This is a genomic window from Lentibacillus kapialis (assembly GCF_014646635.1).
Lineage (GTDB): Bacteria > Bacillota > Bacilli > Bacillales > Amphibacillaceae > Lentibacillus > Lentibacillus kapialis.
The window spans coordinates 1-43,412 of the sequence record NZ_BMNQ01000026.1 but is presented as its reverse complement, the minus strand read 5'-3'; the positions used below and the strand labels follow the sequence as shown (position 1 = coordinate 43,412).

Here is a 43,412-nt window from a genome sequence, read left to right as displayed (position 1 = left end):
ACGCATTTGTAAGTTAAAAGTTATCATGCGGATTCGGACTACCTGGACTGCCCAACAGCGGGGTGCGCAAAAACACACAGTATTGGGTATTGTGATATTCTCAAATTTTATACTTTCTTATCTTTTTAGAAAAACGCGGCATTCGCCTCGTCTTATAGCGAATGCCGAAGCTTTTCTTATAAGGTCATCCATCATTTATACTTTCTGACGTTATTAGAAAAACCGGGAAGAGATGCAATCCCTTCTCGGACTAATCATTCGTTTACCATTGTATCAACAATTTGTTTCGTTAATGCCTTCGCGGACGAAACACCGCCAATCACCGGCGTATCCCCGGGCAAGTAATGTGTATTCCCTTCTTTGACAAAGCTTAAATTTTCCCAAACCTTGTTCCCTTTCAACTGATTTTCAAAAATATTATCATCCTCTTGAACAACAGAGAAAAAGTGAATATTTTCTTCCTGGAATTTCTGCAAGGTTTCCAACCCTACTTCAGTGAACCCATATTGCTCCGGTTCATCCGTATGATAGGCGTTTTCAAAGCCCAGGTTTTCCATTACCGCCGCTGGATAAGAGTTATCGGAATAAAGCCTGAGGACGGGTGAATTTTGAGACGAAAAAGCCATCGTTGCTATATAATTTTTACTTTTTACACCAGCATCTTCCAAACGCGCTTTTTGTTCGTCATAAAAATCATTTAAATCGGTAATCGCCTGCTCAGCTTCCTGTTTTTTATCCGTGATTTTGGCAATCGTTTTAAATTCATTCATCAACTCTTTATACAAGTCAGATGATCCCTCTTCACTGTAAGGCGCAAATGTCACAACCGGTGCAATATCTTTCAATCTGTCTAAAATGTCACCGTGTCTGAATTGAGCCGCTATAATCAGGTCGGGATCCATTCGTGAAATGGCTTCAAGATTCGGCTCTTGACGTGTCCCGGCATCTTCAACACTATCAGTCAATTCTTCCTCAATATTCATCCAATTATTGAATCCATCTATATTTGGAACGCCGGCCGGCTGAATCCCAAGGGAAAGTAATTGCTCAGCATTATACCATTCCAGAACAACAATATCCTCAGGGGTTCCCTCAATAGTCTGTTTACCATTAGCATCTTCAATGGTAACACTGCGATCAGAACCGCTTTCACCATCACCGTCATCACTTTCTGTATCCTTTTCATTGCTCTCTGACCCGCATGCCGTAAGCAGCGCAAGGATAATAACACTAAGCAACAATAGCCACTTTCGCATAGCAACCAACTCCTCATGTATTAAATTGTCTTGCACTATGTAAGTTCCATCATTCGGTCACTTATATACTGTTGCACTGTTTTTCAAACCCGTTAATGATAATGATAATCATTTCCAATTAAACAGTATCATGAATTCTATTAAGTGTCAACCTTTTTATTTTTGGCTATATCGTGTATAATCAATTGATAATGATAATCATTTAGTTGCTTAGGAGTGAGCAGACTTGACCAATACGGAATTGTTTGACGTCACAGTTATAGGTGGCGGGCCAGCCGGGCTTTTTTCGGCCTTTTACAGCGGACTCAGGGAAATGAAAACAAAAATTATTGAATATCAACCGGAATTAGGCGGCAAAGTCCATGTCTATCCGGAAAAAGTGATTTGGGACGTTGGCGGACTCCCTCCCCTCACCGGTGCAACGTTCATTGATCAGATAATTGAACAGGGCTTAACATTTCAGCCTGAAATAGCGCTCAATGAAAGAATTAAGTCCATTACCCGTAATAATAAAGGTATATATGAACTGCATGCCGATTCCGGACACGTTCATTATTCCAAAACGGTCATTGTGGCAGTCGGCAGCGGCATCCTAAACCCGAAAAAATTGGATGTTCCGGGCGCAGAACAATTTGAAGGTTCAAATCTGCATTACTCTGTTAGATCGCTGCAGCGTTTCAAAGGTAAGACAGTTATGATTTCGGGCGGAGGCAGCTCAGCCACTGACTGGGCAAATGAACTGGAGAACGTGGCTGACCGCGTTTTTATTACGTGCAGAAAAAACAATTTTGACTGTCATGAATCCCAGGCGACCCAACTAAAAAATGGTTCTGTTGTCTGTTTCTTTCATACATCAATCACCAATCTGACAGCTGATGATGACGGTCTGTCAATTAAGGAAGTCGAGCTTAGCAACCATGAAACCGGAGCCGTTAATTATTTACCTGTTGACGATGTCATTATCAACCATGGTTATGAACGCGATACATCTCTTTTGGAAAACACCAATCTCGGGATAGCTATCGCCGATAATTATTTCATCTCAGGCAATGCCAGAAGCGAATCATCACTGGATGGATTTTATGGCGCCGGTGATATTCTGATGCATGACGGTAAATTAAACTTAATAGCAGGTGCTTATCAGGACGCTGCCAATGCCGTCAATCAGGCAAAACAGTTTATCCAGCCTGATGCGGATAAAGCTGCAATGGTCTCTTCGCATAACGACGTATTTAAACAACGAAACGAAAAGTTGAAAAAGCAAATGATAAAGTGAAACATCATTCGGTGAGGCAATTTTTCTCATTGGAATGTTTACTGAACAGAATCGGACACAGGCAGCTAATAATAACCCGCATCCTCCCTGACAGAATGCGGGTTATGCATGGAATGGACAATCGAAAGCTCATTGATCTTTCCCAATATCTTTTCGATAAAAAAACGCTTCTGAATACAAATTCTCTGCCAGCCATTTATATGCGCAATCTGCAGCTTCTGAGAGGTCCGCACCTTTTGCTCCTGCAAGAAGCACCCGTCCGCCATCAGAAACGACTCCCTCGCTCGTCTTCCGTGTTCCAGCATGAATGACAAACGAGCGTGCATCCACATTCATTTCAGGTAACTTAACGCCTTTCTGATAGTTCCCCGGATATCCTTTTGAAGCTAGTACAACACCGGCACAACTTTGATCTTTCCATTGTAAAGAAGGATTTGTCCCATCGAGAACATCGAGAAAAACCTGAAGCAAATCGTTCTCTAAAAGTGGCAAGACAACTTCAGTTTCCGGATCACCGAAACGCGCGTTGAACTCGATCACTTTCGGGCGCTCGTCCGTCATAATCATGCCCGCATATAGGATTCCGGTAAATGAGCGTCCTGCTGCCACCATTCCATCAGCCGCTTTTTGCAGAACGTTTTCAGATGCATATGCCAGTGTTTCTGAGGAGATATCCTCTGCCGGCGCATATGCTCCCATCCCGCCGGTATTTGGTCCCTGATCTTCATCATAGGCGCGTTTATGATCACGTGCCGGTATCATCGGAAAAACATCCGTTCCATGAACAAATGCCATTAAGGAAAATTCTTTACCGGCCAGGCACTCTTCAACAACGATGGAACTGCCCGCTTCGGAAAAAGCCTTGTCTATCAGAATATCATCTACGGCTGCCGTTGCCTCCTGAACTGTCTGTGCGACAATCACACCCTTACCCGCAGCAAGCCCGTCAGCTTTAACAACGATGGGGGCACCTTGTTCCTCTATATAGGCTTTGGCCTCATTCGCATCCGAAAAACTGGCATATGCAGCTGTCGGGATACCGTTTTCTTCCATGAAAGCTTTCGCATACTGTTTGCTTCCCTCAATTAAAGCTGCATTCTTTTCCGGGGCAAAAATGGAGAGACCAGCTGCCCGGAATTGATCAGCAATTCCGGCCAGGAGGGGATCTTCCGGACCGACAATCGTCAAGTCAATTTCTTTTTTTTCGGCAAAATCCAGCAATCTGTTAATATCCATCTCATCAATGTCCACACACTCTGCAATTTCGCTGATACCGCCATTCCCAGGTGCTGCATAAATTCTATCAGCCTTAGCACTTTCAGCCAGTTTCATGATCATGCTGTGCTCACGCCCTCCGCGGCCAATAACGAGTAGATTCATTGGAAAACCCCTCCAGTTCAGTGTTTAAAATGCCGGATGCCTGTATAAACCATCGCAATGCCATATTCATGGCACATGTCAATCGAGTCCTGATCGCGTTTGGACCCGCCTGGTTGAATAATGGCTGTTACACCTGCCTTCGCTGCTTCGCTGACCGTATCGGGCATCGGGAAAAATGCATCAGATGCAAGAACTGCGCCTTTTGCTTTATCCCCTGCTTGTTCAAGCGCTATTCTCGCTGCGCCGACACGATTCATCTGTCCCGCACCGACACCCACAGTCCGCATATCGCTTGCCAATACAATGGCATTCGATTTAACGTGTTTGACCGCTTTCCAGGCAAATAATAAATCGTCCAGTTCTGTTTCTGTCGGCTTTTTTTCAGTCGCATATGTGAGTTCCTTCCGGTTGATTTTCTTGTGGTCGTTATCTTGAACTAAAAGACCGCCGTTAACACTTGTTAATTTGCGTGAACCCACGTTTGATGCATCCACTTTCAATTCAAGCAGCCGTACATTTTTCTTTTTCGTTAAAATCGTGAAAGCTTCATCGCTAAATCCAGGAGCGATGATGATTTCAAGGAAAATACCGCTCAATTGCTTAGCTGTATCTACATCGATTGTTCGATTACAAGCAACAATTCCGCCAAAAATCGAAACCGGATCAGCATCATAAGCTTTTGAAAATGCTGTATTCAAATCCTCGGCCATCCCGATACCACACGGATTCATATGCTTCACAGCAACAGCTGTCGGCCTGTCATAATCCGCAATGATTCCCAGTGCCGCATTTGCATCTTGGATATTGTTATACGACAGTTCTTTGCCATGAAGCTGTCTGGCAGATGCAAGACTCGTCGGTGATTCAAATGGCGTTTTATAAAATGCCGCTTTCTGATGCGGATTTTCACCATATCTTAATGTCTGGGCCTTTTCATATGTAATGGTATAGTTATCAGGAAATGGTTCATCTGTAAAATAGTCCGCAATGAGCGCATCGTATTGTGCTGTGTGACGGAAAACCTTGGCAGCTAATTTTTTCCGCAATGCTATGTCAAGCTCATCATTTCGGATGGCTTTTATGATTTTGTCATAATCATCCGGGTCAACTACCGGCGTCACATCATGGAAACTTTTAGCGGCCGCCCGCAACAGTGTCGGTCCGCCAATATCAATGTTTTCGATGATATCTGCTTCAGCAGCATTCTGTTGATCAAGCGTTTGTTTAAAGGGATAAAGGTTTACGACAACAATATCGATGGGGTGAATGCCTTTTTCTTCAAGCTGCTGTTTGTGCATACCGTTATCCCGTTTAGCCAGCAGTCCGGCATGTATGACCGGATGAAGCGTTTTGACGCGCCCCTCCAGCATTTCAGGAAAGTGTGTTATGTCTTCCACAGCTGTCGCTGCGATGCCGGCCTCCTGAATTATACGCAATGTGCCACCTGTTGAAATAATGTCATACCCCAATTGTTGCAATCCCTTGGCAAAATCGGCAATACCGGTTTTGTCGGAAACACTTATCAATGCCTGCTTTTTCATGGAAAAACTCCTTATCTTAGTGATGTGTAGTGGTGCTTTCGATAGGTCACGCAAATTTGGGTAGATCCCGCACGCGTTAGTGTGATTCCCGCACAAGTTTGCGCTTTCCCCGCACGAGTTAGAGCGGTTCTCGCACGAGTTGATGACTCCCTCGCACGAGTTAATGACTCTCCCGCTCAAGTTGTCTATACGTTAATGAATGTTGCAGTTTTTCAGCTATTCTCCTCAACAACGCGTCGAATCACTTGCGGATAGAGCGTATGCTCAACTTCCTGAATCCGTTCTGTCAGTTGTTCCTCCGTATCATCCGGGTGAATCGGAACTTCCTGCTGTTCAATAATGGGGCCGGTGTCGACACCGGCATCAATATAATGTACCGTGACACCTGTTGTATCCACACCTGCATCATAAGCCTGTCCAATAGCATTCAGACCGGGGAAATCAGGTAACAAGGACGGGTGAATATTAATAATCCTGGCCGGAAACTCACCTAAAAGCGTTGGACCGACTATCCGCATATATCCGGCCAACAATACCCAAGAAACATCTTTTTCGCGCAGCTTTTCCAGCAGAACACGCTCATAATCAGCCTTTGATTCATATTCTTTCGGATTAAAAATAAACGTTTTGACCCCCAATTCTTCTGCTTTATTTATAACAGGAGCACCGGGTTTATCGCACACAAGCAGTGCGATGTCACAAAACCTGCCATCCTGGTTCATGATAGCTTGAAAATTACTGCCGGTTCCGGACGCAAATACGGCCGCGGCTACGTTTGTCATGACGTTATGTGCACTCCTTCTTTTGGAATAATTTCACCAATAACTGATGCGGTGTCACCCTGCCCCCGGATGATTTTCAGCACATCGGCAGCATCATCCTGTGCGACAACAAGAACCATTCCGATTCCCATATTAAAAATACCGTACATCTCCTCAACAGCAATACCACCGAGCCGCTGTAAAAATGGAAATATTGGCAGATGCTCCCAGCTTGCTGGATCAATCTCCGCACCGAGTCCGACAGGCATCATCCGGGGCAAATTTTCATAGAATCCGCCGCCGGTTATATGCGAGATTCCCTTCACGGAGACACTTTTCATAACCGCATCAACCGATTCAGCATAAATTTTGGTCGGTCTTAGTAATACATCACCCAGTGGCTGCTCTCCCAAACTGTCATAGGTTTTCGTTAAATCCAGATCCTGAACCAGCTTGCGGACAAGCGAATAACCATTCGAATGTATGCCGCTTGATGCCAAGCCGATCACAGCATCTCCGGTTGAAATGGACTCTCCGGTTATTAATCCGGATTTTTCCGCTACTCCGACGGTAAAACCGGCTAGATCATAATCTGTTTCCTCATACATACCAGGCATTTCCGCTGTTTCACCGCCTATTAGGGCTGCCCCGGCATCTTCACATCCGTCCGCAATACCGGCTACAATTTGCTCGATCATGGCCGGATCATTTTTACCACATGCAATATAGTCGAGAAAAAACAGCGGTTGGGCACCTTGTGCGACAATATCATTGACACACATGGCAACAAGGTCAATGCCGACTGTGTTGTGTTTATTAAAATCAATCGCCAGTTTGAGCTTGGTTCCGACGCCATCCGTTCCCGAAACAAGCACAGGTTCCTGATAGTTTAAGGACGTCAATTCAAACAAGCTGCCGAATCCGCCGATGTCACCAATCACTTCGTTGCGCGCAGTCCTTGCGATATGTTTTTTCATGCGTTCAACTGCATCATAGCCTTTTTCCACATCGACTCCGGCTGATTTATACATATTTGTCATCATTCATCCCACCCTTTGTCGCGCATGTAACTAGCCGTAAAACCCATCTCCTTGTGGGCGCAGCAAACCGAATGTTGGTAAATGGCGTTTCACCTGGCAGTAAATGCGCGATTATGTTCTAACGTCAGAAAGTATAAATTATGGATGACCTTATAAGAAAAACTTCGGTATTCGCTATAAAACGAGGCGAATGCCGAGTTTTTCTAAGACTGACAATCAGCGAATAAATCTGTTCCGCTGTTTGACGTGTCACTTTAACAGCCTTTGTAGGCAGCTTCCTGCTCCCCGTTTTCCTTAACTGGATAATGTCCAGTCATGCAGGCCATGCAGATGCCTTGATGGATCGTTTTATCTCTGACAATCGCTTCTTCAAGCCCGGCTTCTGACAAATACGCCACACTATCCGCTCCGATAACTTCTCCAATTTCCTCAATTGAGTTATTAGCTGCAATCAATTCATCCCGGGTTGACATATCAATTCCGTAATAGCATGGATGCTGAATCGAGGGAGACGCGATCCGGACATGCACTTCCACCGCGCCTGCCTGTTTCAGCATTTGGACAATCCGCCTGCTGGTTGTACCACGGACAATAGAGTCATCGATCATGACAATCCGCTTTCCCGCGACAATCCCGCGGACCGGTGCCAATTTCAATTTCACCCCTTGTTCCCGCAGTTCCTGGGAAGGCTGGATAAACGTTCTGCCAACATAACGGTTTTTAATGATGCCCATTTCGTAGGGGAGACCACTCGCTTCTGCGTAGCCGATAGCTGATGAAATGCTGGAGTCCGGTACACCGATTACCATATCGGCGTCTGCCGGTGATTCTTTGGCCAGCTCTTTTCCCATCCGTTTGCGTGATGCATGTACATTCACTTCATTCACATCACTGTCAGGGCGTGACAAATAGACATATTCCATCGCACACATTTTCCGTCGTCCCCGCATGGCAAACCGAGTGGACGATACCCCTTCATCACTGATTGTCACCAATTCGCCGGGCAAAACTTCGCGCTCAAACGTTGCACCAATCTGATCGAAAGCACACGTTTCGGATGCCACCACATAAGCATCACCAAGTCTGCCGATCGACAACGGTCTGATTCCGCTCGGATCAAGTGCTGCATACATTTTATCTTCAGTTAAAATGACAAACGCATATGCGCCGATTATCTTATTGATCGCCTCAGTTATGGACGTTTCACTAATCTCCATACCTCGTCGTTTGATTAAATGAGCCAATACTTCTGTATCGGAGGATGTCTGTAAAATACTCCCCTGCCCTTCAAGCTCGCCGCGCATTTTTTCAGCATTCATGATGTTGCCGTTGTGTGCCAGTGCCATCCCCTCAGTCTGTGATCGGAAAACCAGTGGCTGAACATTTTCAAATGCTCTGTCGCCCTGGGTGGAATAGCGAACATGGCCGACAGCCGTAGCACCTGAAAGCTTACTGAAATCAGCACGTTTAAAAACATCGTTGACTAGCCCGAGTCCTTTGTGTGTCTTTAAGTTATCACCATCACTAACCACCACACCCGCACCTTCCTGTCCGCGGTGCTGCATAGCATGAAGCCCGTAATACGTCAATTCCGCTCCCTTTTCGTGTCCCCAGACCCCGAACACACCGCATTCTTCATTGATGCCTTTCATTTCAGCAAGCATGGAATGGCTCCTTTCCATAAATCATGCAATATTTGGACATTTTCATCAATTAATGTGCCACCGTTTGCTCTTAGAAGGAACTTACCATCACCGGTTACACGGCCAATCTGCCGGATGTCCGTAACTGCCGATTCAAAGTCCTGTTTCTGCTCCGGCTTGACCGAAACAAGAAAACGCGACTGGGATTCGCTGAACATTGCGATTGTCGGATCACCGGAGATAAAAGCTTCCAGACCCAGTCCTTCGTTATTAAAGACACTTTCAGCAAGGGCAACACCGAGACCACCTTCAGCCAAATCATGTGCTGACCTGACGAGACCTTGACGGATTGCTGCCAGCAGCTGTTTTTGACGTTCAGCTTCCACCTGCAAATCAATGAAAGGTGCTTTTCCATAATATGTCCCTTCCACAACTTTTTGCAGTTCACTTCCACCGAATTCAGCCTCCGTTGTGCCTATCACATAGATAAGGTCTCCCGGTTTCTGAAAAAAGCTCGGTGTCAATTGTTGAAGTGATTCAATCAGGCCGACCATCCCAACGACCGGCGTCGGAAAAATCGATTGGCCGTTTGATTGGTTGTAAAGCGATACATTTCCGCTGACGACTGGTGTTTTCAACGTCCGTGCCGCCTCACTCATCCCTTCGACACTTTGTTTCATCTGCCAAAACACTTCCGGATTGGTCGGGTTGCCGAAGTTCAGTCCATCTGTCAGCCCAAGCGGCCGTGCCCCCGAGGCGACAATATTCCGTGCCGCCTCAGCTACAGCAATTTTGCCGCCGGTTTCCGGATCTAGATAAATATAGCGTGAATTACAATCTGTTGTAAGTGCCAGCGCCTTATCCGTTCCTTTAATCCGTATAACTGCTGAATCCGACCCGGGTGTTACGACTGTATTTGTCTGCACCATTGAATCGTACTGATCATATATACTTTGCTTGCTGGCGATGGTCGGCTGCTGCAAAAGCTGCTTCAGCATTGCACTATGGTCAGCTACATACGGCACCGTGTTTTCCATTTTCTGAAACGCCTTAACATATGCCGCTTCTTTTGCTGGCATTTGGTAAACCGGTGCTTCCTCCGCCAGTGCATCAACCGGGATATCGGCAGCGACTTCTCCATGTTGTGTGAGCAAAAATGATTTTTCCTCGGTAACTTCACCCACAGCTACTGCCTGCAGACCATACTTTTCAAAAACATCAATGATTCCCTGTTCATGCCCTTGTTTTACCACCAGCAGCATGCGCTCCTGTGATTCAGACAGCATCAACTCGTAAGCGTTCATATTCTGCTCACGCTGTGGCACCAAATCCAAATTCATGGTGATTCCGGTTCCGGCTTTACTTGCCATTTCGCTCGCCGATGACGTCAGTCCTGCTGCTCCCATATCCTGCATGCCAACAAGTGCATCAGAATTAATGACTTCCAGACAAGCTTCTATCAGCAGTTTTTCCATAAACGGATCTCCCACCTGAACAGATGGGCGGTCTGCATCAGATTCATCACTCAGGTCATCTGATGCAAATGTTGCCCCATGGATACCATCGCGTCCAGTTGGCGCGCCTGCATAAATGACCGTATTACCGACACCGGCAGCGATACCTTTTTGAACATCATCATGGTCAATCAATCCAACACACATGGCATTAACCAGTGGATTTTCCTCATAGCTGTCATCAAACTGCACTTCACCGCCGACCGTCGGAACACCTACACAGTTCCCGTAACCGGCAATCCCGTGAATGACTTCTCGAAATAAATATTTCGTTCTGTTGGCTGTCAAATTACCGAATCTCAGTGAATTCATTAAAGCAACCGGACGGGCCCCCATCGAAAACACATCACGAATAATGCCGCCAACACCCGTAGCAGCGCCTTGATATGGCTCAACCGCTGATGGGTGGTTATGACTTTCCACTTTAAAAACAACTGCCTGATCATCACCAATATCAATGACACCGGCACCTTCACCGGGGCCCTGCAATACGTCCGGTCCATCTGCCGGGAATTTTTTCAGGAGTGGTTTGGACGTTTTGTAACTGCAATGTTCTGACCACATGACTGAAAAAATGCCTGTCTCCGTAAAGTTCGGACGCCGTTTCAGAATGTTTTTGACCTTTTCAAATTCCGCATCACTTAATCCCATCTCCAGATACAGTTTCTCCTGTTCAACGTTTTTTGGACTGATATTATGCGTTAATGGCATAGGTGTTCCTCCAATTTTTGATCAGTGACTGAAAAAGTCTGATGCCATCATCACTGCCGAGCAATGTTTCCACTGCACGCTCCGGGTGCGGCATCATGCCAAGCACATTGCCCCTACGGTTGATGATCCCTGCAATATCTGAAACCGATCCGTTCGGGTTATTTTCATAGGTAAAGACAATCTGATGATTCCTTTTCAGCTCTGACAAAGTGTCGGCATCAGCGAAATAATTCCCCTCTCCATGAGCAATCGGCAAATGAATGATCTCGTCTTTTTTGTAATTTGCAGTGAACTGTGTTTCATGATTGGAAACGGCTAGGGCCTCATGGTGACACATGAATGACAGATTCTTATTAGGCAGCATGGCACCCGGCAGCAAACCGGATTCCAACAAGATTTGAAAGCCATTGCAGACACCCAGCACCGGTTTGCCCGCATCAGCATGTTTTTTCACGTGTTGCATCACGTCCGATGCCGATGCAATGGCTCCCGAACGCAGATAATCACCATATGAAAACCCACCGGGGAGCAGGATTGCATCATAGTTTTCGAGATGACTATTTTCGTACCAAACTAGATCAGCTTTCATTCCGAGAACGTGTTTTACGGCATGGTACATATCACGGTCACAGTTCGATCCGGGGAAAACGATGACTGCAAACTTCATGTGTGTGCAACCTCCTCCACTTCATAGTGATAGTCCTCCATAACCGGATTGGCCAATAGTGTGTCGCACATTTCACCGACACGTTTATCAATATCTTCATGATTTTCCATTAACAGTTCAACCAGCTTCCCAGTTTGCACATCTTTCACTTCCGAAAATCCGAGTGTGTTGAGTGATGTCCGGATGGCTTGACCCTGTGGATCGAGCACACCCTGCTTCGGCATAATACGAATGGTAACTTTTTTCATGTCCTGGCCTCCAGTCGGTCAAAAAGTTTTTGATAGACTTCCAGTAGATCGCCGGTTCCCTGCCGGAATACATCCTTATCCAAATTTTCATTTGTCGTTGTATCCCAGAGTCTGCACGTATCAGGCGAAATCTCATCGGACAATACGATGCAGCCGCTTGCCAGCCGTCCAAATTCCAGTTTGAAATCAACCAGTTTAAGATTGATCGCTTCGAACAGTTTAGTCAGCTGCTGATTGATTTCCAATGCCTTTGCTTTTATCTCTTGAAGTTCGGATTTTGTGACCTTGTTCAGAAACAAGGCATGCGCATCGTTGATCAACGGATCCCCCAGGTCATCATCTTTGTAAAACAGCTCGACAAGTGCCGGACTGAAGGGTGTGTCTGTTTCGATACCGAGCCTTCGAGTTATGCTACCGGCAGCCACGTTTCGGACGACGACTTCCAGCGGGATGATTTCCGTCTGCCGGACAAGCTGCTCTGTTTCCGAAAGTTTTTCAACAAAATGGGTTTGAATGCCCTGTTCGTTTAGAGCATTGAAAATATAGGCGGAAATCGCGTTGTTCAAACGTCCTTTTCCTGTATAAACTTCTTTTTTCTCTCCATTAAATGCCGTTGCATCATTTTTGTATTCAAGCACAAGATGTCCTGGTTTATCAGTGGTTTGATAAACCCATTTCGCTTTTCCCTCGTATAACAGATCAGCCTTCATTATTCCACCCCAAGTCCAATTCGATTAAATATAGCATCCACATTTTTTAGATGGTAAGTATAATTAAAGCACGCATCAATCTCAGCTTGTGTAAGTTTTGCGCTGACCTGCTCATTGCACTCAATCAGCTCTTTAAATGAAGTCCCCGTCTCCCATGCCTGCATCGCTTTCGGCTGCACCAAATCATAAGCTTCTTCACGGCTCATGCCCTTATCAACAAGTGCAAGCAAAACACGCTGGGAAAAAATAACCCCATACGTTTTATCAATGTTGTGTTTCATGTTTTCCGGGAACACGGTCAGTTTGCTGACGATTCCGGAAAAACGGTTCAGCATGTAATCCAGCGCTATCGTTACATCAGGCAAGATAATCCGTTCCGCCGATGAGTGGGAAATATCCCGTTCATGCCAGAGCGAAACGTTTTCGTACGCTGTCACCATATGCCCTCTCAGGACGCGCGCGATACCGGTCATATTTTCTGAACCGATCGGATTACGCTTATGTGGCATTGCGGATGACCCTTTTTGTCCTTTCGCAAAAAACTCTTCCACTTCACGCGTCTCGGTTTTTTGGAGACCGCGGATTTCTGTGGCAAACTTTTCGATTGATGTGGCAATCAATGACAGAGCAGAAACATATTCAGCATGACGATCACGCTGCAAAGTTTGAGTCGATACCGGTGCCGGTGTCAGTCCCAGCTGTTCGCACACATATTGCTCAACAAACGGATCAATGTTCGCATAGGTGCCTACCGCGCCTGACAATTTTCCAAATTCGATATTACGTGCTGCATGTTCAAAACGTTCCAGATGGCGTTTCATTTCTTCATACCAGAGTGCCATTTTCAGCCCGAAAGTTGTCGGCTCGGCATGAACGCCATGCGTGCGCCCCATCATGACAGTGTGTTTATATTCGATTGCTTTATTCTTCAAAACATCGATAAAATGATGCAGATCTGTACGGATAACATCGTTCGCCTGCTTCAGCACATAGGATTGGGCAGTATCAACAACGTCTGTTGACGTAAGCCCGTAATGCACCCACTTGCGCTCGTCTCCCAGCGTTTCGGAAACCGCCCGGGTAAAGGCGACCACATCATGCCGTGTTTCCTGTTCGATTTCCTGGATCCGCTCAACGGCAAAAGAAGCATTCCGGCGGATTTTTTCCACATCTTCAGCCGGAATAATGCCCAATTCGCGCCAAGCTTCACATGCGAGAATTTCCACTTCGAGCCATGCGTTATATTTGTTTATTTCGCTCCAGATCACACCCATTTCTTCCCGGGTATAGCGTTCAATCATTACTCTGCCTCCTCCAATACTGCCAACTGTTTTTTGGCTTCTTCCAGTGTATCCGCTACAAACGTGATATGGCCCATTTTTCGTTTCGGCTTAATCGCTTCTTTACCGTATAAATGCAGGAAGCCATGCTGCATTTCCGGCAGTATAGTTAAGGCCGTTTCCACGTCGTCACCAAGTATGTTGACCATTACAGCCGGCCGCAGCAATTCGATTGGCAAAAGCGGCAGACCGCAAATGGCCCGTATATGCTGCTCAAATTGCGATATGGTGCATGCCTCAATTGTGTAGTGACCCGAGTTATGCGGTCTTGGCGCCATTTCGTTCAGATAGATATCGTCACCTTTAACGAACATTTCGATCGCAAACGTTCCGGTTATGTTCATTTTTTCAGCCAGTATGCCTGCTGCATCAAGCGCTTTTTGCTGTACAGCAGCACTGATGGAAGCCGGGGCTTTCGTCTTGTATAAAATGTGATCTTTATGCTCATTCTCGGAAATCGGGAAAAACGCGATCTCACCGGCTTGCCCGCGCGTGAACACGACAGATATTTCCTTATCAAAAGGTACCCATTGTTCGACAATGCATTCGTCATTTCGATCGGCAAATTCACATGCTGCATCGATGTCATCGTTCGCGTTTATTTTTAGCTGGCCTTTGCCATCATATCCTCCGCTGACTGTTTTAATGACAGCCGGGAGCGGAAAATTTTCAAGAACATGCCTGCACATGTGACCATTTCTGACAATCTTATTGGCTGGTACCGGAAGCTCCGCATCACCCATAATCGATTTTTCCTTTTCGCGGCTTTGGGTGATTTCAAGTGCATAGGCACCCTGTGGAAGTTTGCCTGTACGTTCAATAAAAGCCGCCGCCTCAAGATCAACATTTTCAAATTCATATGTGACCACATCACTGATGTCTGTCAGTTTCCGTATGCCATCCATATCGTCATAAGCTGCTGTGATCTGCTGATCGCTGACTTGTGCGGTCGGGCAATTTGGGGTCGGGTCGAGAACTGCCACCTTATATCCCATATATTTAGCCGCGATGGCCATCATCCGTCCAAGTTGACCGCCACCGATAATGCCGATTGTTTTCATGGGAAGTATTACCTTATTGGTCTGCAAGTTCATCCCTCATTTCATTGACTGAATGCTTTATGTTTGCCTCATACTCTTTTAATATCTCAGAAACATCATGGTCGAATGCGCCAATCATCCGGGCAGCCAATAGTCCCGCATTCTTCGCACCTGATTTCCCGACTGCCACAGTAGCGGTCGGTACACCACCGGGCATTTGCACGATTGAAAGCAAGGAATCGAGGCCGTTCAGTGCTTTTGACTGGACCGGCACCCCGATGACCGGCAATGTCGTCTGCGCTGCTGTCATGCCGGGTAAATGTGCCGCACCACCAGCTCCTGCAATAATCACATTCAACCCCTTATCTCTTGCCTCTTTTGCATATGTAAACATATCGTCAGGTGTCCGGTGTGCAGAAATAATTTCTTTTTCATAGGGAATCTGTAATTCATCCAATACGTCGCATGTGTATTTCATCGTTTCCCAATCCGAAATGCTTCCCATAATGACGCCGACTCGTGTCATCATATCCCTCTTTTCACGTTTATGGTTAACTTTTCCTTTCTAAAAAAATAAAGAACGATTTCTAAAAGTGTGTTGGTTTCGACACGCAATCCATAAACTGCGACGTAAGTGCTGATGGTTGAGTGCTATGATACCGTTCCGGAAATACACTCCGCTTTCCGAGGAGGCTGAGGCCGTGCCCATGGAAAGCGACGTGTATTGCCGGAGTGTCTTGAGGCACTTCTCGTATTCAGAATGGAAGAAACCTTTCACTATGTCGCAGTTCATCTCAATCGTGAGAGGTGTAACAAAATGGCGAAAAGAGCCAAAATAAAATAAGTCTATCCGTCTCCCTCATGTGTATGAGAGCAGATGAATAGACTGGGCACAACTAAACAATCGTATGCCTGCTGAAATCCTGATACTTAGATCGCCGGCGCCGGCTGCATTTTAGCTAAAAACAGCCACATTCCTACAGCAGTTCCATCTCCCCTCATAGTCCGGCATTTACGGTGCCGGGTAGAAACCTTCAGGCCATATCCCCGAATATATATGAGGCAGCGTATGAATTTTTCTAATACCAGCATAGCAAAATAAGTTTAATTGTGTCAATAAAAATCGAACAATTATATAAAAATATTTATTAATGTTCGTGTTTTATAATGTTGAATGTGTTTTATGTTTAAAGATGCCAACTCCGGTCAATTCCAGCTTCGAAATTGACCGCTGCGCTACCGGGAGTTCACATCCCTATTATTTTTTATTTTGATTGAACAGCCGGCCTTTTCGCACCTGTTTCACCCAAAAGCCGCCATGAATTTGTTTTGGCTCATAGGAGATAATAAATGCTTTCGAGTCAATCATTTTGATCGTTTCGTAAAGCTTCAGTTCATATTTTCTCGGTGTCAGAATTTGCATGGCAAGCCGGTCGCCATCCATTCCATAGGCGAACCAGCTTGTTACACCATACCCCTTTTCACGCAGCTGGCGCGTGAATTCAATATAAGGGTCAGATGATATGACATTGACGGTAATATAGCCCAGTGCCAGTTTTTCTTCAATTTTGGTCCCCACAATAACGCCAATGCCAAAGCCGATGGCATAGGCGAGAATATTTTGAATCTCGTTCAGATTTTCCAATACAAGGCCCAGCCCAAGAACATACATAATAACTTCAAACATGCTGACAAACGCAGCCATATAGCGCCGCCCTTTTAGCGTCAAAATCATCCGCATGGTCGAAAGCGACACATAAACAATATTAATGATTAATATAATAGCTACCATAACAAACGCATTACTGAGCAACTTTTTTACCTCCTGTCGGTTACAACCGCGGCTTTAGTTTCCCGAACCATGATAGTCACCAGCCATTCGCCCAGTGCATAATATAAACCATGCGTTTACCCTTAACAGACGGTAAGCCGTTGATAATTATCGGCTGACTATGCATAAATGCGCGATTCTGTTCATCCAACACTTTTTATGAAATGGGGATTATTATGGATTCATTCAAACAAATGTCTGATTGGCGGAAAAACATGGATCATTTTTTTGGCGATCATTTCTGGAACGAATTTGAAAATATTATAAAGCCAGCCATTCCACAAATCAATATTTATCAGCATGAGCATGAACTGATTTGCGTTGCCGGTATTCCGGGCTTAACCGATCTGAATAAAGTTGAGATCTACGTGGACCACGCAACACTTGAACTGAAAGGTGTCATCGATCTTGGTTATGCAGGCGGCACCGTGGCCAAAGAAGAAATTCTTCAAGGTGTTTTCGAGCGGACCGTAACCCTACCTTATCCCGTACGGCGCGATAAGATTAGTGCCACCTATCAGAATGGTCTGGCGGTCATTCATCTGCACCGGCTCATTTCAGATGAAACCGGCCGGCATAAGGTGAACGTCCGACTAACAGACGGAACTTAAGCTTTATTCGGACCATACACGCGTTTAGCATCAGATGACTGTCTACCCTGCAGTCGCTTATTCAACGATTTTTTCCAGTTAGGCGCAAGCAGTGGACATGATGCCAACTGCTCAGCGAGATCAAGATCCCGTTTTTTCACATACATGATCTCGTTGCAAGCAGCAACAGTCCATTCGGGATACCGACGCTCAATAAGCTCCATTTCCATTCCCGCTTTCACATATCCTTCCTGCAGCACTCGGTAATACCAGCCTGTCAGTCCGCTGCTTTGTATCCTCAAGGCAAAATCCATCACCCGGAAGCGTCGGGCAGGCTTCCAGCATGGCCGGCGAGGCTGGGAAACCTGAATGATGCTGTCGCCGAATCGGTACGTATCACCGATGCAGACAGACCCCTCATCAATATTTGCGACCGATAGGTTCTCCCCCATTGCACCGATACCGATGTCATCTATTTTCAAATATTCACGCCAATGGGCATAATGCTTTGATGGATAAGCAAACACGGCTTTTTCCGGACCACCATGAACTTTTTTATCAGCTATTTCGTCACTGGTAAATCCCTCGAGTCCAATCCATTGTTCCCCATCTGCCTTCGCCTTGAAAATCCCGCTCTCCCACGGTCTTTCCATCCGGTCCTTGGCATCCGGATTGCCCATACGTTTAACTTTTCCTGTCAAAATTTTATTTACGACTGGTTTTATCATCCGACCCACCCCCTGCATCATATTATATCTTTAACACCGGGAAAACGAAAACAGCAGATGGCGTTATATCACAAGATTTCATTTTCATATACCACAAGGTTAATTTAAAAAAATATACAAAATTCAAAAGAATGTGTGATAAAATTATGACACAGACAGGAGGCCGAAAATGAGAAAACAGCTTTTTTGGATTTTGCCATCCATTATTATCATAACAGGAATCTTTCTGATGTTTAATCAGAGCATCACCGATGTGACAGAACAGCCTGAAGCGAACTGGAGCAGAGGTTTGGAGATTGGAACAACCACTGTCGATAAGACCTTTCCTGTCCAGGAAACCCCCGGCGGCAATTTCATCATCCAGACATATGAACAAGACAAGCTCCGGGCACAAATATTCAATCACGAATTTAAACAGATTAATGAAAAAACCTATGATATTCCGCTTGATAAATGGACCAGGGTTTTTCTGAACCATGATCAACTGATTTACCACGATTACAACGATATATACGATCAAGATGGCGATGTGATTGTTTCAAATGCCAAACGATTCTATCCATTAGGCAGCACAATTCTCTACATAAAGGAAAATAATTTATATGAACTCAATCCCGATGACCTTTCGTCAACAAAAATAGTGGAACTGAATAAGGGAATGGAAGACATCATTCCTTTTCAAGGTAAAAAACAGCTTTACTTTATGACAGAACAATCCCTTAACAATGATGTGAAACTTAATATTTATGAACTGACTGACAATGGGGCGAAACGTGTGTATTCGACATCTTTTCAAATCGACGCTATGCAGACAGTAGAGGATACCGACTTTGCCGTTCGCGACAGCAATCTTGCCTTCATGCTGGAAACGGTTCAAAAACAAAGTCAAGGATCGCCTGAATCGTATACATATGTGGCCAAGACTTCCATTGGCAGTAACCGGGAGCCGTCACTTAAACCTTTGACTTTTCCGGACCCCGCCGGAGAAGGCAGCTTGAGTGAGCCAAACGATATAACGATTTCATATCAAAATGAAACACTACAGCTCCTCTTTAGCGCGAACGGCTTTACAGAGACAACCTATCAAGAGAACCAGGCCTTCAATGTTTATACTGCGACCATCACAGACAACGGAGAAATCCAGTCTGCAAGAAAAAGCAACACAGCCAAAGGCACTGTTGACCCGAAGCGGCTGAACAATTCGACTGTCATGTGGCTCGAACAAGGATCTGAACGCAACAACATTCTCATTTCCTCTAGCAATCCAGCAGTCATAGACAAGGCATCGACGCTTAGCCAGGATGACTGGCTGCGTGCTTTAGGCAAGACATTCGGAATGCTGGCCAAAGTTCTGATTACAATTCTGGCGACCACCATCTGGTTTATCTGGCCGGTGGTCTTCGTAGTGCTCATGTATGTGGTTAAAGGCCGCAAACTTGATGAGGATATATCATGGTTTTTTTATACTGGCATAGTGATTTACATGCTGGCAACGTTTATTTTCCATGATATCATCTTTATTGATGGGATGTTTGCCAGAGCACCGGATTATTTAACCTTCACCGGTAGCTCCTACATTTATACTCTGTTTTTCGCTTTGATTGCCTTTATCGCCACACAGTCAACTAAAGCGACACACGACTGGCATGCACCGGCGAGGATCATCTATTTTGCCGGAGCACATATCCTGATGCTTGTAGCATATTTCGGGCCGTATTACTTCTAGATTGAAATAGGGTAGATTCCGCAAGTTCATCTATTATCCCGGTCGGAAATATTTATGTTATAGTGAGTAAACAATAAGAGACATTTGGGGGAAACAGATATGTCTAATCAACTTAAAAAGGCAACCTTTGCCGGTGGCTGTTTCTGGTGTATGGTTAAACCATTCGATCAATGGAGTGGAATTCATGGCGTCGTGTCCGGCTATACCGGCGGTCATACGGCAAACCCGGCGTATGAGGATGTGAAAAGCGGAACAACAGGGCATTATGAAGCGGTGCAAATCACGTATGACCCTGCTGTTATATCGTATGAGGAGATTTTGAATATCTATTGGCAGCAGATTGACCCGACCGATGATAATGGCCAGTTCCATGACCGCGGAGAATCCTATCGGACGGCTATTTTTTATCATGATGATAAACAGTGGAAGCTTGCCCAAACATCAAGGCAATCGATTGCTGACAGCGGAAAATTTAAGAACCCGATCGTTACCAAAATTTTACCGGCTGCGATTTTTTATCCGGCGGAAGACTATCATCAGGACTTCTATAAAAAGTACACGGAACACTATCAACAAGATCGGGCTCAATCCGGGCGCGATGAATTCATAGAGAACGTATGGAGGGAGAAGGTGTAGAACCTCTCCCTTTATTCTTTGGCTTTGTTACTCCTTTCGATGTTCTTAACCTTCTGCTGGTGTTCTACTTCTTCTGACCTGATGATATGCCTGCCTTTTTTGGCTGTTCCGCTCTGTTTTCCTTGTTAATCAAATCACACTCCCATATACTTGAACCTCAGGTACTTATCAACGTCATTATAAACATGGGAGCGGACCTCAAGTTGGCAAACAATCAATCACTGACACCCCTAAAAATGCTGTTATTCAGTTTTCATGCGACAAACACAATCATTCTCAGCTATTTGCCGCTGTATTTGGAATATAAAGGTCTGAACGGCACTGAAATCGGTTGGGTGCTGGCAGTCGGTCCGTTAGCGGCCATCGTGGCTCAGCCATTTTGGGGCTATATGAGTGACAAATATAAAACTGTGAAACACATATTGCTGATATGTATCGTTGGCCTATTGGTAAGCAGCGTTGTGTTTTTCCAGATGGATGGTCTTATTGCCATTTTGCTTGCCGGTTTCGTATTTTACTTCTTCACCTCGCCGATCGGTGGTCTGGGCGACAGTCTTGGACAACGGCGGGCGGATGATTTGAATGTATCGTTTGGAACCATTCGTACATGGGGATCGATTGGATTTGCGATTTCTTCTTTAATTGTCGGCCAAATACTAACAGTTGCCGGCATTCAATATATGATCTGGCCCTATTTGTTTTTCGGTACTATGGCACTGATCGTTTCGTTTCGGTTGAGTGATGTGAATGTGGAATCTGATCCGGTTCAGTTGCAGGACGTTCAAAAACTCATTCGAAATAAGCCATTTATGCTATTTCTGTTTTTTATGATGTTCATTACGATGACGCACCGCGCGAGCGACAGTTTCATCGGATTATATATCACTCAGCTGGGAGGAAACGAAGGTCTCGTAGGGGTTGCCTGGTTTATCGGCGTCGCCAGTGAAGCGCTCGTATTTGCGTTTGCCGGACGGTGGTTTCGCAAATATCACACGCTTGTTTTTGTGATTTTTTCCGGTATCATATACAGTCTGCGCTGGTTTATTTACGCAGCAATTGAAGATCCAACTTATATCATTATGCTGCAATTCCTCCACGGTATCACATTTGGTGTGTTCTACCTGGCAGCATTAGACTATGTAACCAGACTGATTCCCAAATTGCTGCAATCAACAGGGCATCTTTTATTTTATGCTGTATTCTTCGGCATATCAGGTATTATCGGCTCACTCCTCGGGGGTGCTCTGATCGATTCATATGGCGGTGGTGCATTATATGCCGTATTAGGCGGGTCGGCAGCAGCAGGCGCGCTATTCCTGACTGTTTATCACACTCTGACAATTAGAAAAAAAGGTCAACACCAAAATCTATAGTTGAAATGAATGAATATGGCAGTAAAACTAGCGGAGGACAAACACGAAGACACCTGTAGGAATGCGCCGTGTGAAGACCCCGCAGAAAAAGCTTTTCTTTTTTTCGAGGAGACTGAGGACAAGCCCACGGAAAGCGACGAACCAACACTCCACCGAATGTGCTACGCGTTGCGAGACGTGTTTCTTCACTGTAAATGCTTGCAACACGACGAGCACCCAAGTGTTTTTCCGAAGCGACTGCTTACATCAACATGACATCTAATTTGTCACCCATAGATTTTGGTGAACAGCCGAAAAAACCCGACAAATTTAAAAGCGGAGCCATACGATGCGCTCCGCTTTTCTAAGAGGTGTGATCTTACTCTCTTAGCTCAGAAATATAAAATACAGAATAAATATAACAAACAAACCGTACATAACCGGATTGATTTCTTTGATGCGTCCTTTAAGAATCATGGTAATCGGGTAAAAGATGAATCCGATGGCAATCCCGGTAGCAATGCTGTATGCGAGCGGCATCGAAACAATCGTTAAAAATGCCGGGACAGCAATCTCAAACTCATCCCAGGCAATGTTTTTCAGAGAAGATGACATCAGCACACCCACAATAATCAGAGCCGGTGCCGTCACTTCTGACGTCACGACGCTCAAAAGCGGTGAGAAAAATAATGCCAGTATGAAAAATCCTGCCGTCACAACAGAGGTAAACCCCGTGCGGCCACCTGCACCAACACCTGCTGTTGACTCAATATAAGACGTTGTCGTCGATGTTCCGATGACCGCTCCGGCGACCGTAGCCGCCGAATCGGAAAACAGCGCTTTGCCTGCACGCGGCAGCTTGTTATTCTTCATTAATCCCGCCTGATTCGCCACTGCAACAAGCGTCCCTGCAGTATCAAAAAAATCAACAAATAGGAATGTCAAAATAACAACAAGCATCTTGATTGTAAAAATATCATCAAAGTGTATAAATGCCTGACCAAATGTTGGTGCAACGCTTGGCACTTCACCAACAATGCCGCCGATCCCTGACGGTGGTTCAATCAAACCAGTGATCATTCCGACAGTTGCTGTCAGAATCATGCCGTAAAAAATACCGCCTCTAATGTTGAGACTCAATAAAATAACGGAAATCACAATACCAAAAATAGCAAGCATTACAGTCGGTGATGTTAAATTGCCCAACGCCACAAGTGTCGCATCATCTCCGACAATAATACCGGCGTTCTGAAAGCCGATGAACGCAATGTAAACACCAATCCCAGCGCCGACCGCCATTTTTAGGTTGGAAGGTATCGCATTAATCACTTTTTCGCGCAGACCGGTCAAAGTCAATACAATAAAAATGAGTCCGGATGCCAAAACACCGGCAAGCGCTGTTTCCCAGGGAATTCCAAAACCTAAAATAACCGTGTAGGAGAAAAATGCATTGAGGCCCATTCCGGGTGCAAGAGCAATCGGATATTTCGCGAGCACACCCATGATCAACGTACCAAGTGCGGCTGCGATAGCAGTAGCTGTAAAGACGGCTCCCTGATCTATCCTGGTCACCCCTTCAGGCAGTTCCTCAATGCCAACCAATGCAAGTGTCGCCGGGTTTACAAATAAAATATACGCCATGGCCAAAAATGTTGTCATGCCTGCCATGAATTCCCGTCTGTAATTCGTGCCTAATTCGTCAAAACGAAAGTAACGTTTCAATGTTCCTCCTCCTTATTTTCCTGCAAAGCAAGCTATGCAAGAGAGCGCGTTTAATTTGTCATTATCTCAGACTGACGCGCCCCTCTTTGATATTAGAACAACTCGGCATTCGCCTCGTCCTATAGCGAGTGCCGAAGTTTTTCTTATAAGGTCATCCATAATTTATACTTTCTGACGTTAAAATAAAAAGCACTCCTGTTTAACAAGAGCGCTGCAAACCATGCAGGAAACGGTCATCAGACGAAACATCAACATGTTCATATCATGACTAAATCCTGCGTAGTCGGACCATTAATGGTGGTCCGGTAGATACTCTTGGGCCATATCCCCGAAATTATACGCCATTATTAAGTTATATGCTTAGACTACTACAAGCATGCTATAACGTCAAGCAAAAAACGAACAATTAATTACAAATAATGTCCAACGTTCGTCATTCCCACTCGATTGTTGCGGGTGGCTTGCTGGTCACATCATAGACTACACGGTTAATGTGCTCAACATCATTTACCAGACGTGTTGAAATATGCTCCAGAACATCCCATGGCATGCGTGCCCAGTCAGATGTCATACCGTCTATCGAGGTGACAGCTCTAATGCCGATAGTATAATCGTACGTCCGGGCATCACCCATAACACCGACACTGCGGATGTCAGGAAGAACAGTGAAATATTGCCAGATATCCCGGTCCAGTCCGGCTAGAGCAATTTCTTCGCGCAAAATAGCATCCGATTCACGAACGATCTCAAGTTTTTCCTTGGTCACTTCCCCGAGAACACGGATCGCAAGCCCTGGGCCCGGAAATGGCTGCCGCCAGACAATGTTTTCCGGCAGACCAAGCTGCAGACCAAGTTCGCGCACTTCATCCTTAAATAAAGCATTCAGTGGTTCAATCAGGTCAAATTGCATGTCTTCAGGAAGTCCGCCAACATTATGATGGGACTTGATAGTCTGAGCAGTGTCTGTACCACTTTCGATTACATCCGTGTAAAGTGTCCCCTGTGCCAGAAAATCAATATCTTCTAATTTATCGGCTTCATCTCCAAACACATATATGAACTCGTTGCCGATAATCTTCCGCTTCTGTTCCGGATCATCGACCCCATCTAATTTGGACAAAAATCGGTCAGCGGCATCAATTTTGATGAAATTCATATCAAAGTCATTTGAAAATGTCTTTGTTACCTCTGCCGCTTCATTTTTCCTTAGCAATCCATGATCGACAAAAATACATGTCAGCTGTTTGCCGATCGCTTTATGGATGAGTGCCGCAACTACCGATGAATCTACACCGCCGCTCAGGGCACATAGCACTTTCCGGTCACCGACCTGTTGGCGGATTTTGTCAGCTTCCATTTCGATAAAGTTCTCAATCGTCCAATCACCGTGACAGTTGCAAACATCGTATACAAAGTGCTTCAGAAGCTGATGGCCATACTCCGAGTGACGCACTTCCGGATGAAATTGCACACCATACAATTGGCGCTCCTGATAACTCATCGCTGCAATGGGTGTTGATGGACTCGTCGCATCCGTCCTGAATCCATCAGGTGTTCGCATTACCTTGTCACCATGGCTCATCCAGACATTTTGTTCATCAGGTGTATTTCCAAATAAAATCGGATGATTAGCCAGGTTAATTTCTGCCTTGCCATACTCCCGGTTCGACGCTTTGGAAACTTCGCCACCAAAGTGCAGCGCCATCAGCTGCATGCCATAACAGATTCCAAGAACCGGGATTCCCAGTTCAAAAATCTCCGGGTCACAGCGAAAACTGTTATCATCATAAACACTGTGCGGTCCACCCGACAAGATAATGCCTTTTGGATTCATTTGCCTGATCTTATCCGCTGTTATCTTATGTGAGTGCAGTTCACTATACACACCATGTTCCCTGATACGCCTGGTGATCAGTTGGTTATACTGGCTGCCAAAATCCAGCACTAAAATCATTTCATTCTGTTCCATCTGCTACCGCTCCTATCGCATGATTTCTTGCATAGATCGATGATTCCGCTGCATAAGCTGAAGTGGCCCTTGTCAGAGTGTCCCCGAGCAAGTTCGTGTGACCTGTCGCGCGATTTTGGGCTGACCTCGCGCGAAATTACACTGCTCTCGCGCGAAATTACACTGCTCTCGCGCGAAATTACACTGACCTCGCGCGAAATTACACTGCTCTCGCGCGAAATTACACTGACCTCGCGCGAAATTACGCCGTCCTCGCGCGAATCCGCGAAACAGGTATCGCTGCACACAAATGCCCATAAAAAACCTGGATCAGCACCTGCATACAGCCAAAAACTGTAAGAAGGCAGAAATCCAGGTTGCATATCTTCTCAACCTATTGAAATCCGCCTTCATAGTCAAGGTATTTACGGTACCCTGGTAGAAACTTTCGATCCATATTATCGAGGATATATGAATGGCGTTTGTTCATCTTTAAAGTTTAACTTCCCCCTGGCATTCAGGAGGAAAAGTACCTATTGAAGGAAGTTTCACTTTATTCTACCTAACCAGTCAAACATCGGTCAAGCCATTATCTGCTTTATTAAATTTTTCCATGATTGGATTAATTTGGCGGTTTTCTGATTGTCCTTCTCGTTTTTATACAGGATACGTTCATAATGAGCCGTTAAATGATGCATACCTTGTGTACCGTAGCGGAAGTCAACCCGCTTGGCATATTCACGCAGTGTCTGGTCGGGGTATTTTGCCAGACCTTTATGATTCAAAAGTGTGAGCAGAAAATGGAATGCCTCCTGGAATGTCTCGGCATCCTGGCGACGTGACAGTTTGTGGAATAAATAAGCCGTACGCCAGCGGAATCTTGTCACGTAAACAGTCCAGACGAGCAATCCGACAGCTGAAATACTAATCAGCAAGTACCACCAGTTCATTTCAGAATGTGACGCATTATTATCACCCCGGGCTGCTGCTGTTTCAGCCTTTTTGTCATCACGCACTTCTTCCTGCTGCCCCTGTGCTACCTCTTGTTCATCAGAATCCAATGCGTTGTCCTGATTGGTTTCATCGACATTCATATGAAAATCACCTAAGTTTGAAAAACCTTGAGTTGGCTCAAAGGGGACCCATCCTGAGCCTGGAAAATAGACTTCCGGCCAGGAATGGGCGTTAGCATTCGTGATCTCATAAATATCGTAATCATCTGTTGTGTCACCATTTTTGATAACCTCACCACTGGTGAATCCCTTAGCCCAGCGTGCCGGAATATCAAGCGACCGCAGCATGACAACCATCGATGTGGAATAGTTATCACAATAGCCGGCTTTTGAATCAAACAGGAACTGATCAACGTAATCCTGATCCTCCTTTGGAACAGGAACATTACTGATTTGGTACGTATACCCGTTCTGCCCAAAGTATGATTCAATTGAACGTGCTTTATCATACCGGTTATCATCTTTTTCTGTAATATCAGCAGCTAGTTCCCCTATTCGGTCCGGGAGCTGATCCGGGAGCTGTGTGTACCGATCTTTGATTTTTCGAGGGTCATCTTCGGGCCTTACTTCACGCAGTTTGTCTATGGCAAACGATGGCGATTGATAGGTGATGGTGTACTGATCAAGATTTAAACGTTGGTGGTTCCGTTCCGTTATAATTTCACCGTGATCAAAATCTGTGCGTAAGTGAAAACTTTGTTCTGACTCAACTTTGGAAATACCGTATGGATAGACCAATTTTTCCATATTACTGTCATCATGGAAATCCAGCATTGTGTCATACTCTTCGGTTTCAACGTCAGGTGAAAATGTCTGCATGTTAACTTGCTCACCGCTCATCAATTCGTATTGCGGCTCTGCAGACTTTTCCCATCCTTTTCCGGTGTAGACATCTTTCGTCTCCACGCGCCAGTAGTGTTCGTCTTTTGCAGCAGCCTGAAAAACAGGCGTATAATCCTGTACGAAGGAGCCTCCCAGCTGGCTGTCATTCTCACCATAACCGACTTTTTGAATACCCGTACCGCTCCCGGGTGCACCGGCATTTTCAGCAGCACTCTGGATAAATGGAACCGGGTCGGGCCATTGCGGATCAAACTTGGGAGCAGCATAGCCAATCAGCGTTGAAAACAGCACAACACTCACGAGAGGTATTACCCACACGGGGGATTTTTTCAGCCATGGGAAACGAAGCGATTCACGGTCAATCTCCCTATATAAATTGGATAAACCCAGGGCTACAAACGATACGACAAACGTCCGTACTATGGCACCGCCGGCCTCATAGATTGTGAATGTATCAAGTAAACTCAAATAAACAAACGTCAGTAAAACGAACACAAAGACCCGTTTCATAACAACAAACCAGTAATGAAGCAAATAACTAAGCATCCAAATGAGCAGCAAAAACAGCACACTGCGGAATAATGGTGTCAAGTCGTACCATTGCTGAGTTATTAAAGCATTAACATTATAGCCTATTTCAAACAGCAACTGCTCGACCCATGTCCTGCTCAGTAACGGGGCTGTCATATACAAGCTGTCGATTATAAATATGAGCCCCAGACCTTTTAATGGCATGGATAGCCACCATTTCACACTAAGCATCGATATAAAGAAACAAAATACAGTGTACAACAGAAACACAGTCATATTGGCAACGTCACCGATTTGGTTTACAGGATAAAGCCATTCCAGAAATAGAACAAATGCACACGCATACAAAAGTGACGTATATATATACGGGATTTTTGCCTTCAAGCGATCGTCACCTCAATCATCTTTTTAGCTAATGCATCTTCGCTAACAACATTCATCACGACCCCCTCGGAGCGGAGCCGGCGGATCATGTTCTGTTCTTCCCCGGATATCAGCGCCGAGGCCTGTATCAGAACAACCACCAAATTTTTAGTGCGCTGTCTGACTTGCTTGATGACATCCGGGAATTCATGGTCCAAATAAGTTGTGACAAGAATCGTATTGGTTCCGGATGTGGTTTGCATCATTTCTTCTCTCAGTTTAACGGAAAATGACTTCACCCCGCCTGGCTGAATCCTGGTCAAATGTCTTCGTATCCAATCTTTTTTTCCCGGATCATGATGCAACGGGATATAAGCGGTGTGTTCACCAATTGTTAAAAAGCCTGCCTGGGATGTCTGTTTTTGAACCGTTTCAAGCATCGACATCGTCAGTTCAACGCTTGTTTCAAAGGCAAGCGCATTCAGGCCCTGATAGTGGCAAGCGTTCAGAACAAGCAGTGTACGCGTATTTTTTTCCCGTTCGAATTCTTTTGTGATAACCGTATTTTTTTTCGCTGTCTGCTTCCAGTCTATCCAGGAAAATTTATCTCCCGGCATATACTCACGGATACCTGTAGCGATATTCGTATTCTTAAGGTGAATGGACTCTGATGCAGCTGACCCTTGATCATAGCTGTTAATACTCTGTGTCATCCTGATCGGCCGCTCGTTCGGCATAGCGACAATCCGATCATCGAGATCAAAAACATGCTCCTTGGTCACAATTCCAAATACATCACCGGTACGAATACGAACCTTTTTCAGCCGATGCTCGCCGCGTGGTATTTGGTCAATGACATAGGACAATTCAATATCGCGTCTAAATCCGGGAAACACAATTTTTTTGATCGTGCGGGGAATGTTCAGCTTATCCGATGGCCTCAGGCAGCGGTGTCGCTCACTAAAATCATCAACTTTCTGAAGTGAATCCGGAAGTACCTCTTCACAAATACAATAATACAGCGGATATGGAATGGAACGTTTCATGTGAAGTTTCACCTCAACACGATCGCCGGCCCTAGTGACATAATGAGATAGATGACGTACGATATGCCAGTTTTTGATGGGATAAAATAATAACCCTGCATGATATAAAAAAATGGGCAGGGTCGCAAAAAACAAAAACCAGCTAACAAACCCACCCTGGAACATCGCAAATGAAAAAAGGAGCAGCAGCAGCACGATAACAAAACTTAATTTAGCTGCAAATCCGATCGTTTTTTTCATGGATTAAATTCCTTTCGAATCGGAATGTGTGTATCCTTAACAATTTTCCTGATAACTGAGTCAGCCGTTAAACCATCATATTTGGCTTCGGTATTTAAAATAATCCTGTGAGCCATGACAAATGGTGCCAAATACTTTACATCATCCGGCAGTACATAATCCCGGCCATAAACGTAAGCGTACGCTTTGGCTGCTTTCATCAAAGCAATCGAACCGCGCGGACTGACGCCAAGATAAATTGAACTGTCGTTTCGTGTTCCAGTGGTAAGTCTCACAATATATTGCTGCACGTTTCCATCAATGTAAACATCCTTCACCTCTTCCTGAACAGTGAGCAATTCGTCTTTGTCCATCACAGCCGAAATCTCTTCAATCGGATGCTTTTTGGATGTTCGTTCCAGCATCTTCATCTCCTGTTCAGCAGACGGATAACCAAGCTTCATTTTAAGAATAAACCGATCAAGTTGTGCCTCAGGAAGCGGATACGTCCCTTCATATTCAATCGGATTTTGGGTTGCCATCACAAAGAATGGCCGTTTCAGTGAAATCGTTGTGCCGTCAACCGTGACATTCATCTCTTCCATGCCTTCAAGCAGTGCCGACTGTGTCTTCGGGGATGTACGATTAATTTCATCAGCAAGTACCACATTGCCCAGGATCGGACCTGAACGAAACTCGAATTCCAGTTCTTTGGGATTATATATGGAAACCCCCGTCACATCGGCCGGCAGTAAATCCGGCGTGAACTGAATACGTCTGAAATCACAATCCAATGATTTAGCCAATGTTCTGACAAGCATTGTTTTACCTACACCCGGCACATCTTCCAATAAAACATGCCCCTGTGCCAAAAGTGCCACAAGACAGAGTGTTGCTTCTTCATCTTTGCCGATCATAACTTTATTTATATTTGATAGGACTTTTTCAACCTTTTCATTGTAAACCACTGTATCCTGCATCATCCGATAACGCCTCCCCAACATTCTATTACATTTTTACTATACTAAAAACGGTCTATGAAGTAAAAGCAGTGTGTTAGATTCTGATTAATCTATTAAATCAATACTAGAATCATTATGCGTTAAAAACATTATTTTTATACGTTTAGCATAGGATTTCCCTTCATACCCACCCATAAATCGGACTGCTCAATCTGCCAAGCCAGCTTAAAGAGTCTATGTTCATCTCCTTTGGACGTCATCACTTGAACGCCCAATGGAAGCCCTTCTTTTGAACGATGGACGGGGACGGACATTGCCGGTTGGCCGGTCAAGTTAGCCAATTGTGTAAATGGGGTATACGTGAGGCTCGGTAAAAAGATATCCCAAATAATTGCTTGTTGCTCAGTTTTATCTGCCGTCTCCATCTTACCGCGCCAAAATGCCTGTTCATCGGATGAATGGGAAAGTTCACCAACTTCCGGCGCTGTAAAAGCTGTAGCCGGGGTGATGAAAAAATCATATGTCCGGTGGAAAGCTTCCATTTGAGCTGCTGCCATATCCCACGATGCCAGACTGGCAGAAAAGTCCGCCGCTGAAACCGATTTCCCAGCTTCGTGGAGCAACCATGTTTCAATTTCAATATCATCAGGTGTCAGTTTTCTGTCAAGCGAATGCTCCAATTTGGCTGTAAGAGCCGAAATTTCGCCGCTGTTCATCACATAGTAATCTTGCATCAGTTGAATACCGTTAACATTATGGTCTTGCTCTTCAACAATATGTCCGGCTCGCTCCAGCCAGCGAACCGTTTTGGCAACTGCTTGATGTGCATCGTCGGAAACAGGTGTGCCAACCGGTGATTGTGTAGTATAAGCAATTCGGAGCGGACCTTCAAAAGGAAGCTTCATATTCGCTTTATAGGATCCAGGGAATGGAGGGGTTTGAAACGCTGCTTCAGGCTGAACAATCTGTAAAATATCAAGCAAAGCCGCACTGTCACGAACACTTCGACTGAGAACAAAGTCAATCGATGCCCCCTGCCATTGCCGACCGGCACCCGGACCGACCGGTGTACGTCCACGCGTCGGTTTTAAACCGAATAATCCGGTAAATGATGCAGGTATGCGAATCGAACCCCCGCCGTCACTGGCGCCGGCTGCCGGAACTACACCGGAGGCAACTGCTGCCGCAGCTCCTCCGCTGGAACCGCCGGAAGCGTGATTCGTATTCCATGGATTCCGCGTCGGTCCATAAAGTGCAGGCTCAGCAATATTTTTCAAGCCAAATTCCGGCGTATTCGTATGGCCCATAAATAAAAGACCTGCCGTCCGTAATGAGCTGACATAGTTGGAATCCCGACGGCTGATATGATCTTTCATCAGCTTCGAGGAAGATGTAAGCGGTTCATCCTCAAGCGATTGTGAAAGATTTTTAAGCAGCATCGGCACGCCTGCAAAAGACCGTCCAACATCCGTACTCTGTGCCTCAGCCGCCGCACGGTCCCTGCGATCATGTACAACGGCATTCAAGGTGGAATTGATTTGATCCATACGCCGAAAGGCTAAATCAAGGAATTCTCCGGGGGTCATCTCTTTCATTCGTATCAATTCTGCGACATCAGAAGCATCCAATTGCATGTATGTTTCCAGGTTCATGTTACGCCTCCTGAGAAAGTGTTGCCATTATTGTACCATGTGATCCTTCAATTGCCGATTTTTTGATACATCATTAGATCCTCCAACAATTGACTTTCTCCCATAAAGCCTGATTTATACAGTATAAGACCCTTCATTGGCAGCCAAACTAAAAACGAGTCCGGGATGAGACGTGTGTTTAGACTGTGAAAGGGGAAAAGGCAAATGATAATACGACTGTTGAAAGATAGAACGAATGTCCAGTAAACGTGGCAAAAACAGAGATAAACTGGAAGTACTGTTATGGAGTATCGCTCTTCCCGGATTTGGACAGCTGTTAAATCGAAAGTATTTTAAGGGTCTGCTACTTATTGCTTTAGAATTCATTGTGAACGTATTAGGAAACTTTAATGACGTGATCATTTTAAGTTTTAACGGGAACATCCAGGAAGCCATTAACCAAACACATTACGGTTGGCTGATGTTTTATCCCTGCCTATATTTTTTTTCCATTTGGGATGCATACAAAGATGCTGAGGGTGAAAGTAATCCATACGCCTTTATTCCATTTGTGTTTTCTGCTTATTTTGTTACTGTAGGGTTAATATTTTCACAGACGTTTACCATATTCGGCCAACGGCTTGGCCCTATGTGGCTGCCGATGCTCGGCGGATTGCCCGTTGGTTTGATTGCTGGCGTCATCATTCGTCGGTTGCTGCAGAAAAGGATGGAACGTAATGAATAAGGTTCCTTTACTGTATAGCACTTTCGAATCTGCCTCGAGTGTCCAATTTACTTTCCAAAGCTTCTCAACCATTTTATAATGTTCATAAATATAGCCACTGAATGAACAAATAACGCTTAACAGGCTTAAGGGATGTGACCTATATGACAGACCCCGATAATGCCATGCGGTTTGATAATATCAACTTTTCCGCAGACGGCGTACATATTATAAAAAACATAACAGGATCTATACCGGAGAGAAACATCACCACCCTGGTCGGACCATCCGGTGCAGGAAAAACAACGTTGTTCAAGCTTTGCAACGGCCTGTATTCACCCGATTCGGGAGACCTTTTCATCAAAGGGAAACCCATTGAGCGTTACGAACCAGTGGAATTGCGGCGGAATGTCGGAATTGCCCTGCAAAAAGCAACCATGATCAGCGGTACTGTGCAAAAGAACCTGGAACTTCCATTAAAATTACAAGGAAAAGAACTGGAAGAAGACCGGGCCAGGGACTTGCTGAAGATGGTCAGTTTGAGCGATATATCCTTACACAAGAAAACGAAGGATTTATCAGGCGGGCAGCGACAGAAATTATCCATCGCCCGCACTCTCGTGAACCAGCCGAATATTTTGCTGCTTGATGAAATCACGTCTTCACTTGATAGTATCTCACGGCAGGATATTGAAGAACTCATCGCAAAAATGAACAATCAGTATGGTACAACGATTCTGTGGATTACCCACAACCTGCAGCAAGCACTCTCAATTGGTCATTATACCTGGATCATGATGGATGGGGAGCTCGTTGAAACAGGTGAGAGCAGTTTTTTGAGGAATCCGCAAAACGAACGGGTGAAGCAGTTTGTGCGGGGTGAAATCGAATGAGCTTTCTAACATTAATCATCTCACTGCTATTCGTCATAATCCCGCTGGTGTTATCCAAAACGCTTAACCTTGGCCTGGAAAAGGATACAATCATCGCTGCCGTACGATCCATTATTCAGCTTCTGGCTGTTGGTTATGTTCTGCAATTCGTCTTTAATTCCGAAAATATGATTTACATTATACTGATGGTCGTACTTATGATTGTAGCAGCAACACACAACGCTCAGGGAAAAGGGGCTGCCATCAAAGGGATTATTTGGAAACTCGTTATCACGTTTATTTTTGTAGAAGTTCTAACCCAGGCCATTTTGCTCGGACTGAATATCACACCGGCAACCGCGCAGTATATTATCCCAATCAGCGGCATGGTTGTCGGTAACTCTATGGTCCTGGCTATCTTGTTCCTCAACCGCTTCACATCGGAAATAGAGGATCATCAGGATGAAACCGAACTCATTCTTTCACTTGGCGGAACACCAAAGCAGGCAATCCATACACAGTTGATCACATCCATTCAGGCAAGTACTATTCCGACGATTGAAAGTCAGAAAACAATCGGGCTTGTACAACTGCCTGGCATGATGAGCGGCCAAATCATTGCTGGCGCCGATCCCGTTCAGGCAGTGCTCTTTCAATTGCTCGTCCTGTTCCTTCTATTGACGACCGCCGTTGTCACCAGTATCATGCTTGGTTACTTGTCCTATCCAACCTTGTTTAATCAACGGATGCAACTAGTAGGCGGCGCAAGTCAAGATCCAGAGTAAGAACGTGGTTAAAAAGAGACGATTCCGCTCACATGACCATATCCGGATTTTCGCGCCCATGTTTTCGCGCTCGAATTTCACGCTCAGGCTAATTTTTCAGATGACGAAAGAGCCGCTGACCAGCGTCAGCGGCTCTTTCTTTTTACCAGCACTATTACTTTCTATAATCGGCTTTTCGACCAAGGGTAAGTCGTCAGCTGAGCCTTCATGTCTCCCGCCCCGGATGATGCGGTTATTTTCGCTTTATTCCAATCACTCGTCCAGCTTCTTTTGGCTTTTCATCGGGGGCATGATGTGCTGCCATTTCCTGAACATGTGTTGAGATTTCTTCAGGAAATCGTGCCGCTCTGCCGGCTGCCTGATCTATTCCCATGAGCATCTGTTCACTGGTTGCCGCACGTTTGCCGTTCTCTCCGAACAGTTCATAAAATACATGGATACGCTTGGCATCATAATCAAGAATTTGCATATGCACTTCAAATGGCTCACCAAGCTTCATTTCATCCAAGTAACAAATATGCGTCTCCATCGTATAAATTGTGTATTGACTCTCTTCGCGGAACTCATCTGTAATGCCAATCAATTTCATTAAACGATCAACACCCCAGCTGAACGCACGAACATATTCCGCATCATTCATATGACCATTGTAATCGATCCATTCGTCCGGAACCGTATGCTGTATAATCACTTTCGGTTCACCCATGGCAAATCCTCCTGTCACGTTAGCTTATAGTCTGCCTTCAAGGTTAGCTCCCGGCCAATATTTATCCAGCAACTGCTGCAGCTCGATTAAAAATTGGTCGCGCCGTTCTTCAAGTTTTTCCATCTCCTCATCACCGGTTTGTGTTTCACAACCAGTGATCACCTTATCAGCCAGTTCATCTGTCAATTCCGGTGCCTCAAGCTTCGTCCATGGCAATTTTAATGCCGGACCGAATTGCTTCAGCAAATGGCGCATGCCTTGTTTGCCACCACCCATATGCAATGTCATGAATGGTCCCATCAATGCCCAGCGCAGTCCCGGGCCATAAATGACGGAGGCGTCGACTTCTTCTGTTGTGGCCACACCATCATTAACGATGTGCAATGATTCACGCCAGACAGCTTCCATCAGGCGATCGGCAATGTGTCCTTCGATCTCATGGCGCACAACAAGCGGCTTCATCTGCAAATTGTCATAAAAATGCCTGGCTTTTTCAATGTAGGATTCTTCGGTTTTGTTGCCGCCAACAAGTTCAACAAGCGGCATCAGATAAACCGGGTTGAACGGATGGGCAACCATCACACGCTCAGGATGGTGCTGACAATCTGCCTGCAGTGTACTCGGTAAAATACCGGATGTGCTCGATGCAATCACCGCTTCTTTGGGTGTATATTTATCGATGTCAGCAATCACGCTGCGCTTTAATTCTTCTCGCTCTGGCACGTTTTCCTGTACAAAGTCTGCCTCTGCCAAAGCCGTTTGCATATCCGGTTCAAAAAACAGATTATCCTGTGAAGCGCCTTCTGCCAGCCCCATTTCTTCCATTTTAGGCCAAGCTCTTTTTACAGCTTCGCGGGTCCGATTTTCAGCTTCAGGATCTAAATCTGAAGCCGTCACGCGACAGCCGTTTGCCAAAAATCGTGTGATCCATCCGTTGCCGATTACGCCTGTCCCGACAACGGTAACGTGTTTAATTGATGCTTCGGTTGCCATACTAGCCTTCCTTTCCATATGGATTCAAGAGATTTAATTCCTTACGTGCTTCTGCCGGTGTCATAATGTCGGAGCCAAGGCTGTGCACAATGCCGACTGCTTTATCCACAAGCTGCTCGTTAGTTGCCAGCTGCCCCTTTTTCAAATATAGATTATCCTCCAGGCCTACGCGGATGTTACCACCCTGTAGAACGGATTCTGCTACAATTGGCATTTGCATTCTGCCGATTCCAAAAGCGGCCCATCTGCCATTTTCCGGCACACGGCTTTTCATATAGGACAATGTTTCCGCATCAGCTGCCGCTCCCCACGGGATACCAAGACAGAATTGATACAACGGATCGCCGTCAATCAGACCTTCATTAATCAATTGATTGGCAAAGCGAACATGCCCTGTGTCAAAACATTCAAGCTCAGGCTTCACACCACTTTCCTGCACTAGCTTTGCTTGCTTGCGCAGCCAGTCAGTCGGGCTGACATACAGCATATTACCGAAGTTGGTACTTCCGCAGTCAAGTGTGCACATTTCCGGCAGCAGTTTGCCAACCGGCTCATGACGTTCTTCAGGTGTCTGGATGTCAGTCCCTTCACCGCCTCTGGTCGGATCGTCTTCACTAGGCGCCCAGTCACCGCCGCCACCTGATGTAATATTAATGATTACATCAGTTTCTGACTCACGGATACGTTCTACTATTTCCTGATACAGGTTGACATCATGGCTCAAACCGCCTGTTTTCGGATCACGCGCGTGGACATGAGCGATCGTCGCACCTGCTTTAGCCGCCTCAATGGCCGAGTCGGCAATCTCCTTTGGCGTTACCGGTACGTGTGGACTTTTGTCTGTCGTGTCTCCTGCTCCTGTCACTGCGCATGATAAAATTGCCTTTTTATTCATCTTTACCGCCTCCTGTTTGTTTTTTAGGAACATGTTTAAAAATTTCTCCGCTTTCGAAAAAGTCATTTACTCTACGGATCCAGTCATAGTATTCCTTCCATTCGTGAAGCTCAATCAGCAAATCATTAATTCTCTGTTCATTTTCTTTCGTCAATTCCGGATCCCGTTTTATCTCATCTATTTTTTTCTTGAGCTTTTGTTCAAAGTGACGGCTCCGGCTGATTGCCCTTTGCCATGTCGATGTGAATAACGAAATGAATGTTTCATAATAATCTTCTTCAACCTGATACAAGTCTTTCCGGATACCTTTTTTAAATACACGTTCAGTAATGTTCATATCGATCATTTCACGGACAATCTGGCTCATCCTGGTCTTGCTCATCCCTGTTTCAGCAGCCAGATCATCCAGTGTCATCGGTTCCCCGTTCATGTAAATAATCCCAAGAACACGGCCAACACTTGTCGGGGCTCCAAAAGCATTCATATTATCTGTAATTTTTTCAATAAATTGCGTTTTGACATCTTCTATTTTTTCGTTTTGATCAGACATGTCAATCTCCCTTTTCAATATGCTTGCCGGGTTTATGACTTCTCTTCAACAAGCCTTAATATGAGTCTTGATGCCGTTAGTCCGCCATGATAGATATGCTCAAATGCCGCCTTGCCATCAGCGTGAGTCTTGGTTGTCTTCCCGTTGTTCAGGTTTACATCAAAGTGCGGTGCCTTGCTCGCTGCGATATCCAAGCGTAAATAATGGCCTTTTTCCAGTAAATAAGCTGTTGAGCCAATGTCGAGTTCCAAGCAAAATGGTTTATTGATGGATGCTACTTTTTCCCGGTGAAATGTATCAATAATATTGTAAGTACAACCGGATGCATTCACATCCGAAAGACGTAATGACACATCAAATAACTCGGATGGTGAAGATCCCCATATGACAGCTTTTACCGGTCCGAGTAATTGATGATCTTTGGCAAGCGGCTCACTTGTATATACAAGCACATCTTCACGGTCCTGTATATCTTTCACATCAAACATACCTGATTCGTGTCCAGCAATCAAGGTTCCGCCGCCAAATACCGGAACGGGATGTTCAGGATCCAGTTTGAGAGCACTGGATGTCTGTTCCTTCTGAGACTGCAGCATTAGTCCACCGTCGCCGCTGCGCGTTTGTGAAAAACCTTCGCTATGGAGATATACATCACTATCTTTTACATTATCCGCACATGGCCATTCGTCATAAGCTGCCCATTCTGCCTTTCCCATCAAATAAATATGAACCGGCTTTTCAATTGGCATCGGTTTGTCCTTCAGCCATCTGTCAAACCATTTAATATGAACCTCTGTCGGGTCTTTCATTTTATCGACACCAATATTTTCGGCTGCATTATTAAAAAACTTATCACCGGCTTGGCCGGTCATTTCCTCATGAGTCCATGGACCAATCCACAGCATACGTGGTCCGCCATATGCTTCATAAGCCTCCAGGGTAGAACCTAATAACGCATCAAACCAACCACCCATAAACAAAGCCGGAATTTCTCCGCTTTTGAGCTTTCCATTCACTTTTGCATTCTCTTTCCACTCCGGATCCACTTTGTCCTGCATCACATCAAAGAAAAATGAGTTCGGATCGAGCTCCTTCATTGGCATCCATTCATCTGCGGGCGCATAATGCAACCACTCTGCCATATCTTCTAAATAGCTGTTCAGTTTTACTCTGTCAAGACGATTCCGCCGTTTTAGTTGGTCTTCAACTATCGAGCCCAGAACCCACGTTTCGAATTTGCCAGTGGCATTGGGGCTGCCCTCATCGCCCAGTATATCGCCCCATGGATTTCCCATTGTCATGACCGGGGCAATTGCTTTTAATGATGGCGGTTTTTCTGCTGCTGCAGCCAACTGGGTATATCCGTGATAAGACATACCAAAAAGCCCTACTTTACCATTTGAAAAAGACAGTCCGGCCGCCCATTCAACCGCTTCGTACCCGTCTTCACCTTCATGAATGAACGGATAAAATTCACCGTCGGATGCGAACCGCCCGCGCACGTCTTGGAGAATCACAGCATATCCGGCTTCGACCAGTCTGGGAACATCCAGATATTCATCATAATAGCGCGGCGTTTCCTTATCATATGGCAGGCGCAGCATCAGGATCGGGTATTCTTCATTATCATCCGGCCTGTAAACGTCCGAACGCAGTACTGCGCCATCCGATAATTTGCATGGAATATTTTTATCAGTTCTGACCCTTTCCATGAGTTTCACCTCTATTTATATCGATTATCAGATGCTTATATGGGTTTATGCTGCATTAAGCTTATCATCCTTGAGCAGGTAGCAATTTTCGTTCGATCCATCCCATAATCAAATCGGCGATAATAGCCATCAGAGCAGTCGGAATCGCTCCCGCCAAAATAATCGGTGTTCCGTCGGTCGCATTAGTTCCAGTCAGAATAATAGCACCAAGACCTCCGGCGCCTACGAATGCACCAATCGCCGCTATTCCAATACCGATGACAAGTGCCGTCCTGAGCCCTGCCATAATGACACTAACTGCCAGCGGAAGCTCGACCATTCGCAGGAGCTGAAACTTTGTCATACCGGATGCATAGCCAGCTTCAATAACGTTTTTATTAACATCTTTCATTCCGACATACGTATTCTGTGTAATCGGTAAAATTGAATAAAGCATCAATGTCACAATAACTGTATTCGTTCCAAGCCCCATGACAATCATAATTACGGCCATGGCACCCAAAGCCGGGATGGTTTGAATAATACTTCCGAATGCCAGCACCCAACTGCTCAGTTTGCTGTACTTAGCAATCAGAATGCCCAGTGGAATTGAGATGATGGCTGCCAATAGAACACCGTATGCAGCCATAAGAAAATGTCTGTAAAACTGTTCCCATATATAGCCGCCATTTTGACTGACATAGTTTATAAACGCCTCAAGTGTTTCCATCAATTGTCCCCCTTTCCCGCATTCTTAAAGTAGTTGTTTTTTTCAAGGAATTGCCTTGCGACTTTTTTGGGATTCATGAGCTCAACATCCGCTTTGTAATTGAGCTCCTGCATCTTTTCTGTTGATATTTGACCATGCAGCCGCTCTGTTATGTCTTTAATTTGCGGATACTTTTCCAGGATTTCATTGGAAATGACTGGTGAAGCATCATATGGTGGGAAAAAGTCATCTTCCAATACTTTCAAATCAAATTCCTTAATCCGTCCATCTGATGAATAAGCCAACACAACGTCCATGTGACCGCTGGCTGCAGCTTGATAGACCAGACCAACATTCATGGGATAAACTTCTCCAAATGCAAAGTATTCTTTCTTAAAACCGTCATAACCGTCACCTTTCCGATTAATCCAGGCATTATCAACCCCAAAACGCAACTCATCCGCATATGGTTCCAGATCTGATACCGTCTCAATGTTATTTTTCTCGGCAAACTCCTGTGTCACAGCTACTGAATAACTGTTTTCAAATCCATAAGTCGGTGCCCATGTCTGATCGAAGCGCTGTTGGAATTCACGCTTTACAATGTTCAGTGCTTTATCCGGATCTGTAATAGGATCCATACCAAGAGCCCCGGATAAGTCTGTTCCTGTGTAGCGTGTACTTGTTATATCAAGATCTCCCCTTGTCATTCCCTGATGTTGAACAATCGATGAACCAAGTTTTGTTACTAGGTCTGTATCAGCATCAGTTTCCCGTTCAATCATAATCGACAGCATTTGAGCTATGATTTCTGACTCAGATGTGCCAAGGGCCCCGATTTTAATTGTCTCTTTTGTTGTACTGGCAAGGCCAGGCAATGAACAGCCTGTCAGCATAACAAGCAATAGTATTATGATGCTTCCTTTATAGAATATTTTCTTCACTATTTTCACCTCCAACACTATGCTGCATCACTAGACTCCTTTAAGCCATCAGACGTTAACCTGCTTTCCAGAAGAGCAAGTGAGCGATCTGCAATCAGAGCAAGAATTGTAGCCGGCACTGTACCGGCAACTATTAATGATGGCTGATACAGATTCAATCCATCAAAAATGAAATCGCCAAGACCGCCACCGCCAATAAATGCTGCCAGAGCTGCCCAGCCAATCAAATACACCGTCGACAAGCGTATACCAGCCATAATGACTGGAAGTGACAGTGGAAGTTCCATCTTTACAATCGATTGCCAATTGCTCATGCCCATTCCTTTACCTGCCTCTATAACGCCTTTATCAACATCACGAACACCAATGTACGTGTTACGTAAAATCGGCAGCAGTGAATAGAAAAACAAAGCCAAGATTGCGGGGATCTTTCCGACACCCAAAATTGGTATAAAAAATGCTAGAATCGCCAGACTGGGAATGGTTTGTAAAATACCTACAACTGAAATAAAGCGGTCAGCAATCTTTGGCATGCGTGAAAAGATAATCCCAAGCGGTACCGCCACAACGACCCCAAGCACAATAGCTGCCAGTGAAATATAAAAGTGTTCCCAGGTTTTGATGATTAGTTCAGTTCCATGTTCTGCAAGAAATTCCATCATTGTTATACACCTCCTATTCTGCTGCTGTTACCTTATCATCAAGCTCCATACCGTCGCCCCAAATCGTGTCATAAACAAGATTGGCAAGTGTTGCCCGCGTTACAATCCCTTCCAGATGGTGTGTATCATCAACGACTGGCACATATTTCGCTCCACGACGGAGAATTTTGTGGACCGTATCACGCAAAAGACTCTCACCGGATACTGAAAACACATCTGTTTCCATCGCATCATCAACCATGTTCGCCTTTTTATAGTTCAGGTTAATCAATTCAATATCAATATAACCCTGCAGCACATTGTCCGAGTCGACGACAAGTAATGAGTCAACATGCCGGTCGCGCATGGTTGATATTGCTGATTTCAGCGTCGTACCAGTTGGGACAGTGACTGGAAAACCTTCCATAATTTGTCCGACAGTTGTCACATCAGGCCTGCCCTGTATAAGACGATCTCTTCCAAGAAACTCCTCAACAAATTCATTAGCCGGATTCCTTAAAATTTCATCAGGTGTATCTGCCTGAACCACTTCACCATCGCGCATGATAACGACTTTATCAGCTAGTTTAAGTGCCTCATCCATGTCATGGGTTACAAAAATAATCGTTTTATTAAGTTCCTTCTGTAGTTTTTTGAACTCTTCTTGCAATGAATCCCTTGTTATCGGATCAAGGGCGCCAAAAGGTTCGTCCATCAAAATAAGCGGCGGATTGACCGCAAGTGCCCGCAGCACCCCGATGCGCTGCTGCTGTCCACCACTAAGTTCATGTGGATACCTGTCCAAGTATTCTTCAGGCATATCAACAAGCTTCAGCAGCTCACGCGCTCGTTCATCTTTCTTTTCTTTCGGCCACTTCAATAGTGTGCCGACAAGTACAATATTTTCTTTAATGGTCATGTGTGGCATCAGACCGATCTGTTGAATGACATAGCCCATTGAGCGGCGCAATTCCACAGCATCCTGTTCTTTTATGTCTTTGTCATCAACCAGAACCGCCCCTTCCGTAATGTCAATCAGACGGTTGACCATTTTCATTGTTGTTGTTTTTCCGCATCCACTGGGACCGATAAAACAAACAAATTCGCCTTTATTTATTTTCAGATTTAAATTCTTGACGGCAGTCGTTCCGTCCGAGTATTGTTTGGAAACTTGTTTAAACTCTAACAATGTTTGCACCTCCATAATGATTTACCGTTTGAACACTTTTACAAGTATAGAGGATAAACATATATAGACAAACAAGCATATAACCTCGTATAGTCCAATAAATTTGTGCAATTTTTATTGTATAAAGTTCATGAAGTTTATATCTTAGAATTCCTGCTAATTTCTGCAGATTTTGGCCATATCTGAAAATTATTGTTATTTATACTTCACCCTATAATCGTCATTAGGAATTAGAAAAACTCGGCATTCGCCTCGTCTTATGGCGAATGCCGAAGCTTTTTATAAGGTCATCCATAATTTATACTTTCTGACGTTAACATTAGAAAAACCGGGCAAAAGGCGGCCCGGTCTTTTTTCTATCTTCGTTAGAGAAAATCCGATAATTTATATTCCTGTCCATGTACGCCATTATAATACGTTGGATACATTTCCCCTCCACACATTT

Annotated in this window: 39 protein-coding genes and 3 riboswitches; of the genes, 9 read left to right on the top strand and 30 right to left on the bottom strand. The window is 45.0% G+C overall.

The features are described 5' to 3' along the window. Positions 1-254: 254 nt before the first annotated feature. A complete protein-coding gene (locus IEW67_RS10185; protein WP_188632964.1) occupies positions 255-1,256 on the bottom strand; it encodes an ABC transporter substrate-binding protein in 1,002 nt (333 codons plus the stop codon). Positions 1,257-1,482: 226 nt separating this feature from the next. On the opposite strand from IEW67_RS10185, the gene IEW67_RS10180 reads away from it, so the two are divergent. Further along, complete coding sequence (locus IEW67_RS10180) at positions 1,483-2,532, top strand: NAD(P)/FAD-dependent oxidoreductase (RefSeq protein ID WP_188632963.1); 1,050 nt, start codon at positions 1,483-1,485, stop codon at positions 2,530-2,532. A gap of 129 nt (positions 2,533-2,661) precedes the next feature. Here the strand turns inward: IEW67_RS10180 and purD are convergent, their stop codons facing one another. The 13 genes from purD to IEW67_RS10115 form a co-directional block, all read right to left on the bottom strand. Next, complete coding sequence (purD, locus tag IEW67_RS10175) at positions 2,662-3,912, bottom strand: phosphoribosylamine--glycine ligase (protein WP_188632962.1); 1,251 nt, start codon at positions 3,910-3,912, stop codon at positions 2,662-2,664. A 17-nt stretch (positions 3,913-3,929) separates the two neighbouring features. After that, entirely contained in the window at positions 3,930-5,453 is a 1,524-nt protein-coding gene (purH, locus tag IEW67_RS10170) for a bifunctional phosphoribosylaminoimidazolecarboxamide formyltransferase/IMP cyclohydrolase (protein WP_188632961.1), read from the bottom strand. 212 nt (positions 5,454-5,665) lie between these two features. After that, positions 5,666-6,235 carry a phosphoribosylglycinamide formyltransferase gene (purN, locus tag IEW67_RS10165; protein ID WP_188632960.1) on the bottom strand — a complete coding sequence of 190 codons (570 nt, stop codon included), beginning with the start codon at positions 6,233-6,235 and terminating at the stop codon, positions 5,666-5,668. Next, the gene (purM, locus tag IEW67_RS10160) at positions 6,232-7,254 is read right to left on the bottom strand and encodes a phosphoribosylformylglycinamidine cyclo-ligase (protein WP_188632966.1); all 1,023 of its coding nucleotides are present in this window, start codon (positions 7,252-7,254) and stop codon (positions 6,232-6,234) included. Before purM ends, purN begins: the two co-directional genes overlap by 4 nt. Positions 7,255-7,508: 254 nt before the next feature. Beyond that, entirely contained in the window at positions 7,509-8,918 is a 1,410-nt protein-coding gene (gene purF, locus IEW67_RS10155) for an amidophosphoribosyltransferase (protein ID WP_188632959.1), read from the bottom strand. Further along, positions 8,903-11,122 (bottom strand): phosphoribosylformylglycinamidine synthase subunit PurL, encoded by a 2,220-nt coding sequence (purL, locus tag IEW67_RS10150; protein WP_188632958.1) that lies wholly within the window; start codon positions 11,120-11,122, stop codon positions 8,903-8,905. Before purL ends, purF begins: the two co-directional genes overlap by 16 nt. Continuing rightward, positions 11,106-11,789 (bottom strand): phosphoribosylformylglycinamidine synthase subunit PurQ, encoded by a 684-nt coding sequence (purQ, locus tag IEW67_RS10145; protein ID WP_188632957.1) that lies wholly within the window; start codon positions 11,787-11,789, stop codon positions 11,106-11,108. Before purQ ends, purL begins: the two co-directional genes overlap by 17 nt. Continuing rightward, positions 11,786-12,037, bottom strand: coding sequence for a phosphoribosylformylglycinamidine synthase subunit PurS (gene purS / locus IEW67_RS10140; protein WP_188632956.1), 252 nt, complete (start codon positions 12,035-12,037; stop codon positions 11,786-11,788). Before purS ends, purQ begins: the two co-directional genes overlap by 4 nt. After that, positions 12,034-12,747 carry a phosphoribosylaminoimidazolesuccinocarboxamide synthase gene (gene purC, locus IEW67_RS10135; RefSeq protein WP_308430727.1) on the bottom strand — a complete coding sequence of 238 codons (714 nt, stop codon included), beginning with the start codon at positions 12,745-12,747 and terminating at the stop codon, positions 12,034-12,036. The genes purS and purC overlap by 4 nt, the downstream gene beginning before the upstream one ends. Beyond that, positions 12,747-14,048, bottom strand: coding sequence for an adenylosuccinate lyase (gene purB, locus IEW67_RS10130; protein WP_188632955.1), 1,302 nt, complete (start codon positions 14,046-14,048; stop codon positions 12,747-12,749). The genes purC and purB overlap by 1 nt, the downstream gene beginning before the upstream one ends. Then, entirely contained in the window at positions 14,048-15,175 is a 1,128-nt protein-coding gene (gene purK, locus IEW67_RS10125; RefSeq protein WP_188632954.1) for a 5-(carboxyamino)imidazole ribonucleotide synthase, read from the bottom strand. Before purK ends, purB begins: the two co-directional genes overlap by 1 nt. Further along, entirely contained in the window at positions 15,162-15,656 is a 495-nt protein-coding gene (gene purE, locus IEW67_RS10120) for a 5-(carboxyamino)imidazole ribonucleotide mutase (RefSeq protein WP_188632953.1), read from the bottom strand. The genes purK and purE overlap by 14 nt, the downstream gene beginning before the upstream one ends. Positions 15,657-16,108: 452 nt before the next feature. Continuing rightward, a riboswitch (purine riboswitch) is annotated at positions 16,109-16,208 on the bottom strand. A 177-nt stretch (positions 16,209-16,385) separates the two neighbouring features. After that, a complete protein-coding gene (locus IEW67_RS10115; protein WP_188632952.1) occupies positions 16,386-16,940 on the bottom strand; it encodes a DUF2179 domain-containing protein in 555 nt (184 codons plus the stop codon). A gap of 194 nt (positions 16,941-17,134) precedes the next feature. Here IEW67_RS10115 and IEW67_RS10110 point away from each other — a divergent pair, with 194 nt between their 5' ends. Then, the gene (locus IEW67_RS10110) at positions 17,135-17,569 is read left to right on the top strand and encodes an Hsp20/alpha crystallin family protein (RefSeq protein WP_188632951.1); all 435 of its coding nucleotides are present in this window, start codon (positions 17,135-17,137) and stop codon (positions 17,567-17,569) included. On the opposite strand, the gene IEW67_RS10105 is transcribed toward IEW67_RS10110, so the two are convergent. Next, complete coding sequence (locus IEW67_RS10105) at positions 17,566-18,276, bottom strand: MOSC domain-containing protein (protein WP_188632950.1); 711 nt, start codon at positions 18,274-18,276, stop codon at positions 17,566-17,568. The two genes, IEW67_RS10110 and IEW67_RS10105, sit on opposite strands and share 4 nt — an antisense overlap. Positions 18,277-18,445: 169 nt before the next feature. Here IEW67_RS10105 and IEW67_RS10100 point away from each other — a divergent pair, with 169 nt between their 5' ends. The 3 genes from IEW67_RS10100 to IEW67_RS10090 all read left to right on the top strand — a co-directional run bounded on the left by IEW67_RS10100 (position 18,446) and on the right by IEW67_RS10090 (position 22,011). Beyond that, on the top strand, positions 18,446-20,002 hold the full coding sequence (locus tag IEW67_RS10100) for a hypothetical protein (RefSeq protein WP_188632949.1): 1,557 nt from the start codon (positions 18,446-18,448) through the stop codon (positions 20,000-20,002). A gap of 99 nt (positions 20,003-20,101) precedes the next feature. After that, the gene (gene msrA / locus IEW67_RS10095) at positions 20,102-20,638 is read left to right on the top strand and encodes a peptide-methionine (S)-S-oxide reductase MsrA (RefSeq protein ID WP_188632948.1); all 537 of its coding nucleotides are present in this window, start codon (positions 20,102-20,104) and stop codon (positions 20,636-20,638) included. Positions 20,639-20,841: 203 nt separating this feature from the next. Next, positions 20,842-22,011 (top strand): MFS transporter, encoded by a 1,170-nt coding sequence (locus IEW67_RS10090; protein WP_188632947.1) that lies wholly within the window; start codon positions 20,842-20,844, stop codon positions 22,009-22,011. 366 nt (positions 22,012-22,377) lie between these two features. Here IEW67_RS10090 and IEW67_RS10085 read toward each other — a convergent pair whose 3' ends face one another. Beyond that, positions 22,378-23,712, bottom strand: coding sequence for an NCS2 family permease (locus IEW67_RS10085; protein WP_188632946.1), 1,335 nt, complete (start codon positions 23,710-23,712; stop codon positions 22,378-22,380). Positions 23,713-23,972: 260 nt separating this feature from the next. After that, positions 23,973-24,074, bottom strand: a riboswitch (purine riboswitch). Between the two features lie 71 nt (positions 24,075-24,145). After that, entirely contained in the window at positions 24,146-25,681 is a 1,536-nt protein-coding gene (gene guaA / locus IEW67_RS10080) for a glutamine-hydrolyzing GMP synthase (RefSeq protein ID WP_188632945.1), read from the bottom strand. 69 nt (positions 25,682-25,750) lie between these two features. Here guaA and IEW67_RS10075 point away from each other — a divergent pair, with 69 nt between their 5' ends. After that, complete coding sequence (locus tag IEW67_RS10075) at positions 25,751-26,020, top strand: hypothetical protein (RefSeq protein ID WP_188632944.1); 270 nt, start codon at positions 25,751-25,753, stop codon at positions 26,018-26,020. A gap of 33 nt (positions 26,021-26,053) precedes the next feature. Beyond that, positions 26,054-26,155, bottom strand: a riboswitch (purine riboswitch). 86 nt (positions 26,156-26,241) lie between these two features. On the opposite strand, the gene IEW67_RS10070 is transcribed toward IEW67_RS10075, so the two are convergent. The 4 genes from IEW67_RS10070 to IEW67_RS10055 all read right to left on the bottom strand — a co-directional run bounded on the left by IEW67_RS10070 (position 26,242) and on the right by IEW67_RS10055 (position 32,289). Beyond that, entirely contained in the window at positions 26,242-28,431 is a 2,190-nt protein-coding gene (locus tag IEW67_RS10070) for a transglutaminase TgpA family protein (RefSeq protein ID WP_188632943.1), read from the bottom strand. Next, entirely contained in the window at positions 28,428-29,696 is a 1,269-nt protein-coding gene (locus IEW67_RS10065; RefSeq protein WP_188632942.1) for a DUF58 domain-containing protein, read from the bottom strand. Before IEW67_RS10065 ends, IEW67_RS10070 begins: the two co-directional genes overlap by 4 nt. Then, a complete protein-coding gene (locus IEW67_RS10060; RefSeq protein WP_188632941.1) occupies positions 29,693-30,658 on the bottom strand; it encodes an AAA family ATPase in 966 nt (321 codons plus the stop codon). Before IEW67_RS10060 ends, IEW67_RS10065 begins: the two co-directional genes overlap by 4 nt. 134 nt (positions 30,659-30,792) lie before the next feature. Further along, positions 30,793-32,289, bottom strand: coding sequence for an amidase family protein (locus IEW67_RS10055; RefSeq protein WP_188632940.1), 1,497 nt, complete (start codon positions 32,287-32,289; stop codon positions 30,793-30,795). Positions 32,290-32,524: 235 nt separating this feature from the next. On the opposite strand from IEW67_RS10055, the gene IEW67_RS10050 reads away from it, so the two are divergent. The 3 genes from IEW67_RS10050 (at position 32,525) to IEW67_RS10040 (ending at position 34,649) form a co-directional block, all read left to right on the top strand. Continuing rightward, entirely contained in the window at positions 32,525-33,013 is a 489-nt protein-coding gene (locus IEW67_RS10050; protein ID WP_188632939.1) for a DUF2062 domain-containing protein, read from the top strand. A 143-nt stretch (positions 33,014-33,156) separates the two neighbouring features. Further along, positions 33,157-33,885, top strand: coding sequence for an ABC transporter ATP-binding protein (locus IEW67_RS10045; RefSeq protein WP_188632938.1), 729 nt, complete (start codon positions 33,157-33,159; stop codon positions 33,883-33,885). Continuing rightward, positions 33,882-34,649 (top strand): ABC transporter permease, encoded by a 768-nt coding sequence (locus IEW67_RS10040; protein ID WP_188632937.1) that lies wholly within the window; start codon positions 33,882-33,884, stop codon positions 34,647-34,649. The genes IEW67_RS10045 and IEW67_RS10040 overlap by 4 nt, the downstream gene beginning before the upstream one ends. A 232-nt stretch (positions 34,650-34,881) precedes the next feature. On the opposite strand, the gene IEW67_RS10035 is transcribed toward IEW67_RS10040, so the two are convergent. The 9 genes from IEW67_RS10035 to IEW67_RS09995 form a co-directional block, all read right to left on the bottom strand. Beyond that, a complete protein-coding gene (locus tag IEW67_RS10035) occupies positions 34,882-35,355 on the bottom strand; it encodes a thioesterase family protein (protein ID WP_188632936.1) in 474 nt (157 codons plus the stop codon). A gap of 24 nt (positions 35,356-35,379) precedes the next feature. Next, on the bottom strand, positions 35,380-36,348 hold the full coding sequence (locus IEW67_RS10030; RefSeq protein WP_229671736.1) for a 3-hydroxyacyl-CoA dehydrogenase NAD-binding domain-containing protein: 969 nt from the start codon (positions 36,346-36,348) through the stop codon (positions 35,380-35,382). Position 36,349: 1 nt separating this feature from the next. After that, positions 36,350-37,243, bottom strand: coding sequence for a beta-keto acid cleavage family enzyme (locus tag IEW67_RS10025; RefSeq protein WP_188632934.1), 894 nt, complete (start codon positions 37,241-37,243; stop codon positions 36,350-36,352). After that, on the bottom strand, positions 37,236-37,793 hold the full coding sequence (locus tag IEW67_RS10020) for a GbsR/MarR family transcriptional regulator (protein WP_188632933.1): 558 nt from the start codon (positions 37,791-37,793) through the stop codon (positions 37,236-37,238). The genes IEW67_RS10025 and IEW67_RS10020 overlap by 8 nt, the downstream gene beginning before the upstream one ends. 32 nt (positions 37,794-37,825) lie before the next feature. Continuing rightward, on the bottom strand, positions 37,826-39,505 hold the full coding sequence (locus tag IEW67_RS10015; protein WP_188632932.1) for a CocE/NonD family hydrolase: 1,680 nt from the start codon (positions 39,503-39,505) through the stop codon (positions 37,826-37,828). A gap of 64 nt (positions 39,506-39,569) precedes the next feature. Then, the gene (locus IEW67_RS10010; protein WP_188632931.1) at positions 39,570-40,214 is read right to left on the bottom strand and encodes an ABC transporter permease; all 645 of its coding nucleotides are present in this window, start codon (positions 40,212-40,214) and stop codon (positions 39,570-39,572) included. Beyond that, positions 40,214-41,089, bottom strand: a complete 876-nt coding sequence (locus IEW67_RS10005; RefSeq protein ID WP_308430728.1) for an osmoprotectant ABC transporter substrate-binding protein — start codon at positions 41,087-41,089, stop codon at positions 40,214-40,216. Before IEW67_RS10005 ends, IEW67_RS10010 begins: the two co-directional genes overlap by 1 nt. 65 nt (positions 41,090-41,154) lie before the next feature. Beyond that, positions 41,155-41,799 (bottom strand): ABC transporter permease, encoded by a 645-nt coding sequence (locus IEW67_RS10000; RefSeq protein ID WP_188632929.1) that lies wholly within the window; start codon positions 41,797-41,799, stop codon positions 41,155-41,157. Between the two features lie 13 nt (positions 41,800-41,812). Continuing rightward, positions 41,813-42,967: a betaine/proline/choline family ABC transporter ATP-binding protein gene (locus IEW67_RS09995; RefSeq protein ID WP_188632928.1), complete on the bottom strand. Its 1,155-nt coding sequence runs from the start codon at positions 42,965-42,967 to the stop codon at positions 41,813-41,815. Between the last annotated feature and the right edge of the window lie 445 nt (positions 42,968-43,412).

Coding starts and splice junctions, on each gene's coding strand:
- IEW67_RS10185 (WP_188632964.1), bottom strand. CDS start 1,256: ATGCGAAAGTGGCTATTGTTGCTTAGTGTTATTATCCTTGCGCTGCTT.
- purD (WP_188632962.1), bottom strand. CDS start 3,912: ATGAATCTACTCGTTATTGGCCGCGGAGGGCGTGAGCACAGCATGATC.
- purH (WP_188632961.1), bottom strand. CDS start 5,453: ATGAAAAAGCAGGCATTGATAAGTGTTTCCGACAAAACCGGTATTGCC.
- purN (WP_188632960.1), bottom strand. CDS start 6,235: ATGACAAACGTAGCCGCGGCCGTATTTGCGTCCGGAACCGGCAGTAAT.
- purM (WP_188632966.1), bottom strand. CDS start 7,254: ATGACAAATATGTATAAATCAGCCGGAGTCGATGTGGAAAAAGGCTAT.
- purF (WP_188632959.1), bottom strand. CDS start 8,918: ATGCTTGCTGAAATGAAAGGCATCAATGAAGAATGCGGTGTGTTCGGG.
- purL (WP_188632958.1), bottom strand. CDS start 11,122: ATGCCATTAACGCATAATATCAGTCCAAAAAACGTTGAACAGGAGAAA.
- purQ (WP_188632957.1), bottom strand. CDS start 11,789: ATGAAGTTTGCAGTCATCGTTTTCCCCGGATCGAACTGTGACCGTGAT.
- purS (WP_188632956.1), bottom strand. CDS start 12,037: ATGAAAAAAGTTACCATTCGTATTATGCCGAAGCAGGGTGTGCTCGAT.
- purC (WP_308430727.1), bottom strand. CDS start 12,747: ATGAAGGCTGATCTGTTATACGAGGGAAAAGCGAAATGGGTTTATCAA.
- purB (WP_188632955.1), bottom strand. CDS start 14,048: ATGATTGAACGCTATACCCGGGAAGAAATGGGTGTGATCTGGAGCGAA.
- purE (WP_188632953.1), bottom strand. CDS start 15,656: ATGATGACACGAGTCGGCGTCATTATGGGAAGCATTTCGGATTGGGAA.
- IEW67_RS10110 (WP_188632951.1), top strand. CDS start 17,135: ATGGATTCATTCAAACAAATGTCTGATTGGCGGAAAAACATGGATCAT.
- IEW67_RS10105 (WP_188632950.1), bottom strand. CDS start 18,276: ATGATAAAACCAGTCGTAAATAAAATTTTGACAGGAAAAGTTAAACGT.
- IEW67_RS10100 (WP_188632949.1), top strand. CDS start 18,446: ATGAGAAAACAGCTTTTTTGGATTTTGCCATCCATTATTATCATAACA.
- msrA (WP_188632948.1), top strand. CDS start 20,102: ATGTCTAATCAACTTAAAAAGGCAACCTTTGCCGGTGGCTGTTTCTGG.
- guaA (WP_188632945.1), bottom strand. CDS start 25,681: ATGGAACAGAATGAAATGATTTTAGTGCTGGATTTTGGCAGCCAGTAT.
- IEW67_RS10065 (WP_188632942.1), bottom strand. CDS start 29,696: ATGAAAAAAACGATCGGATTTGCAGCTAAATTAAGTTTTGTTATCGTG.
- IEW67_RS10060 (WP_188632941.1), bottom strand. CDS start 30,658: ATGATGCAGGATACAGTGGTTTACAATGAAAAGGTTGAAAAAGTCCTA.
- IEW67_RS10055 (WP_188632940.1), bottom strand. CDS start 32,289: ATGAACCTGGAAACATACATGCAATTGGATGCTTCTGATGTCGCAGAA.
- IEW67_RS10050 (WP_188632939.1), top strand. CDS start 32,525: ATGTCCAGTAAACGTGGCAAAAACAGAGATAAACTGGAAGTACTGTTA.
- IEW67_RS10045 (WP_188632938.1), top strand. CDS start 33,157: ATGACAGACCCCGATAATGCCATGCGGTTTGATAATATCAACTTTTCC.
- IEW67_RS10040 (WP_188632937.1), top strand. CDS start 33,882: ATGAGCTTTCTAACATTAATCATCTCACTGCTATTCGTCATAATCCCG.
- IEW67_RS10035 (WP_188632936.1), bottom strand. CDS start 35,355: ATGGGTGAACCGAAAGTGATTATACAGCATACGGTTCCGGACGAATGG.
- IEW67_RS10030 (WP_229671736.1), bottom strand. CDS start 36,348: ATGGCAACCGAAGCATCAATTAAACACGTTACCGTTGTCGGGACAGGC.
- IEW67_RS10025 (WP_188632934.1), bottom strand. CDS start 37,243: ATGAATAAAAAGGCAATTTTATCATGCGCAGTGACAGGAGCAGGAGAC.
- IEW67_RS10020 (WP_188632933.1), bottom strand. CDS start 37,793: ATGTCTGATCAAAACGAAAAAATAGAAGATGTCAAAACGCAATTTATT.
- IEW67_RS10015 (WP_188632932.1), bottom strand. CDS start 39,505: ATGGAAAGGGTCAGAACTGATAAAAATATTCCATGCAAATTATCGGAT.
- IEW67_RS10010 (WP_188632931.1), bottom strand. CDS start 40,214: ATGGAAACACTTGAGGCGTTTATAAACTATGTCAGTCAAAATGGCGGC.
- IEW67_RS10005 (WP_308430728.1), bottom strand. CDS start 41,089: ATGCTGACAGGCTGTTCATTGCCTGGCCTTGCCAGTACAACAAAAGAG.
- IEW67_RS10000 (WP_188632929.1), bottom strand. CDS start 41,799: ATGATGGAATTTCTTGCAGAACATGGAACTGAACTAATCATCAAAACC.